51 protein-coding genes and 2 pseudogenes (2 of these 53 only partly in view) are annotated in these 57,671 nt (G+C 71.3%); 18 read left to right on the plus strand and 35 right to left on the minus strand.

Features of this window, described 5'->3' with window-relative positions; genetic code table 11:
• The 7 genes from tkt to ACWEVS_RS15590 form a co-directional block, all read left to right on the plus strand.
• Positions 1-1,423, plus strand: the 3' portion of a protein-coding gene (tkt, locus tag ACWEVS_RS15560) for a transketolase (RefSeq protein ID WP_449925693.1). It extends 671 nt beyond the left edge of the window; 1,423 of the gene's 2,094 nt are visible here — the last part of the coding sequence; its start codon lies off the left edge, out of view; its stop codon occupies positions 1,421-1,423.
• A gap of 3 nt (positions 1,424-1,426) precedes the next feature.
• Positions 1,427-2,518 carry a transaldolase gene (gene tal / locus ACWEVS_RS15565; RefSeq protein ID WP_452417842.1) on the plus strand — a complete coding sequence of 364 codons (1,092 nt, stop codon included), beginning with the start codon at positions 1,427-1,429 and terminating at the stop codon, positions 2,516-2,518.
• A gap of 2 nt (positions 2,519-2,520) precedes the next feature.
• Entirely contained in the window at positions 2,521-4,122 is a 1,602-nt protein-coding gene (locus ACWEVS_RS15570; RefSeq protein ID WP_354907116.1) for a glucose-6-phosphate isomerase, read from the plus strand.
• A 1-nt stretch (position 4,123) separates the two neighbouring features.
• A complete protein-coding gene (zwf, locus tag ACWEVS_RS15575) occupies positions 4,124-5,725 on the plus strand; it encodes a glucose-6-phosphate dehydrogenase (protein WP_354907117.1) in 1,602 nt (533 codons plus the stop codon).
• A 43-nt stretch (positions 5,726-5,768) separates the two neighbouring features.
• On the plus strand, positions 5,769-6,680 hold the full coding sequence (locus ACWEVS_RS15580) for a glucose-6-phosphate dehydrogenase assembly protein OpcA (protein WP_449925700.1): 912 nt from the start codon (positions 5,769-5,771) through the stop codon (positions 6,678-6,680).
• Positions 6,681-6,815: 135 nt separating this feature from the next.
• Positions 6,816-7,592 (plus strand): 6-phosphogluconolactonase, encoded by a 777-nt coding sequence (pgl, locus tag ACWEVS_RS15585; protein WP_354907119.1) that lies wholly within the window; start codon positions 6,816-6,818, stop codon positions 7,590-7,592.
• A gap of 124 nt (positions 7,593-7,716) precedes the next feature.
• Positions 7,717-8,916 carry a S8 family peptidase gene (locus ACWEVS_RS15590; protein ID WP_449925703.1) on the plus strand — a complete coding sequence of 400 codons (1,200 nt, stop codon included), beginning with the start codon at positions 7,717-7,719 and terminating at the stop codon, positions 8,914-8,916.
• A gap of 59 nt (positions 8,917-8,975) precedes the next feature.
• Here the strand turns inward: ACWEVS_RS15590 and add are convergent, their stop codons facing one another.
• The 7 genes from add to ACWEVS_RS15625 all read right to left on the minus strand — a co-directional run bounded on the left by add (position 8,976) and on the right by ACWEVS_RS15625 (position 18,148).
• Positions 8,976-9,986 (minus strand): adenosine deaminase, encoded by a 1,011-nt coding sequence (gene add, locus ACWEVS_RS15595; protein ID WP_449925705.1) that lies wholly within the window; start codon positions 9,984-9,986, stop codon positions 8,976-8,978.
• Between the two features lie 73 nt (positions 9,987-10,059).
• Entirely contained in the window at positions 10,060-10,623 is a 564-nt protein-coding gene (locus ACWEVS_RS15600; protein ID WP_452417944.1) for a TetR/AcrR family transcriptional regulator, read from the minus strand.
• An 18-nt stretch (positions 10,624-10,641) separates the two neighbouring features.
• On the minus strand, positions 10,642-11,478 hold the full coding sequence (locus tag ACWEVS_RS15605) for an oxidoreductase (RefSeq protein ID WP_452551987.1): 837 nt from the start codon (positions 11,476-11,478) through the stop codon (positions 10,642-10,644).
• A 104-nt stretch (positions 11,479-11,582) separates the two neighbouring features.
• On the minus strand, positions 11,583-13,361 hold the full coding sequence (locus tag ACWEVS_RS15610; RefSeq protein ID WP_452551989.1) for an ABC transporter ATP-binding protein: 1,779 nt from the start codon (positions 13,359-13,361) through the stop codon (positions 11,583-11,585).
• Positions 13,362-13,634: 273 nt separating this feature from the next.
• A complete protein-coding gene (gene lanL, locus ACWEVS_RS15615; protein ID WP_452551991.1) occupies positions 13,635-16,418 on the minus strand; it encodes a class IV lanthionine synthetase LanL in 2,784 nt (927 codons plus the stop codon).
• A 435-nt stretch (positions 16,419-16,853) separates the two neighbouring features.
• On the minus strand, positions 16,854-17,324 hold the full coding sequence (locus tag ACWEVS_RS15620; RefSeq protein ID WP_452551993.1) for a GNAT family N-acetyltransferase: 471 nt from the start codon (positions 17,322-17,324) through the stop codon (positions 16,854-16,856).
• A gap of 107 nt (positions 17,325-17,431) precedes the next feature.
• Positions 17,432-18,148: a hypothetical protein gene (locus tag ACWEVS_RS15625; protein ID WP_354907127.1), complete on the minus strand. Its 717-nt coding sequence runs from the start codon at positions 18,146-18,148 to the stop codon at positions 17,432-17,434.
• Positions 18,149-18,218: 70 nt separating this feature from the next.
• On the opposite strand from ACWEVS_RS15625, the pseudogene ACWEVS_RS15630 reads away from it, so the two are divergent.
• Positions 18,219-18,366 (plus strand): annotated as a pseudogene (locus tag ACWEVS_RS15630) (Clp protease N-terminal domain-containing protein); the annotation flags it as partial.
• Positions 18,367-18,449: 83 nt separating this feature from the next.
• A pseudogene (locus ACWEVS_RS15635) lies at positions 18,450-18,644 on the plus strand (Clp protease N-terminal domain-containing protein); the annotation flags it as partial.
• A gap of 167 nt (positions 18,645-18,811) precedes the next feature.
• Here ACWEVS_RS15635 and ACWEVS_RS15640 read toward each other — a convergent pair.
• Complete coding sequence (locus tag ACWEVS_RS15640; protein ID WP_452551995.1) at positions 18,812-19,828, minus strand: N-acetyltransferase family protein; 1,017 nt, start codon at positions 19,826-19,828, stop codon at positions 18,812-18,814.
• A gap of 106 nt (positions 19,829-19,934) precedes the next feature.
• Between ACWEVS_RS15640 and ACWEVS_RS15645 the strand changes: the two genes are divergently transcribed.
• Both ACWEVS_RS15645 and ACWEVS_RS15650 read left to right on the plus strand, forming a co-directional pair.
• The gene (locus tag ACWEVS_RS15645; protein WP_449925717.1) at positions 19,935-21,329 is read left to right on the plus strand and encodes an NAD(P)/FAD-dependent oxidoreductase; all 1,395 of its coding nucleotides are present in this window, start codon (positions 19,935-19,937) and stop codon (positions 21,327-21,329) included.
• Positions 21,330-21,338: 9 nt separating this feature from the next.
• Complete coding sequence (locus ACWEVS_RS15650; RefSeq protein ID WP_452551997.1) at positions 21,339-22,946, plus strand: amidohydrolase; 1,608 nt, start codon at positions 21,339-21,341, stop codon at positions 22,944-22,946.
• Between the two features lie 168 nt (positions 22,947-23,114).
• Here ACWEVS_RS15650 and ACWEVS_RS15655 read toward each other — a convergent pair whose 3' ends face one another.
• The 5 genes from ACWEVS_RS15655 to gap all read right to left on the minus strand — a co-directional run bounded on the left by ACWEVS_RS15655 (position 23,115) and on the right by gap (position 26,871).
• Positions 23,115-23,459, minus strand: coding sequence for an RNA polymerase-binding protein RbpA (locus ACWEVS_RS15655; RefSeq protein ID WP_354907131.1), 345 nt, complete (start codon positions 23,457-23,459; stop codon positions 23,115-23,117).
• A 69-nt stretch (positions 23,460-23,528) separates the two neighbouring features.
• A complete protein-coding gene (gene secG, locus ACWEVS_RS15660; RefSeq protein ID WP_354907132.1) occupies positions 23,529-23,759 on the minus strand; it encodes a preprotein translocase subunit SecG in 231 nt (76 codons plus the stop codon).
• Between the two features lie 98 nt (positions 23,760-23,857).
• On the minus strand, positions 23,858-24,640 hold the full coding sequence (gene tpiA / locus ACWEVS_RS15665; RefSeq protein ID WP_354907133.1) for a triose-phosphate isomerase: 783 nt from the start codon (positions 24,638-24,640) through the stop codon (positions 23,858-23,860).
• A gap of 48 nt (positions 24,641-24,688) precedes the next feature.
• The gene (locus tag ACWEVS_RS15670) at positions 24,689-25,867 is read right to left on the minus strand and encodes a phosphoglycerate kinase (RefSeq protein WP_452417832.1); all 1,179 of its coding nucleotides are present in this window, start codon (positions 25,865-25,867) and stop codon (positions 24,689-24,691) included.
• A complete protein-coding gene (gene gap, locus ACWEVS_RS15675; protein WP_452417831.1) occupies positions 25,867-26,871 on the minus strand; it encodes a type I glyceraldehyde-3-phosphate dehydrogenase in 1,005 nt (334 codons plus the stop codon). The genes ACWEVS_RS15670 and gap overlap by 1 nt, the downstream gene beginning before the upstream one ends.
• A gap of 186 nt (positions 26,872-27,057) precedes the next feature.
• Here gap and ACWEVS_RS15680 point away from each other — a divergent pair, with 186 nt between their 5' ends.
• Positions 27,058-27,558, plus strand: a complete 501-nt coding sequence (locus ACWEVS_RS15680; RefSeq protein WP_452551999.1) for a hypothetical protein — start codon at positions 27,058-27,060, stop codon at positions 27,556-27,558.
• Positions 27,559-28,032: 474 nt separating this feature from the next.
• On the opposite strand, the gene whiA is transcribed toward ACWEVS_RS15680, so the two are convergent.
• The 7 genes from whiA to ACWEVS_RS15715 all read right to left on the minus strand — a co-directional run bounded on the left by whiA (position 28,033) and on the right by ACWEVS_RS15715 (position 35,116).
• Positions 28,033-29,013, minus strand: a complete 981-nt coding sequence (gene whiA / locus ACWEVS_RS15685) for a DNA-binding protein WhiA (RefSeq protein WP_354907137.1) — start codon at positions 29,011-29,013, stop codon at positions 28,033-28,035.
• A gap of 72 nt (positions 29,014-29,085) precedes the next feature.
• Entirely contained in the window at positions 29,086-30,078 is a 993-nt protein-coding gene (locus ACWEVS_RS15690; protein ID WP_449925729.1) for a gluconeogenesis factor YvcK family protein, read from the minus strand.
• Positions 30,079-30,539: 461 nt separating this feature from the next.
• A complete protein-coding gene (gene rapZ / locus ACWEVS_RS15695) occupies positions 30,540-31,427 on the minus strand; it encodes an RNase adapter RapZ (protein ID WP_354907139.1) in 888 nt (295 codons plus the stop codon).
• A 5-nt stretch (positions 31,428-31,432) separates the two neighbouring features.
• The gene (gene uvrC, locus ACWEVS_RS15700) at positions 31,433-33,340 is read right to left on the minus strand and encodes an excinuclease ABC subunit UvrC (protein ID WP_449925732.1); all 1,908 of its coding nucleotides are present in this window, start codon (positions 33,338-33,340) and stop codon (positions 31,433-31,435) included.
• Positions 33,341-33,557: 217 nt separating this feature from the next.
• Positions 33,558-34,043: a Rieske (2Fe-2S) protein gene (locus tag ACWEVS_RS15705; protein ID WP_452552001.1), complete on the minus strand. Its 486-nt coding sequence runs from the start codon at positions 34,041-34,043 to the stop codon at positions 33,558-33,560.
• A 49-nt stretch (positions 34,044-34,092) separates the two neighbouring features.
• A complete protein-coding gene (locus ACWEVS_RS15710) occupies positions 34,093-34,569 on the minus strand; it encodes a Rieske (2Fe-2S) protein (protein ID WP_354907142.1) in 477 nt (158 codons plus the stop codon).
• 109 nt (positions 34,570-34,678) lie between these two features.
• Complete coding sequence (locus tag ACWEVS_RS15715; protein ID WP_449925739.1) at positions 34,679-35,116, minus strand: Rieske (2Fe-2S) protein; 438 nt, start codon at positions 35,114-35,116, stop codon at positions 34,679-34,681.
• A 209-nt stretch (positions 35,117-35,325) separates the two neighbouring features.
• On the opposite strand from ACWEVS_RS15715, the gene ACWEVS_RS15720 reads away from it, so the two are divergent.
• Entirely contained in the window at positions 35,326-36,006 is a 681-nt protein-coding gene (locus ACWEVS_RS15720; RefSeq protein ID WP_452552003.1) for a DUF2306 domain-containing protein, read from the plus strand.
• 47 nt (positions 36,007-36,053) lie between these two features.
• On the opposite strand, the gene uvrA is transcribed toward ACWEVS_RS15720, so the two are convergent.
• A complete protein-coding gene (uvrA, locus tag ACWEVS_RS15725; protein ID WP_354907145.1) occupies positions 36,054-38,894 on the minus strand; it encodes an excinuclease ABC subunit UvrA in 2,841 nt (946 codons plus the stop codon).
• A 178-nt stretch (positions 38,895-39,072) separates the two neighbouring features.
• Here uvrA and ACWEVS_RS15730 point away from each other — a divergent pair, with 178 nt between their 5' ends.
• Both ACWEVS_RS15730 and ACWEVS_RS15735 read left to right on the plus strand, forming a co-directional pair.
• A complete protein-coding gene (locus tag ACWEVS_RS15730) occupies positions 39,073-39,861 on the plus strand; it encodes a maleylpyruvate isomerase family mycothiol-dependent enzyme (protein WP_354907146.1) in 789 nt (262 codons plus the stop codon).
• Complete coding sequence (locus ACWEVS_RS15735; protein ID WP_449925750.1) at positions 39,858-40,517, plus strand: MBL fold metallo-hydrolase; 660 nt, start codon at positions 39,858-39,860, stop codon at positions 40,515-40,517. Before ACWEVS_RS15730 ends, ACWEVS_RS15735 begins: the two co-directional genes overlap by 4 nt.
• 402 nt (positions 40,518-40,919) lie before the next feature.
• Here ACWEVS_RS15735 and pssA read toward each other — a convergent pair whose 3' ends face one another.
• The 12 genes from pssA to ACWEVS_RS15795 form a co-directional block, all read right to left on the minus strand.
• Complete coding sequence (gene pssA / locus ACWEVS_RS15740; protein ID WP_354907149.1) at positions 40,920-41,750, minus strand: CDP-diacylglycerol--serine O-phosphatidyltransferase; 831 nt, start codon at positions 41,748-41,750, stop codon at positions 40,920-40,922.
• Positions 41,737-42,387 (minus strand): phosphatidylserine decarboxylase, encoded by a 651-nt coding sequence (locus ACWEVS_RS15745; protein ID WP_354907150.1) that lies wholly within the window; start codon positions 42,385-42,387, stop codon positions 41,737-41,739. The genes pssA and ACWEVS_RS15745 overlap by 14 nt, the downstream gene beginning before the upstream one ends.
• Before the next feature lie 97 nt (positions 42,388-42,484).
• On the minus strand, positions 42,485-43,480 hold the full coding sequence (locus tag ACWEVS_RS15750; protein WP_354907151.1) for a TerC family protein: 996 nt from the start codon (positions 43,478-43,480) through the stop codon (positions 42,485-42,487).
• Between the two features lie 194 nt (positions 43,481-43,674).
• Positions 43,675-45,069, minus strand: a complete 1,395-nt coding sequence (locus ACWEVS_RS15755) for a glycosyltransferase family 4 protein (protein ID WP_452552005.1) — start codon at positions 45,067-45,069, stop codon at positions 43,675-43,677.
• Complete coding sequence (murJ, locus tag ACWEVS_RS15760; protein ID WP_452552007.1) at positions 45,069-46,871, minus strand: murein biosynthesis integral membrane protein MurJ; 1,803 nt, start codon at positions 46,869-46,871, stop codon at positions 45,069-45,071. Before murJ ends, ACWEVS_RS15755 begins: the two co-directional genes overlap by 1 nt.
• Before the next feature lie 32 nt (positions 46,872-46,903).
• On the minus strand, positions 46,904-47,737 hold the full coding sequence (locus ACWEVS_RS15765; RefSeq protein ID WP_452552009.1) for a hypothetical protein: 834 nt from the start codon (positions 47,735-47,737) through the stop codon (positions 46,904-46,906).
• A 2-nt stretch (positions 47,738-47,739) separates the two neighbouring features.
• On the minus strand, positions 47,740-48,705 hold the full coding sequence (locus ACWEVS_RS15770) for a copper transporter (RefSeq protein WP_452552011.1): 966 nt from the start codon (positions 48,703-48,705) through the stop codon (positions 47,740-47,742).
• Positions 48,702-49,898, minus strand: coding sequence for a putative cytokinetic ring protein SteA (gene steA / locus ACWEVS_RS15775; protein ID WP_449925767.1), 1,197 nt, complete (start codon positions 49,896-49,898; stop codon positions 48,702-48,704). Before steA ends, ACWEVS_RS15770 begins: the two co-directional genes overlap by 4 nt.
• Positions 49,899-49,971: 73 nt before the next feature.
• On the minus strand, positions 49,972-51,681 hold the full coding sequence (recN, locus tag ACWEVS_RS15780; RefSeq protein WP_449925770.1) for a DNA repair protein RecN: 1,710 nt from the start codon (positions 51,679-51,681) through the stop codon (positions 49,972-49,974).
• A 73-nt stretch (positions 51,682-51,754) separates the two neighbouring features.
• Positions 51,755-52,654, minus strand: a complete 900-nt coding sequence (locus ACWEVS_RS15785; protein ID WP_449925773.1) for an NAD kinase — start codon at positions 52,652-52,654, stop codon at positions 51,755-51,757.
• Positions 52,651-53,463 (minus strand): TlyA family RNA methyltransferase, encoded by an 813-nt coding sequence (locus ACWEVS_RS15790; RefSeq protein WP_354907159.1) that lies wholly within the window; start codon positions 53,461-53,463, stop codon positions 52,651-52,653. The genes ACWEVS_RS15785 and ACWEVS_RS15790 overlap by 4 nt, the downstream gene beginning before the upstream one ends.
• A complete protein-coding gene (locus ACWEVS_RS15795; RefSeq protein ID WP_354907160.1) occupies positions 53,460-53,618 on the minus strand; it encodes a hypothetical protein in 159 nt (52 codons plus the stop codon). The genes ACWEVS_RS15790 and ACWEVS_RS15795 overlap by 4 nt, the downstream gene beginning before the upstream one ends.
• Positions 53,619-53,770: 152 nt before the next feature.
• Between ACWEVS_RS15795 and ACWEVS_RS15800 the strand changes: the two genes are divergently transcribed.
• On the plus strand, positions 53,771-54,118 hold the full coding sequence (locus ACWEVS_RS15800; RefSeq protein ID WP_354907161.1) for an SCP2 sterol-binding domain-containing protein: 348 nt from the start codon (positions 53,771-53,773) through the stop codon (positions 54,116-54,118).
• A 130-nt stretch (positions 54,119-54,248) separates the two neighbouring features.
• Here the strand turns inward: ACWEVS_RS15800 and ACWEVS_RS15805 are convergent, their stop codons facing one another.
• Positions 54,249-55,208: an HAD-IIA family hydrolase gene (locus ACWEVS_RS15805; RefSeq protein ID WP_452552013.1), complete on the minus strand. Its 960-nt coding sequence runs from the start codon at positions 55,206-55,208 to the stop codon at positions 54,249-54,251.
• An 89-nt stretch (positions 55,209-55,297) separates the two neighbouring features.
• On the opposite strand from ACWEVS_RS15805, the gene ACWEVS_RS15810 reads away from it, so the two are divergent.
• A complete protein-coding gene (locus ACWEVS_RS15810) occupies positions 55,298-55,723 on the plus strand; it encodes a TipAS antibiotic-recognition domain-containing protein (RefSeq protein WP_452552015.1) in 426 nt (141 codons plus the stop codon).
• A gap of 521 nt (positions 55,724-56,244) precedes the next feature.
• Here ACWEVS_RS15810 and ACWEVS_RS15815 read toward each other — a convergent pair.
• The gene (locus ACWEVS_RS15815) at positions 56,245-56,679 is read right to left on the minus strand and encodes a tetratricopeptide repeat protein (RefSeq protein ID WP_449925783.1); all 435 of its coding nucleotides are present in this window, start codon (positions 56,677-56,679) and stop codon (positions 56,245-56,247) included.
• Positions 56,680-56,789: 110 nt separating this feature from the next.
• Here ACWEVS_RS15815 and ACWEVS_RS15820 point away from each other — a divergent pair, with 110 nt between their 5' ends.
• On the plus strand, positions 56,790-57,671 hold the 5' portion of the coding sequence (locus ACWEVS_RS15820) for a DUF1015 family protein (RefSeq protein ID WP_452552016.1). It continues 555 nt past the right edge of the window; the window shows 882 of its 1,437 coding nt (coding positions 1-882); the start codon lies at positions 56,790-56,792; the stop codon falls past the right edge of the window.

Below are 57,671 nucleotides of genomic sequence, written 5' to 3' on the forward strand. Positions count from 1 at the left end.
CGACTGGACCCAGACCGGCGAGTACGTCGAGGACGTCAAGGCGCTGCACGAGGCGCTCGAGGCGACCCGCGCCGAGACCGAGCGGCCGTCGTTCATCAGGCTGCGCACGATCATCGGCTGGCCGGCGCCCAACAAGCAGAACACCGGCAAGATCCACGGGGCCGCCCTCGGCGAGGCGGAGGTGGCCGCCACCAAGACGATCCTCGGGATGGATCCCTCCAGGACCTTCGACGTGCCCGCCGAGGTGCTGGAGCACGCCCGCCAGGTGGCCGAGCGCGGCCGCGCCACCCACGCCGAGTGGGAGAAGTCCTACGTCGACTGGCGCCAGGCCAACCCGGAGCGGGCCGCCGAGTTCGACCGCATCTCCGAGCGGGAGCTGCCCAACGGCTGGGCCCAGGCGCTGCCGACCTTCGAGACCGGCGCGTCGATCTCGACCCGCAAGGCCTCGGGCGAGGTGCTCGGCGCGCTGGCCAGGGTGCTGCCGGAGCTGTGGGGCGGCTCGGCCGACCTGGCCGAGTCGAACAACACCACGATGAAGGGCGAGCCGTCCTTCATCCCGGAGGAGTACCAGACCAAGGAGTTCCCCGGTAACCCCTACGGCCGCACGCTCCACTTCGGCATCCGCGAGCACGGCATGGGCGCCATCCTCAACGGCATCGCCCTGCACGGCGGCACCCGCCCCTACGGCGGCACCTTCCTGGTGTTCTCCGACTACATGCGGCCCGCCGTACGGCTGGCGGCGCTGATGAAGCTGCCGGTCATCTACGTCTGGACGCACGACTCCATCGGCCTGGGCGAGGACGGCCCCACGCACCAGCCGGTCGAGCACCTGTGGTCGCTGCGTGCCATCCCCGGCCTCGACATCGTCCGGCCCGCCGACGCCAACGAGACCGCGGCGGCCTGGAAGACGGTGCTCAAGCACACCGACCGCCCGGCCGGGCTGGCCCTGACGCGGCAGAACCTGCCGGTGTTCGAGGGCACCAGCGCCGAGGGCGTGGCCAGGGGCGGCTACGTGCTGCGGGAGGCCTCCACCCGGCAGCCGCAGGCGGTGCTGATCGCCACCGGCAGCGAGGTCGAGATCGCCGTCGCGGCGCGCGACTTGCTGGAGTCCGAGGGAATTCCGACGCGGGTTGTCTCGATGCCGTGTGTCGAATGGTTCAACGGGCAGGATTCCGCTTACCGGGAGCGGGTGCTGCCGCCGACGGTCAAGGCCCGCGTCGCCGTCGAAGCGGGAATCGCGCTGGGCTGGCGGGAGTTCGTTGGAGAGGCAGGCGAAGTGGTCAGCCTTGAGCACTTCGGCGCGTCGGCGCCGTACCGGACGCTGTACCAGCAGTTCGGACTCACCGCCGAGCGGGTCGCGGCCGCGGCCAAGGCCAGCCTCGCCAAGCTGGGGTACGACAAGGGCGAGACGACGGGAAACTAGGAAATGTCGGAAATCCTGAAGAAGCTCACGAGCCAGGGCGTCTCCATCTGGCTCGATGACATCAGCCGCGAGCGCCTGCGCAGCGGCAACCTGGAGCAGCTGATCCGCGAGAAGAGCGTCGTGGGTGTGACCTCCAACCCGACGATCTTCGCCAACGCGCTCAGCAAGGGCGACGCCTACGACGCCCAGCTGCACGACCTCGCCGTGCGCGGGGTCGACGTCGGCGAGGCCGTACGCGCCATCACCACCTACGACATCCGCTGGGCCGCCGACGTGCTGCGCCCGATCTACGACGCCACGGGCGGCGTGGACGGCCGGGTGTCGCTCGAGGTCGACCCGCGCCTGGCGCGGGAGACGGACAAGACGGTCGCCGAGGCTCGCTTCCTGTGGTGGGCGGTCGACCGGCCCAACCTGCTTATCAAGATCCCCGCGACGGTCGAGGGCCTGCCCGCGATCACGCAGGCGATCTCCGAGGGCATCAGCGTCAACGTCACGCTGATCTTCTCCCTCGAGCGCTACCGCGCGGTCATGGACGCCTGGCTGGCCGGCCTCGAGGCCGCACAGGCCAAGGGCCTGGACCTGGCGGGCATCGAGTCGGTGGCCTCCTTCTTCGTCAGCCGCGTCGACACCGAGATCGACAAGCGGCTCGACAAGCTGGGCAGGCCGGAGCTCAAGGGCAAGGCGGGCGTGGCCAACGCGCGCCTGGCCTACGCCGCCTTCGAGGAGGTCACGAGCTCCGAGCGCTGGCAGCGGCTGCGCGCCGCGGGCGCCCGCCCGCAGCGCCCGCTGTGGGCCTCCACCGGCGTCAAGGACCCCAACTACGCCGACACGATGTACGTCGACGAGCTGGTGGCCCCCGGCACGGTCAACACCATGCCGGAGAAGACGCTCGACGCCGTCGCCGACCACGGCCGCATCACGGGTGACACCATCCGTCCCTTCTACGAGCAGGCCTGGAACACCATGGCCGCGCTCAAGGACGCGGGCATCGACTACGACGACGTCGTGAAGGTGCTGGAGGACGAAGGCGTCGACAAGTTCGAGGCCTCCTGGAACGACCTGCTCGACAGCGTCAAGAAGAAGCTGGCCGGCTGACGATGGAGGTGACCTACCGCGAGGAGGGGGTGGCCGAGGCCGCCGCCTCCGTCGCGGAGCGGCTGGCCGGCGTGCCCGCCCGCCTCGCGGCGGGCGACGCCGCTCTGTGGGGGCCTGCGGCCGAGGCCGAGGCGGCCGCGCGCCTCGGCTGGCTCACCCTGCCGCGCACCTCGCGCGAGCTGCTCCCCGAGCTCGGCAAGCTCGTGGAGCGGGCTCGCGCGGAGGAGCTCGACCACGTGGTGCTGGCCGGCATGGGCGGCTCCTCGCTGGCCCCCGAAGTCATCTGCAACACCGCCGACGTGGCGCTGACCGTCCTCGACACCACCGACCCCCAGCAGGTACGGCGGGCGCTCGACGACCGGCTCGACCGCACGATCGTGGTGGTGGCCAGCAAGAGCGGCTCGACCGTCGAGACCGACAGCCACCGCAGGATCTACGAGGAGGCCTTCCGGGCGGCAGGCATCGACCCGGCCGGGCGGATCGTGGTCGTCACCGACCCCGGCTCGCCCCTTGAGCAGGCCGCGATCGAGGCGGGTTACCCGGTCTTCCTGGGCGATCCCGACGTCGGCGGCCGCTACTCGGCGCTGTCGGCCTTCGGCCTGGTGCCGAGCGCGCTGGCGGGAGCCGACGTCGAGTACCTGCTCGACGAGGCCGAGGACGTGCTGCCCCTGCTGGGGCGGGTGGAGGGCAATCCCGGCCTCGCGCTGGGCGCCGCGCTCGGCGGCGCCGCCCTGGCCGGGCAGGACAAGCTGATCCTCGAGGACCAGCTCAGCGAGATCAACGGCCTGCCCGACTGGATCGAGCAGCTGGTGGCCGAGTCCACCGGCAAGCACGGCAAGGGCATCCTGCCGGTCGTCGCCGAGCCGACGGGCGCGCGCGACGAGCTGGTCGTCACGATCGCCTCCGACGACGGCGACATCAGGGTCGACGGTTCGCTCGGCGCGCAGTTCCTGGTGTGGGAGTACGCCACTGCCGTGGCCGGGCTGCTGCTGGAGGTCAACCCCTTCGACCAGCCCGACGTGGCCGAGGCGAAGGACAACACCGCGCGCGTCCTGGCCGAGGGGCCGGCCCTCGCCGCCCCGGCGCTGGTCGACGGGCCCGTCGAGGTGTACGGCGAGACCCACGCCAAGGACCTGTCGGGGGTGTTCACCGAGCTGCTGCACGCCGTCCCCGCCGACGGCTACCTGGCCGTCATGGCCTACCTCGACCGGCTGGCCGCCTTCGACGCGCCGGTGCCCGAGAACGCCGACTTCGAGCAGATGACCGAGGCGTGGATGGCGGCCGACGCCCACACGCTGCGGGCGCAGCTGGCCGTACGGACCGAGCGGCCCGTGACGTTCGGCTGGGGCCCCCGCTTCCTGCACTCGACGGGGCAGTACCACAAGGGCGGCCCGCCGAACGGGGTGTTCCTGCAGATCACCGGCGCCGTGACGGCCGACGTCCAGGTCCCCGGCAAGCCGTACACGCTGGGTGAGCTGCAGCTCGCCCAGGCACTGGGCGACCAGCGGGCCCTCGCCGGGCGAGGACGGCCCGCCATACGACTGCATTTGACCGACCGCGTAGCGGGAATCGCCCACCTGCTCGCGGCCGCACAGGAGGTCTGAGATGACTGATCCGGCAGCGCCCGTGGAGGAGGCCGCCACCGCGGCGGCCGCCGCCGCGAGCACGGCCACCACCCTCGAGGCGGCCGCCGCCAACCCGCTGCGTGACCTGCGGGACAAGCGGCTGCCCAGGGTCGCGGGCCCATGCGTGCTGGTACTTTTCGGCGTGACCGGAGACCTGGCCAAGCGCAAGCTGCTGCCGGCGATTTACGACCTGGGCAACAGGGGGCTGCTGCCACCCGGTTTCTCCCTCGTCGGTTTCGCCCGCCGCGACTGGGCAAACCAGGATTTCGCGCAGCTCACCCATGACGCGGTGAAGGAGCACGCGCGCACGCCGTTCCGTGAGGAGGTCTGGAAGCAGCTGGCCGAGGGCATCCACTTCGTGCCCGGCGAGTTCTCCGACGACGGCGCCTTCGACGCGCTGGCGATGGCGTTGAAGGAGATCGACCAGACCAGGGGCACCGGGGGCAACTACGCGTTCTACCTGTCGGTGCCGCCGAAGTTCTTCCCCACCGTGGTGAAGCAGCTCAAGCGCACGGGCCTGGCCGAGGCGCCCGAGGGCTCGTGGCGGCGCGTGGTGATCGAGAAGCCGTTCGGGCACGACCTGCGCAGCGCCCACGAGCTGAACGAGATCACCACCGAGGCCTTCCCGGAGAGCTCGATCTTCAGGATCGACCACTACCTGGGCAAGGAGACGGTCCAGAACATCATGGCGCTGAGGTTCGCCAACAACCTCTACGAGCCGATCTGGAACCGCGGCTACGTCGACCACGTGCAGATCACCATGGCCGAGGACATCGGCCTGGCCGGCCGCGCCGGCTACTACGACGGCATCGGCGCGGCCCGCGACGTGATCCAGAACCACCTGCTCCAGCTGCTGGCGCTGGTGGCGATGGAGGACCCGACCTCCTTCGAGGCCAACTCCCTGCGCAGGGAGAAGGAGAAGGTCCTCAAGGCGGTACGGCTGCCCGCCGACCTGGCCCACTACACCGCGCGCGGCCAGTACGCGGCCGGCTGGCAGGGCGGCGAGAAGGTGGTCGGATACCTCGAGGAGGACGGCATCTCGCCGACCTCGACGACCGAGACCTACGCGGCCATCAAGCTGGAGATCGCCAACAGGCGCTGGGCGGGCGTGCCGTTCTACCTGCGCACGGGCAAGCGGCTGGGCCGCCGCGTCACCGAGGTGGCGGTCGTCTTCCAGAAGGCGCCGCACCTGCCCTTCAGCAAGGACGACACCGAGATCCTCGGCCACAACGCCCTGGTCATCAGGGTGCAGCCGGACGAGGGCATCACCGTGCGGTTCGGCTCGAAGGTGCCGGGCACCGCGATGGAGGTGCGCGACGTGTCCATGGACTTCGCCTACGGCGAGTCGTTCCTGGAGTCGTCGCCCGAGGCGTACGAGCGGTTGCTGCTGGACGTGATGATCGGCGACCCGCCGCTCTTCCCGCACCAGCGCGAGGTGGAGCTGTCGTGGATGATCCTCGACCCGATCGAGGAGCACTGGGCCACCCAGGGCCAGCCCGAGCCGTATCCGTCCGGCACCTGGGGCCCGCCGTCGGCGGACGAGATGATGGCCCGTGACGGCCGGGTGTGGAGGCGACTGTGAACGAGCGTAGGCGGGATGCCATGAGACCGGCGAAGGAGGGCTCATGACGTCGTTCATGCTGACGGACACCACGGCCGGGAAGATCTCAGGACAGCTCACCCGGCTGCGTCACCAGATGGGCGTGCCGGCGATCGGCATGGTGCTGACGCTGGTGGTGATCTGCGACGAGCGCGACCAGTACGACAGCGTACGGGCCGCCACCGAGGCCGCCCGCGAGCACCCCTCGCGGATCCTGGTGGTGATCAACCGGGAGCGCGACGAGTCCAACAGGCTCGACGCGGAGCTGCGCGTCGGTGAGTCGGCGCCCGGAGAGGTCGTGGTGCTGCGCCTGTACGGCGAGCTGACCGAGCACGCCGACTCGGTGGTCAGCCCGCTGCTGCTGCCCGACACCCCGGTGGTGGCCTGGTGGCCGGGTGAGGCGCCCGACGTGCCCGCCGAGGACTCGATCGGGACGCTGGCCCAGCGCCGGATCACCGACGCCAAGGCGGCCCGCGAGGGCATCAGGGCGCTGGCCGGCCGGGCCAAGGGCTACGCGCCGGGCGACACCGACCTGGCGTGGGCGCGGCTGACGCCGTGGCGCAGCCTGCTGGCCGCCGCCTTCGACCAGCCGGTGGGCAGGGTGAAGAAGGGCTTCGTCGACGGGGCCGCCGGCAACACCAGCGCGCCGCTGCTGGCGGCGTGGCTGGCCGACCGGCTCGGCGCGCCGGTGAAGACGGCCGACTCGGCGGGTCCCGGCCTGACCTCGGTACGGCTGTCGCTCGACGGCGGGGAGGTCGCCGTCACCCGCAGCGACGCCCGCCTGGCCACGCTCTCGCGCCCGGGGCAGCCGGACCGGCACGTGGCGCTGGCCCGGCGGAGCACGGCCGAGCTGCTGGCCGAGGAGCTGCGCAGGCTCGACCCCGACGAGATCTACGAGGCGGCGCTGAAGCGGCTGGCCCGCACGCACAAGGGCTGAGGCCGCCGTCCGAGGGCCCCGGGTTCTAGGCACCCCGGGGCCCTCGGCGTCGGCGTCCCTTCGGGGATCTCCCCCGGCCGGGCCCGCCGGGAGCCGGTCGGCGGCCGGAGGCCCGCGCCTCGATAGGGTGTGATCGTGAGCGTTCCCAACGTAGTCGTGCACCGCAACGCCGACGTGCTGGCCAAGGCCGTCGCCGCGCGGATCATCACCCGCCTGGTCGACGTGCAGTCGGCGCGGGGTTCCGCGTCGCTGGTCCTGACCGGCGGCACGGTCGGCATCGCCACCCTGGCCGCGATCGCCGAGACGCCCGCGCGTGACGCGGTCGACTGGCGCAGGCTGGACATCTGGTGGGGTGACGAGCGTTTCCTGCCCACCGGTGACGACGAGCGCAACGAGACCGGTGCCCGCAAGGCGCTGCTCGACCAGGTCGACGTCGACCCCGAGCGGGTCCATGTCATGCGGGGGCCCGACTCCGGCATGTCGCCGGAGGAGTCGGCCGCGGCCTACGCCGAGGAGCTGCGCCAGGCGGCCCGCCCCGAGGATCACGGTCCCGTCCCGTCGTTCGACGTGATGCTGCTCGGCATGGGGCCCGACTCCCACGTCGCCTCGCTGTTCCCCGGCAACCCGGCCGTGTACGACACCCGCTCGGTGGTGGCCGTGCACGGCTCGCCGAAGCCGCCGCCGGTGCGGATCTCGCTCACCTTCCCGTCGATCCGGTCCGCGCGCGAGGTGTGGGTGGTGGCGGCCGGCGAGGAGAAGGCGGGTGCCGTACGGCTGGCGCTGGCCGAGGACTCGGGCCCGGTGCAGGTGCCCGCGGCGGGTGCCAGAGGGCGGCAGCGCACGCTCTTCCTGCTCGACAGGGCGGCCGCGGCGAAGATCCCGCCGGAGCTGGGCAGGATCGCTTCACCCTGACGCGGGCGGTCATCCCGGGGATCCACCGGTCCATAAGCGGATTTGACACCAAATCTTAGGCCTTGTCAGCCCGGGGTGTGTTTTTTACCTTCTTGGTCATCGACCTACGAAGGGACAACCCCCCATGGCCTTACGCCGCTGGGCCGCGGTCATCGCCGCGGCCGTCGCCGTAGTCGCGAGCTCCACTCCCGCCCTCGCCGACCCCGAGCCGTCCGGCAAGCTGATCATCCCCACCGCCGAGCCGCAGGATCTCGTCCCCGGCACCTACATCGTGGTGCTGAAGAACCGGCCCGAGGTGTCGCGGGCCGCCACCGACCTGACCGCCAGGCACGGCGGCACGACGTTCAGGGAGTACCGGCACGCGCTGCGCGGCTTCGCCGTCCACGCCAGCGAACGGCAGGCCAGGCGGCTGGCCGGCGACCCGTCGGTCGAGTACGTGCAGCAGGTGGTGGTGCACCGCGCCTCCGACACCCAGCCGAACCCGCCCTCGTGGGGCCTTGACCGCATCGACCAGCGCAACCTGCCGCTGAACAGCTCCTACACCTACGGGCCCACCGGTGCGGGCGTGCACGCCTACATCGTCGACACCGGCATCAGGCCCTCCCACAGCGACTTCGGCGGGCGCGCCTCCATCGGGTTCGACGCGATCGGCGACGGCCAGAACGGCAACGACTGCCACGGCCACGGCACGCACGTCGCCGGGACCACCGGCGGCACGGCCCACGGCGTGGCCAAGGGCGTGACGCTGGTGGGTGTCAGGGTGCTCAACTGCGAAGGGTCGGGCACCACCGACCAGGTCGTGGCGGGCATCGACTGGGTGACCGCGAATGCGGTCAAGCCGGCCGTCGCCAACATGAGCCTCGGCGGCAGCGCCGACGCCGCGCTCGACACCGCCGTCAAGAACTCCATCGCCTCGGGCGTCTCCTACGCGATCGCGGCGGGCAACGGCTTCCTCGGGCTGTTCGCGCTGGACGCCTGCACCCAGTCGCCGGCCCGCGTCCCCGAGGCGATCACCGTCTCGATCACCAACAACTCCGACGCCAAGCCGTCGTGGGGCAACCGCGGCCCCTGTGTCGACCTGTTCGCCCCCGGCTACAACATCACCTCGACCTGGAAGGACTCCGACACCTCGACGAACACCATCAGCGGCACGTCGATGTCCACCCCGCACGTGACCGGCGCCGCGGCCCTCTACCTGCAGGGCCACTCCGGTGCGACGCCGCAGCAGGTGCGCGACGCGATCGTGAACAACGCCACGACCGGCGTCGTCAAGAGCCCCGGCAGCGGCTCGCCCAACCGCCTGCTGTACATCCCGGGTCTGTAGCCTGCCCTGCATCTCCTGCCCCGCGGACGCTCTCCCCCGGTCCGCGGGGCGCCCCGGGCTCAGGCCAGGGCGTCGATCTCGGCCAGCAGCCCCCGCTTGCGGTCCTCGGCCAGGTACGAGGCCTGGACGGCGTTGCGCGCCAGCTGCGCCAGCTCGGCCTGCCCCATCCCGAACACGTGCGCGGCGACGCGGTACTCGGCGGCCAGCGTCGTGGCGAACATCGGCGGGTCGTCGCTGTTGAGCGTGACGAACAGCCCCTCCTCCAGCATGCGGGGCAGCGGGTGGTCCTCGATCCGCCCGACCTGCCCCGTGCAGACGTTGGAGGTCGGGCAGACGTCCAGCGGCAGCTGCGTCTCCCGCAGGTAGGCCACCAGGCGGGGGTCCTGGAGGGAGTTGATGCCGTGCCCGATCCGCTCGGCGCCGTAGCCCTCGATGACCTCCCACACCGTCTCGGGACCCGTCATCTCCCCGCCGTGCGGGACGCTGTGCAGCCCGGCCGCGCGGGCGGCGCTGAAGGCGTCACGGTAGGCGTCGCGGTAGGCGAGCCGATCCTGTTCGATGCCACCGATGCCGAAACCTACCAACGCGGCGGGAGGTTCTTTCAGCGCGTGGTCCACGGTGACGCGGGCAGCCTCCTCGCCGAACTCGCCGGGGATGTCGAAGATGTAGGCCATCTCGACGCCGTGCTCGTCGAGCGAGCGGCGGGCGGCCACGTCGAGCGCCTCGGTGACGGCGCGCATCGGCAGGCCGCGCATCCAGTGCGCGTAGGGGGTCACCTGCAGTTCGACGTAGCGGCAGTTCTGCGGGGCGAGGTCGCGGGCCAGCCCGACCACCAGGGAGGCGACGTCCTCGGGCTCGCGCACCAGCTCGTTGACCGCCTGGTAGACCTGGGCGAAGTGCGGGAAGTCGCGGAAGGTGTAGAAGGCCCGCAGCTCCTCCTCGCTGCTGGGCACGCCGCTGCCGGGATGGCGGCGGGACAGTTCGAGCACGGTCGGCACCGAGGCGGAGCCGACCAGGTGCACGTGCAGTTCGACCTTGGGCAGCCGGTCGATGAACTCGTCGATCGTCATGGCGACGACCCTAGGCGGGCGTCATGGCCGCCAGAAAGGCTTTGGCCGCGAATCTGACAACAACTGGTGAGATTCAGCCCGCCCAGGCATGGGTGAGCGGCAGGAGGACGCCATCGACGGCCTGCGCGGCGAAGGCGTCGTCCAGCGGCGGCCCGATGAAGATCAGGCGGTGCCAGACGAGCGCCTCCACGACCTCGAACAGCCGTCCGGCATCGACGGCGGACGGCAGCTCGCCCCGCGCCACCGCCCGTTCCACGAGCAGCGTGGCGCCCGCCAGGTCGCGCACGGGCATGCGTTCGCGCAGGGTCCTGGCCAGCTCCTGGTGGGAGACGAGGGTCGAGGACAGGCCCATGATGAGCCCGTGCTTGCGTTCGGCCGCCGCCGCCAGCCCCCTGACCACCTCGACGAGATCGCCGCGCAGCGACCCGGTGTCGGGGACGGCAGGCACCTCCATGTCGAAGCGACGGCAGATGACCTCGACGACGAGCTCGGGCTTGCCCGCCCAGCGCCGGTAGATCGTCGCCTTGCTGGCCTTGGCCCGCCGGGCGATCTGGTCGACGGACATCCGGTCGTAGCCCATCTCCGACAGCAGGTCGAAGGTGGCGTCGAGGATGGCCTTCTCCCTGCCGGGATCCATTGGTGCCACGCGGTGTCCTTACGTGTCGGCGAACTCACCGAATCGTACGCCGGTGAGCTCGGCCGAGACGTCCCACAACCGCGCGGCCAGCGCCTCGTCCCTCGCGTCCTTGCTGGGGGTCAGCGGCTGGGACCTGGGCCCGAGGTACTCCCCTCCCCTGATGAGCGGCGAGGTGGCGGCGTACAGGGAGGGCGCCGCGCCGTCCTCGGCACTGCGCAGGAACAGCTTCAGCAGCGGCTGGAAGGGGCCCACGGAGAAGAAGTTCGTGGCCGTGGCGCCCGGATGGGTGGCCACCGCGAGCAGGGCCGAGCCGGCCCGTCGGGCCCTGCGCTGCAGTTCGAAGGTGAACAGCAGGTTGGCCAGCTTGGAGCGGCCGTAGGAGCTCGTCTTGCCGTAGCCGCGTTCGAGGGCGAGATCGTCGAAGTCGAGCCTGCCGACCTTGTGGGCGTCGCTGGCGACGGTGACCACGCGCGGGGCGGGAGCGGCCAGCAGGCGCGGCAGCAGCAGGCCGGTGAGCGCGAAGTGGCCCAGGTGGTTGGTGCCGAACTGCAGCTCGAAGCCGTCCTTGGTGAGCGTGCGCGGGATCATGCCGACGCCCGCGTTGTTGATCAGCAGGTCGACGCGGTCGACGCCCGCGGCGAACTCCCGTACCGAGGACAGGTCGGCCAGATCCAGCCGGCGGAAGACCACGTCGGCGCCCGGCACGTCGCGCAGGATGCCCGCCACGGCGGCGCCGCCGCGTTCCGGGTCGCGGGCGGCGACGGTCACCCGCGCGCCGCGCCTGGCCAGTTCACGCGCCGTGGGCAGGCCGATCCCGCTGTTGGCGCCCGTGACGATCGCTGCGAGCTCGGGCATGGAGCCTCCAGGTGTACGAAACGGTTTCGTACACCAATCTAGCGCCCCGGTCCTGGGTCGCGGAACAGCGGTACCGCCCTCCTCGCCGAGAGCGACGGCAGGAGCTAGGCGGCGCCGGTCTGGGCGCGGACCATCCGCGCGTACCACCCGTGCCGGTCGCCGAGCAGGTCGAGGCGAGCCCCGTGCTCCGCCACGCGGCCCCCGTCCAGGGCCACGACGGTGTCGAAGGACTCGAACACGCCGAACCGGTGAGTGATCATCACCGTGGTCCGTCCCGCCCGTTCGGCCAGGATCGCCTCGACGACCTCCAGCTCGGTCAGCGGGTCGAGCGCGGAGGTCGCCTCGTCGAGCACGAGCACGGACGCGTCGGCCAGGAGCGCGCGGGCCAGGGCGACGCGCTGCCGCTCGCCACCGGACAGCAGCGCCCCCCGCTCTCCCACGAGCGAGTCGTAGCCGTCAGGGAGCGCCATGATCCGCTCGTGGATCCGGGTGATCCGGCAGGCGCGCACGAGATCGTCCAGCGACGCGTCGGAGGCGGCGTACCTGAGGTTGTCGGCGACCGACCCCTGGAAGAGGAAAGGCTCCTGCGTGGCGATGCAGACCCGCCCAGGAGACGGCTGCCCGACCTCCGCCCCGTCGATCCGTACCGATCCCTCGGTGGGCGCGTGCAGCCCGGCGAGCAGGTGGCCGAGCGTCGTCTTGCCCGAGCCGCTCGGGCCGACGACCAGCGTGGTGGACCCGGCCGGGATGGCGAGGCTCACGCCGGACAACGCCGGACGGTCCTGCCGCCCCGCGCCCGCGTACCTGAACGTGGCCCCGCGGACGGTGAGCGCGCCGGGCCCGGGGGCGGGACCCGGCCGCGGACCAGGCTCGGGCTCGGACTCCGGCTCCAGGTCGAGGTAGTCGAAGACCCTCTCGAAGGCTCCCTGGGCGGAGCGGAACTCGGTGGAGACGTGCAGGAGCTGCCACAGAGGCTGGTAGAGCCTCGCCTGCAGCACGGTGAAGGCGACCAGCGTGCCAGGGGTGATCCCGTCGGTCAGGCCCGCCGCCACGAACACCAGGTAGGGGGTCAGCACGAAGAAGACGTGTCCCGCGCTCAGCACCCCCTGGGCCACCAGCCCGGAGCGTACCCCCAGCCGGGCCAGCCGCTCGCTCTCGGCGCCGAACCTGGTGGCCTCCTCCGCGCCCCTGCCGTGGACCCGGGCCAGGATGACGCCGCCCAGGCACAGACGCTCCGCCACGATGGACGACAGTTCCGCGCGAGAGCGCTGGCTGACCTCCGACAGGTTCTTGAGCGCTCGCCCCGACCGGGAGGCCACCCAGACGACGATCGGCGCGAGGATCAGGGCGGCGCCCGCGAGCAGGGGTGACAGCATCACCATCGCACCGGCCGCCACCACGAATCCGATGACGCCGGAAAGCGTGCTGGGCAGGGTGTCCTTGACGGCGTGCTCGATCTGCGCGGTGTCGTTGGCCAGCCGCGACTGGATCTCACCGCCGCGCGTCGCGGCGAAGAAGGCCAGCGGCATGCGCTGGAGGCGGCCGAACAACTCCACGCGCAGCGCATGCACCACCCGCTGCGCGACGCGCGCCGACACCCACGTCTGCCCGAGGTCCACCACGCCCACCGCGCAGGCGGTGACCGCCGCCAGACCGGCGATCAGGGCGAGCAGCGGCAGGTCGGGGCCGCCGGCGCCGAACAGCGCCCGATCGAAGACCAGCTGGGTCAGCAGCGGGACGGCGGCGTTCAGCGCGGAGTAGGCCGCGACGAGCAGGACGACGAAGCAGATGGCGAGCCGGTGCGGCATGAACAGCCGCGCGACCCTGCGCCAGGTCCCGGGCGCGGGAGGCTCCTCCGAAGCGGAGAGGGGGCGATCGTGCACGGCCGGGCCTGTCCTTGTCTGGCGATCGGACGTCCGTCCTGGTGGTCGAACGCCTGTCCTGGGATCGAAAAGAGCCCCGCCCGCCCGGGAACGGGCGGGCGGGTTTCGCTATCAGTTGTCGGTGCAGCCGAAGTGCTTGATGCAGTGGGTCAGCCGGAGCGCCTCGTTGGCACCGGGCTCAAGCTCCTGGAGCGCCTGCAGGTCCTGAACGTCGAAGGACATGGTCGTTCACCTCCTTGTGAATGCCGGGGCCGCCTGTGCCGCGGCCGCCTGTCATCGCCGTCCCCATGTGGGTACGGCGAGCCTGGGGGTCTCCTCTTCCGGCATCCACAACCGGGCGGACCGGTCGCCTAGCCGGAGAAGGAAGGCGACGATCCCCGCCGTGCCGGCGAGGAAAGTCGGGGGGAAGTCTCCATGAGGGCCGGGGACCAGCAGGCGACCGCGGTGTTCGGTCGCGCGGGTCTCCAGGCAGCCGGCCAGGTCCCGCGCCCACCGCCGGTAGCGGTCGTCGCCGGTGAACTCGGCCATGTCGAGCAGGAACTCACCGTCGCCCGGCAGCCCGTGACACGGCACCGGTCCCGACTGCCATCGGGTACGGTGCACGGCCGCCGCAGCCTTGCGCGCCAGGTCCAGCGCGGTCGGGTCGCCGGTGACACGCCAGTACCTCACGAGGAAGGAGCCGATCCCGGAGGAGCCGCTGCACCAGTGCGGCCGGCGTGGGCGCACCGTCCCCAGGTCGCCGCGCAGGGTCGGCCACCAGGCGGTGTCCCCGTCCACCTCGGCGTGTTCGTGGAGGGCGCGGGCGATCTCGTGGACGGTCGCCGTCCAGTCCGGCCGGTCGAGGGCCTGGCCGGCGTGGAGCAACGCGGTCCCGATCCCGGCGATGCCGTGCGCGAAACCGAAGTGGTTGGCCCCTGCCAGGCCGGAGTCGAACGTCTCCGGCGTCGGCCACTGCGGGTGGCCGTCGCGGTACGAGCGCGCCTCGTGCAGGTTCTGGAAGATCCCGGCGGCGCGGTCTCGCAGCGCGAGGTCACCCGAGCCCAGCGCGATGTGCAGGACCGCCATGCCGCATCCGGCCAGCCCGTGCGTCACGTCGGAGCTGGGATGGTCCGTGGGCAGCAGCCGCGCCGCCCGCACCGCGAACCGTTCCAGGTCGGCGTCGCCCAAGACCGTCGCCGCATCGTACAGCGCCCACACCGCGCCGGAGCGCCCGAAGTGAAGGCCGGGCCGCCAGACATCCTCCGCCACCAGCCGCTCCCGCAGCGAGCGGGCGAGTTCGGCGACCGCCTTCGCCTGCGGCGCGGCCCGCGTCAGGACGCCGAGGATCCCCGGCGCGCCACCGTTCACCGAGCACGGATCGACCTCCATGCCGTCGGCGACGTTGGACCACGGCGACGGGGCGCCTTCGCCCGTGTCCGCCGTCTCCACCAGGTGGGCGATCCCGTCATCGATCAGCCGGTCGATCCGCTCCGGTGGCCGGTTCCCGCGGCTGGCGTCAGCACGCTCCGGTGACCTGACCTCCCGGTCGGCGGCGGCGCGCTCCGGCGGCGCGACCTCCCGGTCGACGGTGCGCTCCGGTGACCTGACCTCGAGGTGGGAGGCGGCGGGCTCCGGTGTGAGCGCGGCGAGGAACCGCTCGCACCTGCCCAGCGACCAGCGCCGCTCCGGTTCCTCCGCCAGCAGGCCTTCCACGAGCCGCCGCAGCAGCGCGAGCGTGGGGTTGGCCGCGGCCACCCCGGCCACGCCGGCCACCGCGGGGACCCGGCCGGGGCCCGCCGGGTCCAGGTGGGCGCCGACCGCCAGGAAGTACACCATCGCGCCGAGGCTGTAGAGGTCGGCGACCGCCTCCGGCGCGGTCAGGAACTCCCCTGTGTGGCCCGCCAGCTCCGGGGCCAGGTAGCCCGGGGTCCCGCCCACCATGACGGTGGTGCCCGGCACGGCCGTGTGCTCCAGGTCGATGAGCCGTAGGTCGCCGCCGGGCGAGACCATCACGTTGTTCGGCGAAAGGTCGCCGAACACGTAGCCTCGGCCGTGCAGCGCCTTCAGCACCGCGATCAGGCGGCTGACGAGGGGCAGGACCTCCGCCGCCCCGTTGCCGAACCCGTCCTCGCCCAGCGGCCCGGCGTTCCCGTCCGACCAGCGCTGCAGCGTGACACCCTGGACGAACTCCTCGACGAGGAAGGCGTGGCCGCCCTGCTCGAAGAAGTCCACCACGGCCGGCGCGATCCCGGCCGGCGCGAGAGCCTCCAGGCAGGAACGTTCCATCGCGATCCGATCCCGCGCGTCCCTGCCGCTCAGATCGGCGCACGCGTGCGGACGCCCCTCCTTGACGACCACGTCGTGACCGGTCTTGGTGTCCTCGGCGAGGTAGACGCCGCCACGGTTCGCGTGCCGTACGGCTTCGCGGACGACGAACCGGTCGTTCAGCATGACCGCGGCCGCCCCGGGACGCCGGCTCGCCGCCGGAACCTCGAACGGGCAGGTCGCGAACGGCGGCGGGGAGAAGCGCGGCCGCCGCTCGTCGGGAACGAGCCGGCCCTCCGGCGAACGCAGCCGGATCTCGTAGAACCCGTCGTTGCCGAGCACGCGATGCCCGCTGAAGGCGCCGTAGCGGTAGTGCACGATCCCGCCTTGCCGGTACGGACGGTCGGAAAGGATCAACGGCCCGGGAAGCCCACGGGTGGCCTCGTCGAGCAGGGCCGCCAGGCGCACCGACTCGGCGTCGTCCAGCGGATAGACGGTGACGAACTTCCCGGCCTGCGCGCGGCCGCAGTGCGGTTCGAGGAACTTCCAGTAGTCGCCCAGCCGGGAGGGGAACTTGAAGGCGCAACCGGCCTCGGCGAGCACCCGCGAGACGCGGGAGAGCACCACCGGCGCGGAGAGCATCGTCGCGGAGACGTGCAGCTTCCATCCCTGGTCGGGCATCGCGTACGCGTCCGGCGTGACCTTGCACCAGAGGTCGTCCTCGGCGATCGACCAGTCCTGCGCGCCCGCTCGCCCGAGTTCGGCGCTCACGATGTCGCGCAGGACAGCCGGGTCTCCCGAACGCCCACCCACGTGATCCCCCTTCCAGCCGTCGCCGCTCTTCCCTGCGGAACCGACAGTGGTGGAGGGCTCTTGCAAATGAATGGGAAATCAATTGAATGCGAGGTTAACGCCGGTTTCCCACCCAGAAATGGCCACCATCCTCTTTATCGGCCATGTTTCACCGTGTTTTTGTCCCACCCGTTGAATGGCCAGGACATCGGAACCACCTCACCTCCGGGCTCACCCTCGACGGACACGCGCCTGACGTGCACAGGCGCGTCTCGCAGGGATGTCATGGCGAGCCAAGCGGAAGGCACGAGGGTCAGGCGACGCCGTGGAATTATCGAAATCTGTCGCGCAAGGGGATTGTGTCGACACGGAAGACAGCCTGGAACAACGCGACGCCGACACAAATCCCCGTTAATCCCGATGCCCGGCATGGAAGGTGAGACCAGCGCCCGAACGTCAACGCCGAATGACGGCCGCGCCGGCCGACAGGCGGAGTTCCAGGATGTCCTCCTCGCCGAAGGTCTGCCCGGTGGGGACGAATCCGGCGGAGAGGTAGAGGGCCTTGGCCGCGACGTTGTCGGCGCGTACGCCCAGCCGCAGCACAGGGGCGCCGAGCTCGTCCCGCACATGTGTGACGACCTGCTCGAGAGCGGCCCGGCCCAGACCCTTGCCCTGGTGAGCCTGGTCGATCATCAACCGGTACAGCCACATCTGACCGTCGTCGGGATCGGGACCGTACATCGCGAAGCCCACGGGGCGCTCGTCGTGCACCACCGCCCGGGTCATGAAGCCCGGCAAGAAGCGACTCTCCGCGATCGAGTACAGGTTCGACGCGATGAGGTCACGCTGGTCGTCGGCCACCGTCAGGTCGGCCACCTCCTCCCAGGTCTCCGGGCACAGGTCGTCGAGGCGCACATGAATCGGCATGAGACATCCCTAGCCGATCTTCATGCGGGCCGTCATGCGAATATTCGCGCGACCATCTGGGAGCCATGCGCGCGACGGTTCCGCTCAGCGTCGCCGGCCGCTGTTCCTCAATCCCGCAGTCGCGCCCGCGCGTGCGCCTCCTCCCGCCGGGCCACCTCGGCCCGCTGGTCGGCCTCGGCGAGCTTCCGGCGGGCCTTGGCCAGCTTCTTCTCCAGCGTCGCCACCTTGGCGGCCCGCTCGTCCCTCTCCCGTACGGCCTGCGCCAGCGTCTCGCGCCACTCCTCGTAGACCGCGGTCGCCTCGGCCAGCTGCCTGGCCTTGCGCTCCTCCGCCGCCCGCTGCTCCTCCTGCGAGGGTTTGCGCGCGGGAGGCGCCTTGGGCGCGGGCGCGGGGGCGAAGCCGCTGTAGCTGAGCGGCTTGGCCAGACGGCCGCGCCGTACCTGCTCGGCAGCCTCGGCGTTCACCGTCGCGGCGTCGAGCGTCTGCTCCACCTCGGGCCCCGCCGAGGGGACCAGCCGCAGCAGCCGCTGGGAGAGCCTGGCGCGCCGGTCGGTGAGCTCGCTCAACGCCGCCCTGTCCTGCGCCGCCCACGCGGCGCGCAGGTCCTCGCCCAGCTCCAGCAGTTCGGCCAGCTCGTCAGGATGGGCGCGGGCGAGCTGGTTGACCGCCCACGCGGCGACCGTGGGCTTGCGCAGCGCGGCCACCTGGCGGGCGAGCTGCGGCTGTCCCGCCTGTTTGGCCGCGCGGGCCTCCGCCTCACGCGCGGCCATGAACTCGGCCACGGGCAGCGCGTAGAGCCGGTCGGCGATCTCGTCAAGATCCACACTTGACACCTACCCCGCAGGGCGGGAGTTGTAGCGCATAGTGGAAGCAGCCCACTCGAACGGAGGCCCCGTGTTCGAGCGCTTCACCGACCATGCCCGCCGCGTGGTCGTCCTGGCCCAGGAAGAGGCGAGGACGCTCAACCACGACTACATCGGCACCGAGCATCTGCTCCTGGGCCTGCTCCGCGAGGACGACGGCCTCGCGGCGATGGTGCTGCGCGACTGCGGCGCCGACCTTCACGAGCTGCGGGCGGCGATCGAGGAGGTCGTCGAGCCGGGCCCCGCGCCGCCGGCCGGCCACATCCCCTTCACCCCGCGCGCCAAGAAGGTGCTCGAGCTGTCGCTGCGCGAGGCGCTGCAGCTCGGGCACCACCACATCGGCACCGAGCACATCCTGCTCGGGCTGATCCACGAGGGTGAGGGCGTGGCCGCCCAGGTGCTCGTCGGCCGGGGGCTCGACCTGAACAGGCTCAGGCACCGGGTGGTGCGGCGGCTCCGCCCGGGATCGCCGAGGGAACGGCTGCAGCTCGACCTCCGGCTCCGCCAGATCCAGGAGAGCCTCGAGCGGATCGAACGCCGCCTGGACGCCCTGGGCGCCGCTGCCGACCCGAAGGCCGCCGGCGATACCAGAGACACCCCCGGCGGCCAGGAGGCGCAGGACGCCTAGACCAGGGCGCCCACGGCGAGCCGGGCCTCGACGACGCCGGGGTCCTCGGTGTAGCCGAGCGTGGCGCCCAGCGAGACCATCAGCCGCCGCATGCGCGTGTTGTCCGACAGCAGGGTGGCCCGGACCTCGGCGTAACCGAGGTCCCGCGCCCCCTCCACCAGCATCCTGGCCAGTGCCGCGCCCAGACCGCGCCCCTGCCAGCGGTCCTCGACCAGCACGGCCATCTCGGCGATGCCCGGATCCGGGGTGAACATCAGGTTGGCCAGCGCCACGACCTGGCCGTCGTGACCCGCCACCAGGGAGTGCCCCCTGCCGCGGTCGCACAGCCGGTCGAACACCCGGGGAGGCAGCGCGGGCATGGAGGTGAAGTAGCGGAACCTGCGGCTCTCGGGCGAGCACCTGTCGTGGAGGTCCTTGACGGCCTCGCGGTAGATGGCGGTCAGCGGCCTGACCACGACCTCGGTGCCGTCGGACAGCCTGATCTCGCGCTCGCCGCCTGCCGGGTCGGCGGGCGGCTGGGCCAGCCGTACGAAGGAGGCGGCGCGGGCGGCCTCGGTGAGCGTGAACGGCAGCCGGCTCCTGCGCACCTTGATGGCCCGCTTGGCGGCCACGGGGACGACCAGGAGGGTCGGGTCGGGAAGATCGCGCACGGCGTCACCATAGACCCAGCGGGCGTCGTCCGCGCGCAGGAGCTCGACCAGCAGGTCGGGCAGCCGCCACGGCGCCACGCGCAGTCGCGAGGCCAGCAGCAGCGCCCTGGTGGGCTCGTCGGTCAGCTCGTGCGCGTTGGCGGCGACGACCTGGACGCGGCGTCCGCCCGCCGACTCCAGCGCCGCCTTGACCACGTCGGGACTGGCGGGAATGTCCGCGACGAACTCGTCGACCGTGCCGTCGGTGTCGGGCTGGACGCTCAGCCCGAGGATGTTGCCACCCCGCTCGGCGAGCGCGGCGGCCAGCGAGGCCAGCCTTCCGGGCCGCTCGTCAACGGTGGTACGGATGCGCAGAAATCCCATGCCGCCAGGATGCGTCCCGTTTGTTACAACCAACGGCTGAAAGTGTTTCATCGCGAATTCCGTGGCGAGATGCATGGAGATATGCGGATATAGCAGGATGTGCCCCATGAGCACGCGTGTTCCTTCGTTCAGCGACGGCTTCGTCAACGGAGACGTCTCCTACTGGCATCGTTCCCTCGGTGAGCCGCCCATCGGACCCGCCCTCGACGGCGACCGCAAAGCGGACGTGGCGATCGTGGGCGCCGGCTACACCGGGCTCTGGACGGCGTACTACCTCAAGCGGGCCAGACCCTCGCTCGACGTCGTGGTGCTGGAGAAGGAGTTCGCCGGATTCGGCGCCTCCGGGCGCAACGGCGGCTGGCTGACCGGCGACCTGGCCGGCAGCCACGAGCGCTACGCCAAGACGCACGGCGCGGAGGCCACCAGGCGGCTGCAGCGCGAGATGTACTCCTCCATCGACGAGGTGATCGCCGTCTGCGACAAGGAGGGCATCGACGCCGACATCGTCAAGGGCGGCGTGCTCAACGTGGCCAGGGGCAGCGCGCAGGCGGCCAGGCTGCGCGCCTCGGTCGCCGCGGGCGCCGCATGGGGCGTCGAGGCGACCCTGCTGAGCGCCGAGGAGCGCGAGGCCAGGTTGCGCGTGGCGGGCGCGGTCCAGGCCTCGTGGAGCCCGCACTGTGCCAGGATCCATCCGGGCAAGCTGGTGCGGGGGCTGGCGAGGGCGGTGAGGGAGGCGGGGGTCGAGATCTTCGAACGCACACCGGTCGAGGAGATCGCGCCGCACCGGGCCGTCACGCCGTACGGCACGGTCCGCGCCGACTACGTGATCAGGGCCACCGAGGGCTTCACCGCCACCATCAAGGGGCTGCGGCGGCAGTGGCTGCCCATGAACAGCTCCATGATCGTCACCGAGCCGCTTCCCGACGCCTTCTGGGACCAGGTCGGCTGGGAGGGCGCCGAACTGCTCGGCGACCTGGCCCACTACTACATGTACGCCCAGCGCACCGCCGACGGCCGCATCGCCTTCGGCGGCCGGGGCAGGCCCTACCTGTACGGCTCGCGCGTCGACGCCAGGGGGCACACCCACGAGTGGACCGTCGAGGCGCTGTGGGCGCTGCTGGTCGACTTCTTCCCCGCCGCCGCCTCCGCCAGGATCGCCCACGCCTGGTCGGGCGTCCTGGGCGTGCCGCGCGACTGGTGCTCGACCGTCCACGTGGACCACGCCACGGGCCTCGGCTGGGCCGGCGGCTACACCGGGCACGGCGTCACCACGACCAACCTGGCCGGCCGTACCCTCAGGGACCTGATCCTGGACGAGCCCGGCGAGCTCACGGCCCTGCCGTGGGTGGGCCGTGAGGTGCGCGCGTGGGAGCCCGAGCCGCTGCGCTGGCTCGGCGTCCACTCCATGTACCGCCTGTACCGCGCGGCCGACGCCCGCGAGCGCTCCACGTCCCGCACGTCCGCTCTGGCGCGCTTCGCCGATCTCATCACCGGTCACTAAGGAGTCCCGTTGCACACCCTCTTCCGCGGCGGACGCGTCTTCACCGCCACCGGATCCGCCCCCACCGACGACGCCGTGCTCGTGCGCGACGGCGTGATCGTCGCCGTCGGCGCCGAGGCCGACCTGGTACGGCAGGCGCCCGCGCACGAGACGGTCGACCTCGACGGCGGCCTGCTCATGCCCGGCGTCACGGACGCGCACATCCATCCGGTCCAGGCGGGGCTCGAGCACGCCAAGTGCGACCTGTCGGAGATCTACGGGCTGGACGCCTACCTGGCCAGGATCGCCGAGTACGCGGCGGGCTGCGACAAGGAGTGGATCGACGGCGGCGGCTGGGACATGTCCGCCTTCCCCGGCGGCCTGCCGCACCGCTCCCAGCTCGACTTCCTCGACCGGCCCGCCTACCTGATCCAGCGCGACCACCACGCGGCCTGGGTCAACACGCGCGCGCTGGAGCTGGCCGGCATCACCCGCGACACCCCCGACCCTGCCGACGGCCGGATCGAGCGTGACGCCGACGGCACCCCGAGCGGCGTGCTGCACGAGGGCGCGATGGACCTGGTGGGCCTGCTCACGCCGCGCCCGACCGCCGACGACCTCGACGCGGCGCTGCTGACCGCCCAGCGGCACCTGTTCTCCCTGGGCATCACCGGCTGGCAGGACGCGATCGTCGGCTCCTACGCCGGCTCCGACGACCAGCTGCCCACCTACCTGTCGGCGGCCAAGGCTGGGCGGCTGAAGGCCCGCGTGGTCGGCGCGCTGTGGTGGGACCGCACCCAGGGCGCCGAGCAGATCGAGTCGCTGATCGAGCGCCGGGCCATGGCCGAGGGCCTGGACAGGTTCCGCGCCGGCGCGGTGAAGATCATGCAGGACGGCATCACCGAGAACTTCACCGCCGCGGTGATCGAGCCCTACTGCAGGTGCGGCGGGACCGGCCTGTCCTACATCGACCCCGTCAAGCTGCGCGGTCACGTCGCCGAGCTCGACCGGCACGGCTTCCAGGTGCACTTCCACGCCATCGGCGAGCGGGCCGTACGAGAGGCCCTGGACAGCCTCGAGGGGACCGCGCCGGCCAACCGGCACCACATCGCGCACCTGCAGATCATCGAGCCCTCCGACGTGCCGCGCTTCGCCGCGCTCGGCGTGACCGCGAACCTGCAGCCGCTGTGGGCCACCCACCACGCGCAGATGGACGAGCTGACGCTGCCCTTCCTCGGCGAGGAACGCTCGGCCTGGCAGTACCCGTTCGCGGCGCTGCTGTCGCACGGCACCCGGCTGTGCGCGGGCAGCGACTGGCCGGTGTCGAACGCCGACCCGATCCAGGGCATGCACGTGGCGGTCAACCGTACCGAGCCGGGCGGATCCGTCCACGCGGACTACCCGACCGCGCAGACGCCGTTCCTGCCGGGCGAGCGGATCGACCTGGCCACCGTCATGACCGCCTACACGGCCGGCTCGGCGTGGGTCAACCGGTCGCCGGCGGGCTCCATCGAGCCGGGCCGTCCCGCCGACCTGGTCGTTCTCGACCGCGACCCGTTCACCCTGCCCGCCGCGGAGATCTGGACCACGCGGGTGCGGCTGACCTTCGTCGACGGAGAACCGGTCTACCAGCGCTGACCCGTTCGGGCCCGTCCGGGGCGCGAGCCCCGGACGCGCCGCTTCCGCGCTTCCCGCCGAGGGGGGGAGTCGCCCTCTGCCGCGCGAGGCCCGCAGCGGAGCGCTCAGCCCCGCGCAACGCGAAGACCCCGGCCCGTGCGGGCCGGGGTCTTCGCGTTCACCGAAGTTCTACCAGGGGGACCTGTTGGCGCGCAGGCGCTCGAGGGCCTCCTCGAGGATCGCCTTGCCGTCCTTGTCGCTCCTGCGCTCCTTCACGTACGCCAGGTGCGTCTTGTACGGCTCGTTCTTCGGGGGAGCCGGCGGCGCCGCCTCATCCTGGCCGGCAGGGAGCCCGCAACGGGGGCAGTCCCACGTCTCGGGGACCGCCGCGTCACTGGCGAAGCTGGGGCGCGTCTCATGCATGTTGGCGCACCAGAACGAGACCCGCACTCTCGGAGCTGCCTCGCCGCGCTCGGCCTCCCCCATAGGGCCGGCGCCGACTCGGCTGCCACGGATCGCGTTGCCACTACCCACGGATGAACTCCTCGCTCGATCGCCCCGCGTGCGGCGGGGGGAGAATCACTGTCACGCGTTGACGTGCTGTCAGGGTTTGAGCAGCAGGCCAAGGGCGATGATGCAGACGAACCAGACGATGCCGGTGATGATTGTCAGCCGGTCGAGGTTGCGCTCCACCACCGAGGAACCGCCGAAGCTCGACGAGAAGCCGCCGCCGAACATGTCGGACAGACCTCCGCCCTTACCCTTGTGGAGCAGCACCAGCAGGATCATCAGGCAGCTCGCCAGGATGAGGGCGATGGAGATTCCGATAATCACCGTAGACCCGTTCTTTCAATGCTCAGTTCGCGCGACGATTCAAACTTGCTTCTAGAGGGTACGACCTGCTGTCAAGTCGCACCCTCCGAACGCTCCAGTTAGCCAGACATTTCGCCGAAACGGCAGATCTTGACGTACTCCCCTGCATCGATGCTGGCGCCGCCCACGAGGGCGCCGTCGATGTCGGGCTGAGCCATGATCCCGGCGATGTTGTCAGACTTGACCGAGCCTCCGTAAAGGATACGGATGCCGGCGGCCACTTCGGGCGTGTAGAGCGCGGCGAGTCGTGCTCGGAGCGCGCTGCACACCTCCTGTGCGTCCTGCGGGGTGGCCACCTCGCCGGTACCGATCGCCCAGACCGGCTCGTAGGCCACCACTATCGATTTTGCCTGCTCTTCGGTGACTCTGCGCAGAGCGGCTTCAAGTTGTGACACGCAGTGGGCCACCTGGCCCTGCGCGTGCCGTACCCCGAGGTCCTCGCCGACGCACAGGATCGGCGTCAGGGAGTGCCGGTAGGCGGCCAGGACCTTGGCGTTGACGACGCCGTCGCCCTCGTCGTGGTACTGGCGGCGCTCGGAGTGGCCGACCGTCACGTACGTGCAGCCGAGCTTGGCCAGCATCGCGCCGGACACGTCGCCGGTGTAGGCGCCGGCCTCATGCTGGGAGAGGTCCTGCGCGCCGTACACGATGCGCAGCTTGTCGCCGTCGACCAGCGTCTGCACGCTGCGCAGGTCGGTGAACGGCGGCAGCACCGCCACCTCGACCTTGTCGAAGTCCTTGTCGTTCAGCGCGAAGGCGAGCTTCTGGACCAGCGCGATGGCCTCGAGGTGGTTGAGGTTCATCTTCCAGTTGCCGGCGATGAGCGGCTTGCGTGTGGTCAACGCCCGCTCACCACGCATCCGCTCTCGGCGCGTCGGTTTCGCTGCACGTCAGTCCTCCAGGACGGCCAGACCGGGCAGGGTCTTGCCTTCGAGATACTCGAGGCTAGCCCCACCACCGGTGGAAATGTGGGAGAAGCCGTCCTCCGGCAAGCCGAGCCGGCGTACGGCTGCCGCCGAGTCGCCGCCGCCCACCACGGTGAAGGCCTCGGAAGCGACCAACGCCTCGGCCACCGCACGAGTTCCGCCGGCGAACGCGTCGAACTCGAACACGCCCATGGGGCCGTTCCAGAAGACGGTGCGCGCGTCGGCCAGCCTGCTCGCGAACAGCTCGCGGCTGCGCGGGCCGATGTCGAGCCCCTGCCGGTCGGCGGGGATCTTGTCGGCGTCGACCACCTCGTGGCCGGCGTCCTCGGCGAAGTGGGTGGCGGCCAGCACGTCGACGGGCAGCAGCAGCTCGACGCCGCGCTTGGCCGCCTCGTCGAGGAAGCCGCGCACCTGGTCGAGCTGGTCCTCCTGCAGCAGCGACGCCCCGACCTCGTGACCCTGGGCCTTGAGGAAGGTGTAGGCCATACCGCCGCCGATGAGCAGCCTGTCGACCTTGGTGAGCAGATTGGCGATGACGCCGAGCTTGTCGGAGACCTTCGCGCCGCCCAGCACGACCACGTAGGGCCGCGCCACGTCCTCGGTGAGCCTCCTGAGCACCTCGACCTCGGCCACGATGAGCCTGCCCGCCGCGTGCGGCAGCAGCTGCGGCACGTCGTAGACGCTGGCGTGCTTGCGGTGCACGGCGCCGAAGCCGTCGCCGACGTACAGCTCGGCCAGGGCGGCCAGCCGCTCGGCGAAGGCGCGCCTGACCGCGTCGTCCTTGGACTCCTCGCCCGGGTCGAAGCGGAGGTTCTCCAGCAGGGCCACCTGGCCGTCCTGGAGACGCTCGACCGTCTCGGTGCCGATCACCTCGGGCGAGAAGGCGACCTCCTGGCCCAGCAGCTCGCCCAGGCGCTTGGCGACCGGCCCGAGGGAGTACTTCGGGTTCGGCTCACCCTTCGGACGGCCCAGGTGGGCGCAGACGACGACCTTCGCGCCGCGCTCCACCAGGGTGCTGATCGTCGGCACCGACGCGCGGATGCGGCCGTCGTCGGTGATCGTCTCCCCGTCGAGGGGGACGTTGAGGTCGGCGCGCACCAGGACGCGCCGGCCCTTCACGTCGAGATCGTCGAGCGTGCGCATCAGAGGTCAGCGCCCACCAGCTGGATCAGGTCGGCGAGGCGGTTGGAGTAGCCCCACTCGTTGTCGTACCAGCCGACGACCTTCACCTGGTTGCCGATGACCTTGGTCAGGCCGGCGTCGAAGATGCAGGAGGCCGGGTCGGTGACGATGTCGCTGGAGACGATCTCGTCCTCGGTGTAGGTCAGGATGCCCTTGAGCGGGCCCTCGGCGGCGGCCTTGACGGCGGCGTTGACCTCCTCGACGGTGACCTCGCGAGCCAGGTCGACGGTCAGGTCGGTGGCCGAGCCCGTGGGGATCGGCACGCGCATCGCGAAACCGTCGAGCTTGCCCTTCAGCTCGGGCAGCACCAGGCCGATGGCCTTGGCGGCGCCGGTCGAGGTCGGGACCACGTTGAGCGCGGCGGCGCGGGCGCGGCGCAGGTCCTTGTGCGGGCCGTCCTGCAGGTTCTGGTCCTGCGTGTAGGCGTGGATGGTGGTCATCAGCCCCTTCTCGATGGTGAAGGCGTCGTGGATGACCTTGGCCATCGGGGCCAGGCAGTTGGTGGTGCAGGAGGCGTTGGAGATGATCGTGTGCGCGGCGGGGTCGTACTTGTCGTGGTTGACACCCATCACGATGGTGATGTCCTCGCCCTTGGCGGGCGCGGAGATGATCACCTTCTTGGCGCCGTTGTCGGCGTGCACCTTGGCCTTGGCGGCGTCGGTGAACAGGCCGGTCGACTCCACCACGACGTCGACGCCAAGGTCGCCCCAGGGCAGCTTGGCGGGGTCGCGCTCCTCGAAGACCTTGATGGCCTTGCCGTCAACGGTGATCTCGTCACTGCTGGCCTTCACCTCGTACGGCAGGCGGCCCAGGATGCTGTCGTACTTCAGCAGGTGGGCGAGCGTCGCGTTGTCGGTCAGGTCGTTGACCGCGACGATCTCGATGTCCTTGCCGCTGGCGGCGACCGCTCGCCAGAAATTGCGGCCGATGCGACCGAAGCCGTTGACGCCTACGCGGATGCTCACGGAACCGTCTCCTCGTACATGAATGGCGGGCTGAAACCTCTGCAAACACTATCGGACCCAAATTGGTTTAGACCACGTGAGGTCCCGTCCGGTTTTTCCTCGATCACCACACGTCATTTGCCCCGGTCGAGTAAAGTGCCCGACTCGTTACCGTCAAATCCCCTCATTTCCTAGGACCTCATCACCATGAGCCAGCAGAAGTCAGGCCTGGTACCCGGCACCCTCATGGGCCTGGTGGCCATGCTCGTCGGCGCCGGTCTCCACGGGACGGTCATCGGCATCACCGAATACAACCTCGGCGTCGTCGCGGTGCTGGTAGGCGTGCTCGTCGGGCTCGGCATGACGGCCGTCCAACCGTCCAGCGCGGTCCTGCCCGTCCTGGCCGCCCTGTACGGCGCCGCCGGAGCCGCCCTCGGCACCACGATCGGCGTGACCGTGCTCACCGTGAAGGCCGCCCCCGGCACCGGCTACCTGGCCGCCGCCCGCACGGTCGTCACGCGGTTCGACCAGGTGATCCAGAAGGACCCGGTGATCGCGCTGTTCTGGGTGATCAGCGCGGTGGCGGCCTTCGCGTTCGTGAACAAGCGGGTCAGAGCGGTCAGGGCGGCCCGGGAGGCCGCCGCGTCGCAAGCGCCCGCCGTACCCGCCGAGGAGCCGGTCGACCTGTTCACGCCGCGGAACCGCTGAGCTCCCCCGCCCGGGTTCGCCCCGGTCCGGGGAGGCTCCGCCCGCTTCACCCCAGAACCGCCGAAGTCACCCCGGATCGCGAAGCTCCACCCGAAGCCCCGACACCACCGGCCACCGCCGCCCCACTCCGAACCCGCTGACCTGCACGTGAGCGGCTCCACTCCGAAGCCCGCGGGCCTATGTGCGTGGCCCCAGCCCGCTCCCAGGCCCGGCATGCCTGACCCCGACGCACGGCCCTCCAGCGCGGACAGGAGGCGCTTTCAAGCTGGGCATCCTGCGCCGCGGCCACAGTGCCGCACGTCCCACACGGCCATCGGCGGCTCTCGACCCGTGACCTGAGAGCCCCCGCGACACCCTCGACGCGACCTGGCACCTCACACGTCGCCTCCGGACCGGCAGGTCACGCCCAGCGAGCAGTCTCACCGCGCCGTGGAGACCGGCAAACCGCGGACGCCGACCCGCGGCGCCCCCGGGTCACGGAGCCATCATCTCCACCGTGAGGTTGGCCTCGGTGTTGGGGATCCCCAGGTCGGAGGCGCGCTTGTCGGCCATCGCCAGCAACCGCCTGATGCGGCCCGCGATGGCGTCCTTGGTCAGCGGCGGGTCGGCGATCTGGCCCAGTTCCTCGAGCGAGGCCTGCTTGTGCTCGACGCGGAGCCGTCCCGCGACGACCAGGTGCTCGGGGGCGTCGTCACCGAGGATCTCCAGCGCCCGCTGCACCCGCGCGCCGGCGGCCACGGCCGCGCGCGCCGAACGCCGCAGGTTGGCGTCGTCGAAGTTGGCGAGCCGGTTGGCGGTGGCCCGCACCTCGCGGCGCATCCGCCGCTCCTCCCACGCCAGCACGCTGTCGTGGGCGCCCAGCCTGGTCAGCAGCGCGCTGATCGCGTCGCCGTCCCGCACCACCACCCTGTCGACACCGCGCACCTCGCGCGCCTTGGCGTGGATCTTGAGCCGTCGCGCCGAGCCCACCAGCGCGAGCGCCGCCTCGGGCCCCGGGCAGGTGACCTCCAGCGACATCGAACGGCCGGGCTCGGTCAGCGAGCCGTGGGCGAGGAAGGCCCCGCGCCAGGCCGCCTCCGCGTCGCAGGAGGCACCGGCCACCACCTGGCGCGGCAGACCCCGTACCGGGCGGCCGTGGTTGTCGATCAGGCCGGTCTGCCTGGCCAGCGCCTCGCCGTCGCGGTAGACGCGCACGACGTAGCGCGAGCCCTTGCGCAGCCCGGCGGGGGCGAGCACCAGCACCTCGGCCTTGTGGCCGAAGACCTCGCCGATGTCCTTGATCAGCCGGCGTGCGGTGGCGTTGGTGTCGAGCTCGGCCTCGATCACGATGCGCCCGCCCACGAGGTGCAGCCCGCTCGCGAAGCGCAGCAGCGTGGACACCTCGGCCTTGCGGCAGCAGGGCTTGAGCACCGGCAGTCGGCTCAGCTCGTCCTTCACCACACCTGTCATTGCCATAAGCGTTAGTCCTCCCCCATACAGACCGGCTCCCAAGAAGTCTCTCGCACCTTCGCACGGCGCCGACCAGGATCAACGCTTCTGGAGGAAAATCTCGTCCAGGACGGAGGCAAGACGTCGTGGGTCATGCCTCGGCGAGCCGTCCTCGGCCGCCACGACGGCCGTCACGAGCCTGCCGCCGAGCGCGGCCGCGGCCTTCTCCAACGCGTCGCGGTCGTCGACCACGCCCGTGTCGGCCAGGACCACGTCCACCGTGAGGTCGGGCGCGTGCTGCCTGAGCACCTCCAGGTGCTGCTGGGGGGAGAAGTCGTCGGTCTCACCGGGCTGCGGCGCCAGGTTGAGCGTCACCAGCCGCTTGGCCCTGGTCACGTGGAGCGCCTCGGCCAGCTCGGGGACCTTCAGGTGCGGCAGCACGCTGGTGAACCACGATCCCGGGCCGAAGACCACCCAGTCGGCCTCGCGGATCGCCTGGACGGCCTCGGGACGCGCGGGAGGATCCTCGGGGACCAGCGAGATGGCCTGGACCCTGCCGGGCGTGAGCGCGCACGCCACCTGGCCGCGGACGGTCGAGATCACACCGTCGAGCTCGACCTCGGCGACGATGTCGAGCGGTACCGAGGCCATCGGCAGCACCCTGCCGTGCGCGCCGAGCAGCCGCCCCACCCAGTCGAGGCCCGCCACGGGGTCGCCGAGCAGTTCCCACAGCGCCACGATCAGCAGGTTGCCGACGGCGTGCCCGTGCAGCTCGCCCTCGCTCCTGAACCGGTGCTGGACGACCTCGCTCCAGGTGCTGCCCCACTCGTCGTCGCCGCACAGCGCGGCCAGCGCCATGCGCAGGTCTCCGGGCGGCAGCACGCCGAGCTCACGCCTGAGCCTGCCGCTGGAGCCGCCGTCGTCGGCGACGGTCACGACGGCGGTCAGCTCGTCGGTCACGCTCCGCAGCGCCGAGAGCGAGGCGTAGAGGCCGTGCCCGCCGCCGAGTGCCACCACCTTCGGCCCGCGGCCCGCCCGCCCGGCGGCGGGAGCCCACGGGTCCTCTCGAAGGTCACCATCCGGACCGCGCATATCCGCCCGAACCTCGCCATCAGTACCTTGCGCCGCCAACCGCACCTCACTACCCGGACCTCGCAGGGACAACCACACCCGACCACCGTGCTCCCGTAAGGACCATCGGGCCCGGCCACCGGGATCCTGCCGGGACGACCACACCCGGCCGCCGGGATCCCCTACGCACCGCCTTGTCCAGCCACCGGGCCCCCACCCGGACGACCGCACCCGGCCGGCGGAATCCCGGGCAGGCCACCGCACCCGGCCACCGGAGCCCCAGCAGGACGACCACGCCTGCCCACCGGAATCACGCACGGACGCCCCCGTCCCAGCACCGCGATCCCGCAGGGGCGGCGACGCCAGGTCGCCCTCACCCCGTGCCGACACCCCCGCACGGTCACCAGGCCCCCGCGAGGACGGCCGGGCCCCGGCATCCGGGGCCCTGGTCTCGCGACCGGCTACGCTCGCCTGCCCATCCGTCACTCCCGGCCCACATCCCGGTGACTCACCTGGACCTCCATGCCGCGGTCACGCAACCGGGCGCCGAACTGCTCGGCCATGGCCACGCTGCGGTGCTTGCCGCCCGTGCAGCCCACCGCCAGCGTCGCGTAGCTCTTGCCCTCACGCGCGTATCCGGCCGCGACGATCTTGAAGGCCTCCTCGTAGGCGTCGAGGAACTCCTTGGCGCCCGCCTGCCCGAGGACGTAGTCGCGCACCGGGACGTCGAGGCCGTTCATCGGCCGCAGTTCGGGCACCCAGTGCGGGTTGGGCAGGAAGCGGCAGTCGACGACGAGATCGGCGTCGACCGGCAGGCCGTACTTGAAACCGAAGGAGACAACGTTCACCCGCAGCCCCGGCCGGTCGTCGCCGCCGAAGTAGGCGACGATCTTGTTGCGCAGCTCGTGGACGTTGTGGGCGGAGGTGTCGATCACCAGGTCGGCGTTGGCGCGCACCTCGCGTAGGATGCCGCGCTCGCGCGCGATGCCGTCGACCAGCCGGCCCTCGCCCTGCAGCGGGTGCGGCCTGCGGACGTTCTCGAACCTGCGCACCAGCTCCTCGTCACTGGCCTCGAGGAAGACGACCCGGACGCGCACGCCGCGGGCCTCCAGTTCCTCGATCGCGGCGTTGAGGTCGGTGGTGAAAGCGAGGCTCCGCACATCGACCACGGCCGCCACCTTGTCGGCGGCCAGCTTCACCCTGCCCGCCTCCTCCGCCATGGCGAACAGCAGACCAGGCGGCAGGTTGTCGATGACGAACCAGCCCAAATCCTCCAGCGCCTTGGCCGCGGTGCTACGTCCGGCGCCTGACATGCCGGTCACGATGACGAACGCGGTCTCGGCGCGTCCTTGATGTTCTGGGCTGCTCATAACCCTCACTCCTGGGCAAACCTTGACACGATCACCTCTGCGGTCGCGCGGCCGATGCCGGGGACCTCGCAGATCTCGGCCACGGTGGCCTCACGTAGCCGCTTCACGGAGCCGAAATGCTTGAGCAACGCCTGCCTGCGCGCCGGGCCGAGGCCAGGCACTCCGTCGAGCGCGCTCTCCTTCACCGTCTTGGACCGCTTGGATCGATGGTAGGTGATGGCGAAGCGATGCGCCTCGTCACGCACCCGTTGCAGCAGGTAGAGACCCTGGCTGGCGCGCGGCAGGATGACCGGCTGGTCGTCTCCGGGCAGCCAGACCTCCTCGAGCCGCTTGGCGAGGCCGCACACCGCGACGTCGTCGATGCCGAGCTCGTCGAGCGCCCGCTGCGCCGCCGCGGCCTGCGGGCCCGCGCCGTCGACCACGACCAGGTTGGGCGGGTAGGCGAACTTGCGCGGCTTGCCGGTCTCGGGGTCGATCGGCCCGTGCCCGTGATCGTCCTCCGCCGTCAGCTCACCGGTGGCCGAACGCTCCTCCAGGTAGCGCTTGAACCTGCGGGTGATCACCTCGTGGATCGAGGCGACGTCGCCCTCCTTGGTCCGTACGGCGAAGCGGCGGTACTCGCTCTTGCGGACCAGGCCGTCCTCGAACACCACCATCGACGCCACGACGTTCTCCCCCTGCAGGTGGGAGACGTCGTAGCACTCGATGCGCAGCGGCGCCTGGTCGAGGTCGAGCGCGTCGGCGATCTCCTGCAGCGCCTGGCTGCGCGTCGTCAGGTCGCCGGCCCTGCGCAGCTTGTGCTGGGCCAGCGCCTCCTTGGCGTTGCGCTCGACGGTCTCCATCAGCGACTTCTTGTCGCCGCGCTGCGGCACCCGCAGCTCCACCCTGGCGCCGCGCTGCTCGCCCAGCAGCTCGGTGACGGCCGCGGCGTCCGGCGGCAGCGCCGGCACCAGCACCTCCCTGGGGATGTCGCCCTCGGCGTAGATCTGCAGCAGGAAGTGCTCGACCAGCTCGCCTGGCGTGGTCTCCTCGACCTTGTCGACGACCCAGCCGCGCTGACCCTTGATGCGCCCGCCGCGTACGTAGAACACCTGGACGGCCGCCTCCAGCGGATCCTCGGCCAGGGCGATCACGTCGGCGTCGGTGGCGTCGCCGAGCACGACGGCCTGCTTCTCCAGCGCGCGTTGCAGCGCCTGGATGTCGTCGCGGATGCGGGCGGCGCGCTCGTACTCCTGCTCGGCGGCCGCGGCGCGCATCTCCTGTTCGAGCCGTTTGATGAAGCGCCCGGTGTTGCCGGCCATGAAGTCGCAGAAGTCCTCGGCCAGATCGCGGTGCTCCTGCGGGCTCACCCTGCCGACGCAGGGGGCCGAGCACTTGTCGATGTAGCCGAGCAGGCACGGCCTGCCGATCTGGCCGGCCCGCTTGAAGACCCCGGCCGAGCAGGTGCGCACGGGGAAGACCCGCAGCAGCAGGTCGACGGTCTCGCGGATGGCCCAGGCGTGGGAGTAGGGGCCGAAGTAGCGGGTGCCCTTCTTCTTCGCGCCGCGCATCACCTGCACGCGCGGAAAGTCCTCGCCCATGGTGACCGCGAGATAGGGGTAGGACTTGTCGTCGCGGTACTTGACGTTGAAGCGCGGGTCGAACTCCTTGATCCAGGAGTATTCGAGCTGGAGAGCCTCGACCTCGGTGCCGACGATGGTCCAGTCGACGCTCGCCGCGGTGGTGAGCATGGTCTGCGTGCGCGGATGGAGCCCGGCGAAGTCGGCGAAGTAGGAGTTGAGCCGCTGGCGCAGGCTCTTGGCCTTGCCCACGTAGATCACCCGGGCGTTGGCGTCCCGGAACCGGTAGACCCCGGGGGAATCGGGGATCGATCCCGGCTTGGGACGGAAACTCAAGGTGCTCGCCACGTTCAAGAGCCTATAGGCCGCCACCGACAACCAAGCGCGATCCAGCCTCCGCCCAGCGGACGGTCAACCGCGGCCGTCGACGGCGCGGTCTCGGGGCCTAACATCCAGCCGCCCCGCCGAGGGAGCGGCCCGGTCCGCCGCGCCCCGAGCGTGCCGCTCACCGTCGTAATGGCACCGCGCGCCCGCCGTACCCGAAGGCCCTTCGGGTACGGCGGGCGACACCTCACGCCAGCGCGATCGAGTCCCCGTCGACCTTGATCGGCACCTCGCCCAGCGGCTCGGTCGCCGGACCGTTCTTGACCGACCCGTCCTCGATGCTGAACTTGCTCCCGTGGCAGGCGCAGTCGATCGTCCCGTTGCCCACCGACGTCACCGGGCACCCCTTGTGGGTGCAGATCGCGCTGAAGCACTTGAACTGCCCGGCGGCCGGCTGGGTGACGACGACCTTCTGCTCCTTGAAGATCGCCCCTCCGCCGACCGGGACGTCGGCGGCCGTCGTGAGGGCACCGCCGCCCGAGCCGGTCGACGCCGGTGCCGACGCCGGTGCCGCTGACGAGGCCGACGCCGACGGGGCCGCCGAGCTTTCCTGCGCCTGGGGCGCCGCGCTGGTCGCGCCGCCGTCGCCGCCGCACGCGGCGAGCACCATGGTGAGGCCGCCCGCTCCCACGCCGGCGATGACGGTCCTGCGGCTGTGAAGGTCTTCTGCCATGCGGCCCAACCAACCGCAGACTGCTGAGAAAATTGTGAAAGAAGGTGCGTTATGCCAACGAGATGCTGCCGCCGTCGACGGTGATCTTCTTCTCGGCCAGAGGCTTGGTCGCCGGGCCGTTGGCGACCGAGCCGTCGGCGATGTTGTACCTGCTGCCGTGACACGGGCAGTTGATCGTGCCGTCCGAGACGTCGTCGACCGTGCATCCCTGGTGGGTGCACACGGCCGTGAAGCACTTGAACTCGCCTGCCGTGGGCTGCGTGACCACGACCTTCTTGTCGGCGAAGACCTTGCCGCCGCCCTCGGGGATGTCGGCCGTGCCGGTGAGCTCGCCACCGCCCGCCTTCTTGCCGGGCGAGGCGGCCGATCCCGGCTCGGCCGACTGCTCCTGACCCGCTCCGCTCGCCGCGGGTTCGGCCACCACGTCGCCCGAGGGCTGGCCGTATCCCGCGCACGCGGTGAGCAACACCCCCAGGCCGGCCCCTCCGGCTCCCAGCACCACCGCGCGGCGTGTCGTCTCTGCCATGGTCACCCTCCCGGGAATCGCTGTCTCTGTCAGGTACGGCCGGCGCGACCGCACCGGTTCAGCCTCTCCTCAACCAGCGCTCGGGTCCATGCACATTTACCGTTTTCCCCTACAGAATGACGATGCCGTCACCCTCGACCTTGACCGCGAACTCCGCCAGCGGGCCCGTCGCGGGGCCCTTCAGGCACTTGCCCGTGTCGGCGGCGAACTCGCTGCCGTGGCAGGGGCAGGTCATGACGCCGTCCTGGGGCCGGTTCACCGAGCAGCCGCGGTGTGGGCACCTGGCGGTGAACGCCTTGAACACCCCCGACGTGGGCTGGGTGATCACGATCTTCCACTCCTGGATCACCTTGCCGCTGCCCACGGGCACGTCGGCCTTCTTGGCGATGACCTTGCCCTTGATACCCGGCGGCACCACCGCCTTCGCGGACCCGTCGGAGGTGCCGCAGCCAGCCAGCGCGACGCCGCACACGGCCACGCCCGTCGCGCCCAGCATCTCGCGCCGCCCGATCGCGGGCATGCCGCCGCCCTGCTCCTCGCCTGCCATGTGCCCCCTCCACCTTCCCCCGTCGCCCATGTCAGGCCGGGCCTTTACCTGTTCTTAAGCCTATTGAGACCACCCCTCGGTCCCGCATCCGGCCCCGCCGCGGGCAGGCGGCACTGCGGTCAGTGGTCAGCAGTCAGCGGTCAGCGGTCAGCGGTCAGCGGTCAGCGGATGGTGCGCCGATGGTCAGCGGCCGCCCTGATGGTGTGGCCATGACGATCACAACCACTCCTCGCCCGCGCGGGGAGCACGCCTCCCGGCCGCGCTGGTGGCGGCGTCCCTGGGTGGCGCCGCTCGGCGTCGTGGCCCTCACGTTCGTCGCGTTCTCGCTGCCGCCGTACGTCTCGCTCGATCCCGCGCTCTCCCGGGTGCCCTCACCGCATCTCTGGTACTACGCCGTGCTGTCCGTGCACGTGCTGCTCGGGTCGATCGCGATGCTGGCCTGCTGCCTACAGGTGTGGCCGTGGTTCCGGCAGCGGTACCGGCGCGCGCACCGTGTCGTCGGCCGCGTGTACGTGCTGGCCCAGCTGCCGGCGGGCGTGCTGGCGCTGGTGCTGGCGTGGGCGACACCGTTCGGGCCGGTGGCGATGGCCAGCTCCCTGCTCATGGCGCCGCTGTGGCTGGCCTGCACGATCGTCGGATGGCGGATGGCCAGGCAGCGCCGGTTCGCCGAGCATCGGCGCTGGATGATCCGCAGCTTCGCCCTCACCATGTCGATCATCACGAACCGGATCTGGGGACTCGTCGCGATGGTGCTGCTGCTCCCCTCGGCCCCCGCGGGCGGTGAGGAGCAGCTCATGCAGACGGTCGCGGGCCTGAGCACGTGGCTGGGCTGGACCATCCCGCTGCTGGTCGCCGAATGGTGGTTGCAGCGCGGCCGCACCGCCCGCTGAGAGGAGGGGGGACGGCGCCCCGCCGCCCCCCTCGCCTCGCCGTCCCGTCAGACGGACAGGATCTTCCGCAGGAAGCGGCCGGTGTGGCTCTCGTCCACCAGCGCCACCTCTTCTGGCGTGCCCGATGCGACCAGCGTGCCGCCGCGGGAGCCGCCCTCGGGGCCCATGTCGATGATCCAGTCGGCGGTCTTGATGACGTCGAGGTTGTGCTCGATCACGATCACCGTGTTGCCGCCGTCGACCAGTCGCCCGAGCACGCCGAGCAGCCGCCTGATGTCCTCGAAGTGCAGGCCCGTGGTCGGCTCGTCGAGGACGTAGATCGTGCGGCCCGTCTGGCGCCGCTGCAGCTCGGAGGCGAGCTTGACGCGCTGCGCCTCACCGCCCGACAGCGTGGTTGCCGGCTGGCCGAGCCGTACGTAGCCCAGGCCCACGTCGTTGAGCGTCTGCAGGTGCCGCTTGATCGCCGGGATGGCCTCGAAGAACGACAGCGCCTCCTCGATCGGCATGTCGAGGACCTCGGAGATGGTCTTGCCCTTGTAGTGGACCTCCAGCGTCTCCCTGTTGTAGCGGGCGCCGTGGCAGACCTCGCAGGGGACGTAGACGTCCGGCAGGAAGTTCATCTCGATCTTGATGGTGCCGTCGCCGGCGCACGCCTCGCAGCGGCCGCCCTTGACGTTGAAGCTGAAGCGGCCGGGCTGGTAGCCGCGCACCTTCGCCTCGGTGGTGGCCGCGAACAGCTTGCGGATGTGGTCGAAGACGCCCGTGTAGGTCGCCGGGTTGGAGCGGGGCGTACGGCCGATCGGCGACTGGTCGACGTGGACGACCTTGTCGACCAGGTCCATGCCGTTGACCCTGGAGTGGCGGCCGGGCACCGTGCGGGCGCCGTTGAGCTCCTTGGCCAGGGCGTTGTAGAGGATGTCGTTGACCAGCGTCGACTTGCCCGAGCCCGACACGCCGGTGACGGCGGTGAACACGCCGAGAGGGAAGTCGATGTCGACGCCCTTCAGGTTGTGCTCGCGCGCGCCCTTCACGGTGATCTGCCGCTTCTTGTCGCGCTGGCGGCGCTTGCCGGGGATCGCGATCGACCTGCGGCCCGACAGGTAGGCGCCGGTCAGCGACTCCTCGTTGGCGAGCAGGTCCTGGACGGTGCCCGAGACGACGACCTGGCCGCCGTGCTCGCCCGCGCCGGGGCCGATGTCGACCACCCAGTCGGCGGCGGCGATCGTGTCCTCGTCGTGCTCGACCACGATCAGCGTGTTGCCCATGTCGCGCAGCCTGATGAGGGTGTCGAGCAGCCGCATGTTGTCGCGCTGGTGCAGGCCGATGGACGGCTCGTCGAGGACGTAGAGCACGCCGACCAGGCCCGAGCCGATCTGCGTGGCCAGGCGGATGCGCTGCGCCTCACCGCCGGCCAGCGTGCCGGCGGCGCGGTCCATGGTGAGGTAGTCGAGGCCGACGTCGAGCAGGAAGCCCATGCGGGCGTTGATCTCCTTGACCACCCGCTCGGCGATGTGCATGTCGCGCTCGGACAGCCGCAGCCCCGCCAGGAACTTGGCGCACTCGCCGATCGACATGCGCGAGACCTCGGCGATGGACCTGTCGGCGACCGTGACGGCCAGCGAGACGGGCTTGAGCCTGGCGCCCTTGCAGGCCGGGCACGGGATCTCCCGCATGTAGCCCTCGAAGCGCTCGCGCATGGAGTCGCTCTCGGCCTCGGCGTGCCGGCGCTGCACCCACGGGATGACGCCCTCGTAGGTGGTGTAGTACGAGCGCTGCCGGCCGTACCTGTTGCTGTAGCGGACGTGGACCTGCTCGTCGTGGCCGTACAGCAGCGCCTTCTGCGCCTTCTTCGGCAGCCGCTCCCACGGGGTGTCGAGGTTGAAGCCCATGGCCAGCCCGAGCGCCTCGATGAGGCGGATGAAGTACTCGCTGGTGTGGCCGCCCGCCCACGGGTTGAGCGCGCCGTCACCCAGCGTCTTCTCCGGGTCGGGCACGACGAGGTCGGGGTCGACCTCCATCTTCGTGCCGAGCCCCGTGCACTCGGGGCAGGCGCCGAAGGGCGAGTTGAAGGAGAACGAGCGCGGCTCGAGCTCCTCGAACGACAGGTCGTCGTAAGGGCAGTAGAGGTGCTCGGAGTAGAAGCGCTCGCGACCAGGGTCGTCGTCGGGCAGGTCGACGAACTCCAGCGTGATCGTGCCGCCGGACAGCTGCAGCGCCGTCTCCACCGAGTCGGTGAGCCGCCGGCGCGCGGACTCCTTCACCGACAGCCGGTCGACGATGACCTCGATGTCGTGCTTCTCGTACTTCTTCAGCGTCGGCGGCTCCTCCAGGCGGATCACCGTGCCGTCGACCCTGGCCCTGGCGTACCCCTTGGTCTGCAGCTCGCGGAACAGCTCGGCGTACTCGCCCTTGCGGCCCCTGACGACCGGGGCGAGCACCTGGAAGCGGGTGCCCTCTTCCAGTTCCATCACCCTGTCGACGATCTGCTGCGGCGTCTGCCTGGCGATCGGGCGGGCGCAGGCCGGACAGTGGGGCTTGCCGATGCGCGCCCACAGCAGTCGCAGGTAGTCGTAGACCTCGGTGATCGTGCCGACCGTGGAGCGGGGGTTGCGGCTGGTGGACTTCTGGTCGATGGAGACCGCGGGGGAAAGGCCCTCGATGAAGTCGACGTCGGGCTTGTCCATCTGGCCCAGGAACTGGCGGGCGTAGGAGGACAGGGACTCCACGTAGCGGCGCTGACCCTCGGCGAAGATCGTGTCGAAGGCCAGGCTCGACTTGCCCGAGCCGGACAACCCGGTGAAGACGATCAGGGAGTCTCGCGGAAGGTCGAGCGAGACGTCCTTGAGGTTGTGTTCTCGTGCGCCACGCACGATCAAACGGTCTGCCACGGTGATCCCGACGTCGAAGGTGTTGATAGGTCCACGGGGGATGGTAGAGGGAGGGTCCGACAATTTTCGGGGGTCCGCTCTGCCCCGCCGGAAACTTCCCTCACCAGGGTACGGCTTTCTGCCGAGCCGGTACCGGTCCTTGCATGGTCAACCACGGGAGCTGCGGCATTATGCCCGCATGACCGTTCTCGCCGCGCTGCGCGCGGAGCTCGCCGCCGCCACGGACCGCCTGCTCGCCACGGTCGGCGCGCTCGACGACGCCGAGGTCGCCGCGCCGTCCCTACTGCCCGGTTGGAGCAGGGGCCACGTCATCACCCATGTCGCCCGCAACGCCGACGGCCTCGGCAACCTGCTGACCTGGGCCAGAACCGGCGTCGAGACACCGCAGTACCCCGATCGCGCCAGGCGGACGGCCGACATCGAGGCGGGTGCCGGCCGCCCCGCCGCCGAGCAGCGCGCCGACCTGGCCGCCGGCGCCGCGCGGCTGGCCGCCGCCATCGAGGAGCTGCCCGAGCAGGCGTGGTCGGCGCGGGTCTCGGCGCTCATGCCGCCCCCGCACCCCGCCTGGTACGTCCTGGTACGGCGGGTGCGAGAGCTGGAGCTCCACCATGTGGACCTGGGGGCGGGATACACCCCCGCCGACTGGCCGGACGCGTTCGTGCGCAGGGAACTGCACGACAGCCTGGCCTGCTGGCCGTACGGCGAGAGCACGGTCGGCGGCATCGTGGTGACCGCCCCCGTGGGTGAGTGGAGCGACCTGGGGAAGGGGCCGGTGGTGCGAGGCGAGGCGCGTGATGTGCTCGCCTGGCTGACCGGCCGGTCGGCGGGGCAGGGCATTAGGGTGGTGCCGGAGGAGCCGGGCGCCGCCCCCGCGGAGGTACCTCCGCCGCCGCCGTGGCTGACCATGCCCGCTCCGGCGGATCTGCCTTCGGCGCCTCCTGACACCTATCCAGAGGAGAGCCCATGAGCTACACCGGCGATGTCCAGGTCGGCGGCCCAGCCGACGTACGTGAGCTGTCCGGGCTGACCATCACCAAGCTCGCCGTGGGTCCGTTCGACAACAACGCCTACCTGCTGCGGTGCACGCGTACCGGCGACGGGCTGATCATCGACGCGGCGGCCGACGCCGACCGGATCCTGGCGCTGATGTCGGACCAGCCGATCTCGGCCGTGGTCACCACGCACCAGCACGGCGACCACTGGCAGGCGCTGGAGCAGGTGGTCAAGGTGACGGGCGCGACGACGATCGCCCATCCGCTCGACGCGCCCGTGCTGCCGGTGCCCGTCGACCGGCTGGTGGAGCACGGTGACCGCATCTCCGTGGGCGTGCTCACGCTCGAGGTGATCCACCTGCGCGGCCACACGCCTGGCTCGGTCGCGTTGCTGTACGACGGGGGCGAGGAGGACGGCCACCACCTGTTCACCGGCGACTCGCTGTTCCCCGGCGGCGTGGGCAACACGGGGAAGGACCCGGTGCGCTTCGAGCAGCTCTACACCGACGTCGTGGAGCGCCTGTTCGACCGGCTGCCCGACGAGACGTGGGTGTACCCGGGCCACGGCAAGGACACCACGCTCGGCGCCGAGCGCCCCTCGCTGCCGGAGTGGAAGGCCCGCGGCTGGTGAGCTCTCCCGGTACGGCAAGCATCCGCCGTACCGGGGCGGCCGCCGCACGGCCGGAGCCCGCGCTCGGGAGCGAGGTCACGGAGAGCCGGCGTCGGGTGTGCCAGGATGCGGACGACCTTGTCGGCCGCCGCGGCCGGGTCGGCGGTGCTGGCCAGCACCTCGCCCCACGACCACCGGTAGAACCAGCCCTCCGCCAGCGCGACGCAGTCGACGGTCTCGGTCAGCAGACCCGGGCCCTGCTCCCCGCCGACCCGCAGGGACGGCGGGTCGGCGCGCAGGCGCGCCGTCAGGCCGCGCCGCTCCAGCTCCCTGGCCAGCCGGCCGAGAAAATAGGTGCGGGTGTGCTCGCGCATGGTTCCAGTAAACCCGGGCGAGCCCACCCGCAGGAGGGACAGACCTTGATCAGTCGCCGACGCGGGCGGCTTCCTTGCGCTCCTTGCGCTGTTCCCGCTTGAACAGCAGCACCCGGAGCGGGATCGCGGCGACCAGCGCGATCTGCATGGTGGCGCCGACCTGGATCAGCGTGTCGCCACCCTGCGGCCAGGCGGCCCACGCGGTGAGGCAGGCCACGTTGATCATGATCCAGGCGAGCACCACGGCCGCGAGCTGGCCCTTGGGCTTGGGGTACTCGATGCGGCTGACCATCAGCCACGCGACGCCGAGCACGGCGGCCAGCGAGAACCAGTTGGGCTGGAACAGCAGCACGATCGAGACGACCGTCATCGCGCCCATCGGGATCGGCAGGCCCATGAAGTCGCCGCTCTTGGTCTTGACGCAGGCGAAGCGGGCCAGCCGTACGCATCCGGCGATGAGCACCGACGCCGCCGCCAGGATGACGGCCGTCAGCGGCAGCTTGCCGGTGAAGCCGCCCCAGATCACCACCATGAAGGCGGGCGCGAAGCCGAAGCTGATCACGTCGGCCAGGTTGTCGAGCTCGGCGCCCATCGCGGAGGCGCGGAAGCGCCGCGCGACCAGGCCGTCGAACAGGTCGCACGTGGCGCCGATCAGCAGCAGCACCACGGCGGTGGCGAAGTAGCGCGGGTCGGGCACGAAGCCGGCGCCCGCCTTCAGCGCCTGGATCGCCGACGAGGCGAGGACGCAGACGGCCAGGAAGCCGCACAGCGCGTTGCCCAGGGACAGGGAGTCGGCCGCCGACAGCCTGAAGGCCTTGCCCACAGGGCCGCGCGGCTCCTCTTCTTCGGCCTGCCAGCCACCAGCCTCAGCCGCGGTCAATTCGAGTCACCCCCGCCACCGTCTTCTCGCCGACGCGCACGGCGGGCGAGATCCCTTCGGGAAGGTAGATGTCCACCCGCGAACCGAACCTGATGAGACCGACTCGCTCGGCCTGCGAGACCTTTTCGCCGGAGGTCATGTACGGCACGATCCTGCGCGCCACCGCGCCCGCGATCTGCACCATCTCGATGTCACCGAGCGCGGTCTCGAAATGCCACACCACGCGTTCGTTCTGGTCGCTGTCCTTGTTGAAAGCCGGCAGGAACCCACCCGCCACATGCTGCACGGAGGTGATGGTTCCCGCAAGGGGCGCGCGGTTGACGTGCACGTTGAGGGGGCTCATGAAGATCGCCACCCTGGTGCGGCCGTCCGGCCACGGGTCGATGCTCTGGACGACCCCGTCGGCGGGCGAGAGGATCCTGCCCTCCCCGGGCTCGCGGTCGGGATCGCGGAAGAACCAGAGCATCGCGCCCGTGAGCGCGGTCAGCGGCACGGCCGCGAAACCCCAGCGCCGGTCACGGCTGCTGAGGAAGGTCGTGGCCGTCGCGGCGGCCACGGTCGGGAAGAGCCACGGAGAGACGCCACGGGCCAGCCTGACGCGGCGGCCCTCCTGGCGACTTGCGGAATCGTCTGACACTGACAACCTTTGATGGTGACTACGGACGGGCGCTTTGCCGAGATGTTACAGACTTCGCCTCTGTTACACGAAGCAAAGCGCCTGGGCCACCCTCGCGCTAGCCCTCGTTGGCGCTCGCGGAGGTGGGAATTTCCTTCCCCTTCCGAGCGTCGCTGCGAGACTTCAGCAGACTTGCCACGGTGGTGACGACCATCGTGACTCCGATCACGGTCAGGGACATCCAGATGGGCACTTCAGGAGCCCACGAGACCCCGCTGGCATGCATGGCCTCGAGAATCAGCTTAACCCCGATGAAGCCAAGGATGAACGCCAGGCCGTAGCTGATGTAGACCAGGCGCTGCAGCAGACCGCCGAGCAGGAAGTACAGCTGACGCAGGCCCATCAGGGCGAACGCGTTGGCGGTGAAGACGATGAAGGGGTCCTGCGTGAGACCGAAGATCGCGGGGATCGAGTCGAGCGCGAACAGCAGGTCGGTCGTGCCGATCGCCACCATGACGATGAGCATCGGGGTGACCATGCGCTTGCCGTCGATCTTGACGATCACCTTGTGGCCGACGTAGTCGGGCGTGGTGGGGAAGGCCTTGCGCACCCAGCGCAGCAGCGCGTTCTCCTTGAACTCGTCCTCGTCGTCGTGGCCGTGCTGACGGATCAGGTTGATGGCGGTGTAGACGAGGAAGGCGCCGAAGACGTAGAAGAGCCAGCTGAACCGCTGCAGGGCCGCCGCGCCGAGCGCGATGAAGATGCCGCGCATCACCAGCGCCATCAGGATGCCGACGAGCAGCACCCGGTGCTGGTAGACCTTGGGCACGGCGAAACGGCCCATGATGATGAAGAAGATGAAGAGGTTGTCGACGCTCAGGCTGTACTCGGTGATGTACCCGGCGAAGAACTCTCCCGCCGACGAGACGCCCATGGTGAGCCAGAGCACCACCCCGAAGATCATCGCCAGGATGACGTAGAAGGAGACCCAGAAGCCCGCCTGCTTCATGGTGAACTCCCGGGCCTCACCCCGGTCGACGATCCACAGGTCTACGGCGATGACGACCAACAAGCCCACGATGACGGCGATCCAGGCCCACGCAGGTACAACCATACTGATACCAAACCCTCCGGCGCGCATGACAGACGACCGGAGGTCTCTCCCGCCCACTCACCGAGCCGGACCGGCAGCCCCGGGAGCCCCGTGGAGCGGGGCGAACCGTGATGACGAGGCTGTCGCGAAGGGATACTCCCCTCCCTTAACGCAAGCAGTATAGGAGAACGACTTAGCGCCGCCTAATCATCCCGTCACCGCTGTGATGTCTGCCGGTAGGCGGCCAGCGCCGCCTCGACCGCCTCGTCGGCCCCGGGAAGCGCCGCTCCCCTCCGTGCGGCGGCGACGGCCAGCCGCTCCCGCGCGCCGGGATCGTCGATGAGCTCGCGTACGGCTTCGCGCATCGCCGCCAGATCCCCGTACGGCACCAGCCTGCCCGCCCCGTCGACCAGGTCGGGGATCCCGCCGACCGCGGTGGCGACGACGGGCTTGCCCGCCATGAGCGCCTCGCTCAGGCTGAGCGGCTGACCCTCCCAATGGCTCGGCCACAGCACGAGGGTGGCGGCGGCGAGCAGGTCGGGGATGTCGTCGCGGTTGCCCAGCAGCAGGACGGGCAGCTTCTCCGCGTCGATCCTGGCCTGCAGCGCCTGCCGGAGCGGCCCCTCCCCGGCGACGGCGAACAACGGCCCACCCGTTTCCTGGGACGGCGTTTCCCGGGACGGCGCTCCATCGCGAACGCCCGAGCCCGACGTCACGCCGCGGCCACCGTGACTCGCTCCGTTGTGGACATGGGGGCTTGTCCCACTGTGGACGTCAGGACTCGTCCCGCCGACAACCCCGGCGCCCGTTCCGCTGGGGGCATGGGGGCCCGTCCCACCGCGGAGATCGGCGTTCGTCCCACCGGTAACCCCAGCGCTCGTCCCAGTGCGCACATCAGGACTCGTCTCACCGGCGACCCCGGCGCTCGTCCCACCGCCGACATCAGGGCTCGTCCCGCCGGAAGCATCGGGGCTCGACGTGCTGAAGGACGCGGCGAGGTCGAGCAGGGTCTCCAGGCCCTTCTGCTGCGCGAGCCTGGCGACGGTCAGCACCAGGGGCCGCTCCCCCGCCCCCAGTTCCTCCCGCACCGCCGGCTCGGGCCTGGTCGCCGGCCGCAGCGGCGGGGCGGGCACCACGGCGGGCACCACGTCGCGCGCCCCGAGCGCCCGCATCCGGTCACCGAGGTCGGGCGAGACGACGATCACCTTGTCGGCTCTCCTTGCCACGATGCGCTCGAGCACGCCGTAGACCGCGCCGACCAGCCCTCCGGCGGTGAGCGCGTTGTGGAGCGTCACCACCAGCGGCGCCCGCGGCCCGGCGAGCGCCGCGAGCGCGCCCGCCCGCAGCCCGTGGGCGTGCGCGACGTCCGCCCCGCGCAGGTGGCGCCTGATCCGCAGCACCGCTGTGGCGTCGTTGACCGGATGCGGGCGGTCGGCGACGGGCACCGGCGCGAACCCCGCCCCGGCCGCGCGGAAGCCGAACTGCTCCTCCACGCTGGGCGGGCCGATCACCACGACCCGGTGGCCACGCCGCAGCAGCCCCTCGGCCAGCATCCTGACGTGCCTGCCGGTGCCGCCCGAGGTCGTGCCGAGCACGAAGGCCACCCGCATCACTCACCATCCGTCCGTGAACCGGCGCGACCCCGCCGCGCTCCCTTACCTGTCACCCTGCCGACCAGCCTGCCCGCGACCGTGCCCGCCGCCCGGCCCGCCAACCTGCCTCCCGCCCGGCCCGCCACCATGGACGCCAGCGCCGCCGCGTCGGGCCTGTCCAGCGCGGCGACGGCCAGACCGCCGGTGACCAGGGCGACGCCGCCGGCCAGAACGGCCACCCCCACCTGCGCGATCATGCTCCCGGCCGGCAGCAGCGCCACCACGCCCGAACCGGCCAGGAAGCCGAGCCCGCCTCCGGCCACGGCCGCCAGCACCGCGCGCGCCACCCGGTCAGCGGGCCCAACGGCATCGAGGGCCCGGGCCTCGCCGCTGCCGGCTTCCGCGCCGGTTCCGGTACCGAAGGTACCCGCGCCGGGCCGCCCCGCGCGTCGTCCCGGCCCTCGCCGCACCGCGACGAGCAGCCACACGCCTCCTGCCGTCATGCCCACCGTCATGCCGAGCGCGAGCCCGCCGACCTTCCAGTCATCGGGCAGGGCCAGCACGAAGACCGTCTGCGCCAGCATCGCCACCACCCAGCCCGCGACGGTGCCCGCGGCCGCCGCCCGGCTCCTCCCCTCGGCGTAGAGCACCCTGCTCAGCTGCGCGATCATCCCGTAGCCGATCAGCCCGGGTGCGAAGAGCGCCACCGCGCGCGCCATCTCGATCGGCGGCACCCGGGTCTGCGCGCCGAGGAAGACGACCGATCCGGGCCCCGCCGCCGCGGCCAGCGCGCCCGCGGCCAGCCCCGAGATCAGCACCACCGCGCGCGTCGTGCGCGCGGCCAGGCGCGAGAAGTCCTCCCAGGACCCGTCGGCCGCGTGGGCCGACAGCCCGGGAAAGGCGCTCGTCGCGATGGGTACGGCCAGCACCGCGTAGGGCACCAGGTAGATCGCCCACGCGTAGTTGTAGATGAGCAGCCCGCGCTCGCCGATCCAGTGGTTCGACAGCAGCATCACCACGATCATCGTGGCCTGCTGGGCGATCAGCGCCGCCACGCCCGCCAGGGCGAGGGTGCGAACCTTGGCGGCCACGCCGTCGGGGAAGCGCAGCGTCGGCCGGAACCTCAGGCCGAGGCCGAGGACAGGCCCGACCACGGTGAGGACCAGCGAGAGGACGCCCAGGCTGGTGCCGACCGACAGGGCGAGCTCGGCGGCGGAGGGGATCTCGTCGAGCGCGGTCCTGCCGCCGCTGAGCGGGACGAACAGCAGGTAGGCGACGATCACCACGATGCTGGACACCAGCGGCGCCACCGCGGGCCCGGCGAAGCGGTGGTGCGACTGCAGGACGCCGTAGAGGACGACGGCCAGGCCGTACAGGGGGATCTGGGGGGCGAAGACCACCAGCATGCGGGTGGCGATCGCGCCGAACGCCGGCCCGCACTCCGCGACGGGGAACAGCCCGATGATCGGCCCGGCCAGCAGGGCGGTGAGCGCGCCGAGCGGCACGAGGACGACCAGCACCCACGTCAGCAGGGCTGAGGCGATCCCGCCGACGTCGAGCCGGCCCGCCGCACCCGCGATCACGGGCACGACCATGCCCGCCAGCGCGCCGCCCGCCACCATCTCGAAGACGATGTTGGGGATCTGGTTGGCGGTCATGTAGGCCGAGCCCAGGCAGACGTTGGTGTCGCCGACCGTCTGGGCGAACACGTATTGCTTGGCGAAACCGGTGATCCTGGCCAGGATCGTGATCGCGCCGATGAGCACGGCCGCGCCCGCCACGCCCCGAGCCACCGTCTCCCCTCTCCCCGTCGGACTCAAGGGGGCCATCATGGCAGAGCGCACCGACAACGCTACGCCGGGCGGCGGCCCAGCATGTCGATCCGGTTGAGGACCGGGTTTCCGGCGATGACCTTGGTGAAGCTGACCTTCTCCGAGGCGGCGGTGAGCGCGGCGACGGTGCCGAGCAGCGTGAGCCGCCCCCGCCTGCCGAGCGTGGTCACCGCGGCGAGCCCGAGCAGGGCGCCGAGCGCGTTGGCGCCCGCGTCGCCGAGCATGGCCTCCTCGCCGAGGTCCTCCGGCAGCAGCGCGGCGCCCGCGCCGAGCGGCACGGCCACCAGCGCGGCGGTCACCGGGTCGCGCCTGAGCAGCGAGAGCGCCAGCAGCGGCCCGCCGGCCATGAGCCCCACCTTGATGGCGCGTCCGGGGCGCAGGTCGAACAGGTTGGCCAGGTTCGCGCTGCCCGCGATCGCCGCGCCGTTGACGAGCGTGTCGAGCGCGCCACGGGAGACCAGCGTGGCGGCGGCCAGGCCGGAGCCACCGATGCCGAGGATCTTGATCGCGCCGCTGGTCACCTGTCCCTTGGCCAGCGCCGACAGGTGTCCTTTGAAGCCCTTGGAGGACGTCGCGCCGTAGAGGTCGTCGTAGGCGCCGAGCGCGCCGCTGCCCGCGCCCGCCAGCACGGCGGCCAGCCGTACCTGGAGGGGCATGCCAGGGGTGAGCGCGAGCGCGCCGGTCGCTCCCGCCACGAAGGCGGGCCCCTCCAGCAGGGTGAGCGTCTCGCCGCGGTGGTTGGTGCGCTCCCACTCCTTCGACCTGGGCTTGGCGGTGAGGGCGGTGTAGGCGGCCCTGGCCGCGACGACGCCGAGGGCGGCGCCGGCGAGGGCGGCCAGCAGAGCACGGGCCATGGTCAGCTCCCTGAGGTGGAGGGGGACGGGGTGGCGGCCGACGAGGCGGGCTGGAACTCGGTGGCGTCGGCGCCGGTGCCGTACTGGCCGGAACGCCCGCCGAGCTGCTCGCGCAGCGCGAAGACGACGACACCGCGGCCCGCCGGCATGTCGAGGGTGTCGACGGAGGAGACCTTCGCCGCGGCGTCGCTGGTGCCGCGAAGAGCGGCGAGGACGCCGCCCTGCTGGGTCGAGGTGAGGGTGCCGGCGAGGGCGGAGCCCTGGGCGCCGGCGTCCAGCCCTGCGGCCAGCGAGACGAGCGCGGCCGTCTGCGCCTGGGCCTTCTCGCCGGTGTAGACCGCCTCGGGGGCGAAGACGAGCGCCAGCGTGGCCCGTTTGGCGGGGGCGCCGTCGATGGTCAGCAGGCCGCCTTCCGCGAAGCCCTCGAGCACGCCGCGGGTGGCGGTGTTCTCGGTGCCGGCCTGGGCGTCGTCGGCCGTGACGAGCGTGGCGGCCAGCAGCGCCGCGGCGTTCTTGTACGGGTCGGTCCCCGGCAGCGTGAGGCCGGTGGCCAGCCCGGTGCTCAGCTGGTCGACGAACCCGGCCTGGCCGGGCTCGAGGAACTTCTCGGACAGCGTCACCTGCCCGCTGATCGTGGCGCCCGCCTGCAGCAGCACCTGCTCGGTCTGCTCGCGCAGGGTTCCCGAGCTGCCCGGGGCGGCCACCAGCAGCACGCTCTCGCCGGTCAGCTGACCGCGGATGATCGCAGGCATCTCGGCGGTGACGAAGGAGTCGTTGCCTCGTTCCCTGACCTGCAGCGCGGCCAGCTGCTCGCGGTAGTCCTCGTTGGACTTCTGCAGGTCCTGCGACGCCCGCCGCGCCGACTCGATCGCCGGGTTCGACAGCAGGGTGGTGCCCATCACGATGCCGACGGCGAGCGCCAGGAAGATCGCGACGATGGAGACGAGGTGATAGCGGAAATCGATCACGAGAAGAGTCCGACCAACCAGAAGATGAAGGAGTTCCAGGCGTCCTGCAGGCTGATCAGCCAGGTCTGGCCGATGGGCGACATGAAGATCGCCACGCCCATGGTGATCATCGCGGTGACCACCAGCAGGATCAGCTGCGGGGTGGAGATGCGGCTGCGGTACAGGCGGCTGACACCCTTGGCGTCGATCAGCTTGCCGCCGACCCTGAGCCTGGTCAGGAAGGTGCTGGCCATGCCCGAGCGGCCCTTGTCGAGGAACTCCACGAGCGTGGCGTGGGTGCCGACCGCGACGATCAGCTCGGCGCCCATGTCGTCGGCCAGCAGCATGGCGATGTCCTCGCTGGTGCCGGTGGCCGGGAAGATCACCGCGTCGCGGCCCAGCTGGTGGACCCGCTCGAGCCCGGGCGCGCGGCCGTCGCGGTAGGCATGGACGACCAGTTCGGCGCCGCAGGTCAGCGCCTTGGCCGAGACGGAGTCGAAGTCGCCGACGATCAGGTCGGGCAGGTAGCCGGCCTCCAGCAGCGCGTCGGCGCCGCCGTCGACGCCGACGAGCACCGGGCGGTACTCCCTGATGTACGGCCGGAGCGTGGCGATGTCCTCCTTGTAGTGGTAGCCGCGCACCACGATGAGAACGTGCCGGTCCTCCATGACCGTGCGGATGTCGGGCACGCCCACACCGTCGATGAGGAGCTTGCCCTCGCCCCTGACGTACTCCATGGTGTTGACGGCGAAGGCCTCGATCTGCACCGACAGGCCCGCACGCGCCTCGGCCATGGCCGCCTCGATGGTCTCGAGGTTCTGCACGTCACCCTTGCCGACCACCTCCTCGTCGAGGTAGACGACCCCGTCGTGGAGCCTGACGATGTCGCCGTCCCTGACGCGCTCGAAGAGCTCGGGGGTGGCGTTGTCGATGAACGGGACGCCGGACTCGACGATGATCTGCGGTCCGAGGTTGGGATATCGGCCGCTGATGCCCGCGGCCACGTCGACCACGGCCGCCGCGCCACACGCGACCAGCGCCTCCGCGCTCACCCGGTCGACATCGACGTGATCGATAATCGCGATTTCACCGGACTGGAGGCGCTTTGTCAGCCTCTTCGTCCTGCGGTCGATCCTCGCCACTGCCGTGACACCGGGAAGGTCACTGACCTTCTTTCCGCGGAGGCCCGGAATCTTGTTCGCCGGAACCTTCATCAAGACCATCCTGCCAGAGCCAACGGGCGGGGTGGTCGTGGACTGCACGGCGTGTCAGATTTGTCACGGAGGATCACCGATCAGCCGCGGCCATTCCCAGCAGTTCCTCGGCGTGTGCTCTGCCCAGTTCGGAATCTTCCAATCCGGCCAGCATCCGCGACAGCTCACGCACTCTGCCGTCGTGGTCGAGGGTGACCACGCCGCTGCGCACCACGCTCCCATCGCTCGCCTTCTCGACCACCAGGTGCTGGTCGGCGAAGGCGGCCACCTGCGGCAGGTGAGTGACGACTATCACCTGCGCCGTGCGGGCCAGCCTGGCCAGCCGGCGGCCGATCTCGACCGCGGCCTTGCCGCCGACGCCCGCGTCGACCTCGTCGAACACGAACGTCGGGACGGGGTCGGCCCCGGCGAAGACCACCTCGATGGCCAGCATGACGCGGCTCAGCTCGCCGCCGGACGCCCCCTTGTTGAGCGGCAGCGGGGGCGCGGCCGGATGCGCGGCCATGCGCAGCTCGACCTCGTCGACGCCCTCGGGCCCGAACTCCTCGCTCTGCGAGATCTGCACGACGACCCTGGCGTGCGGCATGGCCAGCGCGGTCAGCTCCGCGGTGACCGCCGCGCCGAACCGCTCGGCGGCGACCGTCCTCACCCTGGTCAGCTCGGCGGCCAGCTCGGTCAGCCGCTTGGTGAGCTCCTCGTACTCCTTGGTGAGCTCCTCGATGCGGTCGTCGTCGCCCTCGAGCTCGGTCAGGCGGCCCGCCGAGGCCTGCGCCCAGGCCAGCACGCCCGCGCTGTCCTCGGCGTACTTCCTGATCAGCGCGCCCAGGGCGGCGCGCCGTTCCTGCACCACGGCGAGCCTGGCCGGGTCGGCCTCGATCGACTCGGCGTAGGCGGCCAGGTCGGTGGCGACGTCGGAGATCAGGTAGCCGGCCTCGGCCAGCCGGTCGGCCACACCGGCCAGCTGCGCGTCGTAGTCGCGCACCGCCTCGACCGCCGAGCGGGCCTCGCCCAGCAGCGAGATCACGTCGCGGGCGCCGCCCGACGGGTCCATGGGGTCGCCCAGCAGCGCGGTGTGCGCCGTGGTGGCGGCCCCGCGCAGCGCGTCGGCGTGGGACAGCCGCTCCTCCTCGGCGCGCAGCTCGACGTCCTCGCCCTCCTTGGGGTCGACCTTCTCGATCTCCTCCAGGCCGAAGCGCAGCAGGTCGGCCTCCTGCGCGCGTTCCCTCGCCTTGGTGGTCAGCTCCTCCAGCAGCGCGGCGACCTGCTTGTGGCGCTTGTAGGCCTGGGAGTAGGCGCGCAGCGGCTTGACCAGGTCGTCACCCGCGTAGCGGTCGAGAGCGGCCCGCTGCCTGCCAGGCTGGAGCAGCCGCTGCTGGTCCATCTGGCCGTGGACGGCCACCAGGTCGTCGGCCAGGTAGGTGAGCGTGCCGACGGGGACGGTGCGGCCGCCGAGCCACGCCCTGGAGCGTCCCTCGGCCGAGACGGTGCGGGAGATGATCAGCTCGCCGTCCTCGACCTCGCCGCCGACGTCCTCCACCTGCTGGGCCACCCTGCCACCCGTCTCGACGACGAGCGTGCCCTCGACCATGGCCTTGTCGGCGCCCGGGCGGACCCTCGACGGATCGGCCCGACCGCCGAACAGCAGGCCGAGCCCGGTCACGACCATCGTCTTGCCGGCACCCGTCTCGCCCGTGACGACGTTGAAGCCGGGTGAGAGCTCGAGGACGGCCTCGTCGATGACGCCGAGCCCCTGGATGCGGACCTCCTCGACCCTTGGTCGCACTGGTCACTCCCGTTCCATCGACTAGCCGAACACCTGTGCGCACGCGATCCTACGCGCTCCCGCCCCTATTGACTCAGGGACGCACCCTTCCGCGCCAGCCCTGTACAGGCAATTCGAACTTGGCGACCAGCCTGTCGGTGAAGGGCGCGCCGGTGACCTCCAGGCCGTGCAGGCGGACCAGCCGTACCGGCAGGCCGGACCTGCGGACCTCGACCCTGGTGCCGGCCGGCAGGTCGAACCTGCGCCGCCCGTCGCACCACAGCACGCCGCCCGGCGTGCGGGGCAGGATCTCCACCGCCAGCGTGGAGCGCGGCGAGACCACCAGCGGTTTGGCGAACAGGGCGTGGGCGCTGATCGGCACCAGCAGCAGCGCCTCCACCTCGGGCCAGACCACCGGGCCGCCCGCCGAGAAGGCGTAGGCCGTCGAACCGGTCGGCGTCGCGCAGATCACCCCGTCGCATCCCCAGCGCGACAGCGGACGGCCGTCGATCTCGGCGACGACCTCCAGCATGCGGTCGCGCTTCTCCACCGTGGCCTCGTTGAGCGCCCACGTGTCGGCCATGATCTGCCCGTTCTGGCGGGCCGTGACGTCGATCGTCATGCGCTCCTCGACGTCGTAGCGGCCCTGCACCACCGCGTCGACGGCCGCGGCCAGGTCGTCGACCTCGGCCTCGGCCAGGAACCCGACATGGCCGAGGTTGACGCCGAACAGCGGGGTGCCCGCGGGCCTGGCGATCTCGGCCGAGCGCAGCAGCGAGCCGTCGCCGCCGAGCACGATCATCATCTCGGCGTCCTTGGCGGCGTTGGGGTCGGACGGCATGACCTCGACGCCCTGGCAGCCGATGTCTTCTGCCTCCGACTCCAGCACCCTGACGCAGAGACCCGCCTCGACCAGCCTCTCGATCACCAAATGGGCGCTCTCGATCGCGGCCTCGCGCCCGGTGTGGGCGGTGACGAGCACGGTGCGCTTCATTGCGGCCCCTCCGACACGGCACGTTCGATCGCGGTCTCCAGATCGTCGACCCCGGGCTCGCCCTCTCCCTTGCCCAGCCACAGCAGGTACTCGACATTGCCCGAGGGCCCCGGCAGCGGGCTCGCGGTGACACCGCGCACGGTCAGCCCCAGCTCCAGGGCCTTGGCAGCGGCGTCGCGCACCGCCCCGGCGCGCAGCTCAGGGTCGCGGACCACGCCGCCCGCGCCCACCCGTTCCTTGCCCACCTCGAACTGCGGCTTGACCAGCATCACGAAGTCGGCCCGCGGCGCCGCCACCGCCGCCAGCGCTGGCAGCACCAGGCGCAGCGAGATGAACGACAGGTCGCCCACGATGAGCGAGGGCGCCTCGCCGACCAGCTCGGGCGTCAGGTCACGGACGTTGACGCGCTCCATCACCGTGACCCGCTCGTCGGTGCGCAGCGACCAGGCCAGCTGGCCGTAGCCGACGTCGACGGCCAGCACGTGGCCCACGCCGTGACGGAGCAGGACGTCGGTGAACCCGCCGGTCGAGGCGCCCGCGTCGAGCGCCCGACGGCCGGCCACGCGCAGCTTGGGGAACGCCTCCAGGGCGCCGAGCAGCTTGTGGGCGCCGCGCGAGACGTAGTCGGGCCCCTCGGACGACTCGGCCACGACGATCGCCGCGGCGGTGTCGACCTGCGTGGCCGGCTTGGCCGCCACCTGACCGCCGACGCTGACCCGCCCGTCGGTGATGAGCTGGGTGGCCTGCTCGCGCGACCGGGCCAGGCCGCGCCGGACGAGCTCGCTGTCGAGCCTGACGCGACGGCTCACTGGTCGTCCACGGAGGCCAGCGTCTGCTCCAGGGCCGAGAACGCCTCCTCGAACAGCGCGACATGATCGCGCACGGGCAACGCTCCCGTCGCGGCCAGGCCTCCCACGACCGCGTCCACCCGCTCGTCACCGGTCTCCACCGGCAGCTCACTCATGTTCTCGAAGGTATCGGACACCGCCGACACTATGCCGACCCCCTGGCGCGTTAGGCAGTGTGAGAGCGGCTTTCCGGCGCGCCGGAATTCATATGCTCCCCATATGGAACGCTACCGTCCGTAGAAACGGCGAGAACGGGAGGACGACCAGCATGGCTACCCTCGAGGAGTGCAGGGCGGCGCTTGACAAGCTCGTCGAGCAGTTCGACGAGATCGACGAGGAGTCCCGGGCCAAGCACGTGGTCGAGCGGACGCTCAGCTGCCGCATCTCCGACCTCGACGTCATGTTCTACGGCCGGATCCACCACGACGGTCTCGACCCGTTCCATGACGAACCACCCGCCGGTGGCAGGCCCGCCGACGTCAAGCTGACCATCAGGAGCGACGACCTCATCGCGCTGGTCGACGGGGAGCTCGATCTGGCGCGCGCCCTGCTGGGCGGCCGCGTCAAGATCGACGCCAGCTTCGGCGACCTGCTGCGCCTGCGCCGCCTGCTCTGACCCCCTCCGCGCGGGTGCGCTCCCCCTGGACTCCGCGCGTACGGCAAGCCGGGCCACGGCCACCGTGGTCACCGGTGGCCGCCCGTCCATCACGCGTACTCCAGCAGGACTCCGGTCCTCGGCCGGACGATCAGGCTCGCAGCGTGTCGAGGGCGGGTTTGAGCGCCTCCTCGTCGAGGCGTCCCTCACCCGCCGCCGCCCACGCCGCCGCGCAGGCCGTCCTGAGCCCCTCGATCCACTCGCCGTCGCCCTCGAGGTGCAGCCGCCCGTCCGACCACCAGGCCCGCCAGCCCTGCCGTACGGACGGGTAGGGCAGGTGGAGCGCCGACAGGTCCTCGGCCACGTACGTCGGCCTGTGCTCGGGGGCGGCCGTCAGGAGCTCCCGGGGGGTGGCGACGCCCGTCAGCACGAGCAGGCTGTCGACGCCCGCGTTCGTCGCGCCCTCGATGTCGGTGTCGAGCCGGTCGCCCACCACCAGCGGACGCCGCGCGCCGGTACGGATCATCGACTCGCGGTGCAGCGGCGGTGCGGGCTTGCCCGCGTAGACGGGCTCGACGCCGGTCGCCGTGGCGATCACCCGCACCATGGCGCCGTTGCCCGGCAGCTCGCCGTGCGCGGTGGGCATCGTGGCGTCACCGTTGGCGGCCACGAACCACGCGCCACGCCGTACGGCCAGCGCGCCCTCCGACAGCAGGCCGTAGGACAGGTCCGGCGCGATGCCCTGCACCACCGCCACGGGGTTGTCGGCGGCCACGGTCACCGGGCGCAACCCGCGGTCCCTCACCGCCATCCGCAGCCCCATGCCGCCCACGACCAGCACGGGCGCGCCCGGCTCCACCTGCTCGGCGATCAGCCTGGCGGCGGCCTGCGCGGAGGTGACCACGTCGGACGCCGTCGCAGGAACGCCGAGATGGCTGAGATGGCCGGCGATCGCGGCAGGGGTCCTCGAGGCGTTGTTCGTCACGTACGCCAGCCTCGCCCGCCCCGCCGCCTCCGCCAGCGCCTGCGGGGCGCCGGGGACGGCCTGCCTGCCCAGGTAGACGACGCCGTCGAGGTCCAGCAGCAACGTGTCGTATCCGTCGATCAGCACCGCGTCTCTTCTCCCGGGTTGACTCTCACGCCGCGTGAGACTTTAGCGTCACGTCCGCACCTACCCATGAGCGAAGGATGTGAGCTCCCATGACCCTGACCCCTGCGGAGAAAACCGAACTGTTCGGCGATTTCGACGTCGACGGGCACGCCGAGGAGGCCGAGTCCCGCTGGAGCGGGTCCCCGGCGTGGACCGAGTCACAGCGCAGGACGTCCTCCTACGGCAAGCAGGAGTGGAAGAGGTGCTTCGCGGAGTCGGCGGACATCTCCGGCAGGCTGGCGGTGCTGATGACCTCCGGGGTCGCCGCCTCCAGCGCGGAGGCGATGGACCTGGCCGAGGAGCACCGCCAGCACATCAGCCGCTGGTTCTACGACTGCACGAGCGAGATCCACCAGGGGCTCGGGGAGCTGTACGTCAGCGACGCGCGCTTCACCGACTCCATCGACCAGGCGGCACCCGGGCTGGCGGGCTACCTCCGCGACGCCATCCAGGCCAACGCCGCCCGCTCGCTGTAGCCCCTGAGGCGCCCGCTCGCTGTAGCCCCCGATCCGGGCATACCGCCCGCTTGACCCCACCCACAGCGTCCGGCGGGGAGCCGGGACCTCTTCCGCGAAGGATCAGCCGCACTCGTGGCGGGCGCAGCGAACGCTTCTCGCCTCCCTACGCTGCCTCGCCACCCGGCACGCCTTCCCACCGGCATCGGTGGGCCCCGCCCCTCCGGGGACCTACCACGCGGCACCCCGTGACGCGTCACCCTGACGCCCGCCGCACTCCCCCGGAATCCGGGACACCCGCCAGCCGGCGTTTGCCGCCCGTCGTCCAGCAAGGGAGGCAGGCCCGCCGTACCGCTTGCCTCCCGACGAACCGCTGGTCACGCCTCCCGCCAGGCACACAGACAGCGACCCGCCTCCCAGCGAACCCCGGGTCACGCCTCCCGCCAGGCGCACAGGCCAGCGGCCCGCCTCCCGACGAGCCGCCTGGTCACGCCTCCCGCCAGGCACGCAAGACAGCGGCCCGCCTCCCAGCGAACCCCTGGTCAGGCATCCCGCCTGGCGCGCAGGGTGGCGCGCACGCTCTTCAACGCCGATACGTAATGACGCTCGTCGGGCCGCATGGCCACCGCGATGGCCAGCGGTTCCTGGGCCCCTTCCATGTCTCCTGTCCGCCACAAGGACAACCCCAGCCCGAAATACGCATAGTCCTCGGCCGGGTTCGCGTCGACGATCCACCTGAAGGTGTCCGCCGCCTCCGCGTACTGCCTGGAATTGAACTGCGCCCTCGCCAGCGCCTCTCGAATGCTGCGCGACTCGGGTTCCGCCTCGGCGGCCCGCTCCAGCAGCGCCGCCGCGGCAGCGGGACTGCCGTCCTTCAACAGGCCGACACCGCGCTGGTACCAGTCGTACACATCCCCTGCGGGAGCCCCCTGACCAGGGGATGGGGAATCTTCGGGGTCGCTTTTCCCTTGGGTCATGTGTGAGGCCTCCTCAATCGACAGACGACAGATCCGACCGATTCCCTGATGAACCGGGCACCGCTGCGCCCTTGGAGCAGTCCCTTGGTGATTCAGGCCTTTATGGGAACATGCCCGATATGGCGAGTCCTGAACTGCCGGTGCCTGATGGGCTGGTGCTACGCCCCTTCCATGGTGTCCGCTTCACTGTCGACGATCCCGCGAAGGTGACCTCTCCCCCCTATGACCTGATCTCCGACGGGGACGTGCAGGCGCTGCTGGACCTTCACCCCAACAACGTCGTCCGCCTCACCCTTCCCCGCCCCCCACGACACCCGACGCATCCCGCCGGTCCCGGCCACCCCGTGGGTCACGCCAACCACCACCCCAGGCGTCCCTCCGACGCGCTCGAGACCGCGACCGGAACGCTCAGCACCACCGCCCCACCGACCTCGGACTCCCGCCCGGCCGCCCAGCCGATCGACGGCGCGGCGGCCCCCGCACGGTACGGCCAGGCCAGGGACACCCTGCGCGCCTGGCTCGACGCAGGCGTCCTCGCCCGTGACGCCGAGCCCGCGCTCTACGTCTACGAGCAGTCCGGTCCGGGCGTCATGCAGCGCGGACTCATCGGCGACGTCGGCCTGGCCGCTCCCGAACAGCGCATCATCCTGCCGCACGAGGACGTCATGCCGGGCCCGGTCGCCGACCGCCTCGCCCTGATGAGTACCACCCAGGCCAACCTGGAGCCGATCTTCCTGCTCTACGACGGCGGCGGCCCTGCCACCCACCTCGTCGACACCGTGGCCACCACCCGGCCTCCGCTCGTCGAGGCCAACACCGGCGACGGCGTACGGCACCGCCTGTGGGCCGTCACCGCCACCGAGGAGATCGCCCGCATCAACGCCGACCTGCGCCACCGGCAGGCGCTGATCGCCGACGGCCACCACCGCTACGCCACCTACCGTGTCCTGCAACGCCAGGAACACGCCGCCCGCGACTCCGACGGCCCGTGG

This window comes from Nonomuraea sp. NPDC003754 (genome assembly GCF_053605785.1).

Coding starts and splice junctions, on each gene's coding strand:
- tal (WP_452417842.1), top strand. CDS start 1,427: ATGTCGGAAATCCTGAAGAAGCTCACGAGCCAGGGCGTCTCCATCTGG.
- ACWEVS_RS15570 (WP_354907116.1), top strand. CDS start 2,521: ATGGAGGTGACCTACCGCGAGGAGGGGGTGGCCGAGGCCGCCGCCTCC.
- zwf (WP_354907117.1), top strand. CDS start 4,124: ATGACTGATCCGGCAGCGCCCGTGGAGGAGGCCGCCACCGCGGCGGCC.
- ACWEVS_RS15580 (WP_449925700.1), top strand. CDS start 5,769: ATGACGTCGTTCATGCTGACGGACACCACGGCCGGGAAGATCTCAGGA.
- ACWEVS_RS15590 (WP_449925703.1), top strand. CDS start 7,717: ATGGCCTTACGCCGCTGGGCCGCGGTCATCGCCGCGGCCGTCGCCGTA.
- add (WP_449925705.1), bottom strand. CDS start 9,986: ATGACGATCGACGAGTTCATCGACCGGCTGCCCAAGGTCGAACTGCAC.
- ACWEVS_RS15600 (WP_452417944.1), bottom strand. CDS start 10,623: ATGGATCCCGGCAGGGAGAAGGCCATCCTCGACGCCACCTTCGACCTG.
- ACWEVS_RS15605 (WP_452551987.1), bottom strand. CDS start 11,478: ATGCCCGAGCTCGCAGCGATCGTCACGGGCGCCAACAGCGGGATCGGC.
- ACWEVS_RS15620 (WP_452551993.1), bottom strand. CDS start 17,324: ATGCCGATTCATGTGCGCCTCGACGACCTGTGCCCGGAGACCTGGGAG.
- ACWEVS_RS15640 (WP_452551995.1), bottom strand. CDS start 19,828: ATGGGATTTCTGCGCATCCGTACCACCGTTGACGAGCGGCCCGGAAGG.
- ACWEVS_RS15645 (WP_449925717.1), top strand. CDS start 19,935: ATGAGCACGCGTGTTCCTTCGTTCAGCGACGGCTTCGTCAACGGAGAC.
- ACWEVS_RS15670 (WP_452417832.1), bottom strand. CDS start 25,867: ATGCGCACGCTCGACGATCTCGACGTGAAGGGCCGGCGCGTCCTGGTG.
- ACWEVS_RS15680 (WP_452551999.1), top strand. CDS start 27,058: ATGAGCCAGCAGAAGTCAGGCCTGGTACCCGGCACCCTCATGGGCCTG.
- whiA (WP_354907137.1), bottom strand. CDS start 29,013: ATGGCAATGACAGGTGTGGTGAAGGACGAGCTGAGCCGACTGCCGGTG.
- ACWEVS_RS15690 (WP_449925729.1), bottom strand. CDS start 30,078: ATGCGCGGTCCGGATGGTGACCTTCGAGAGGACCCGTGGGCTCCCGCC.
- rapZ (WP_354907139.1), bottom strand. CDS start 31,427: ATGAGCAGCCCAGAACATCAAGGACGCGCCGAGACCGCGTTCGTCATC.
- ACWEVS_RS15705 (WP_452552001.1), bottom strand. CDS start 34,043: ATGGCAGAAGACCTTCACAGCCGCAGGACCGTCATCGCCGGCGTGGGA.
- ACWEVS_RS15710 (WP_354907142.1), bottom strand. CDS start 34,569: ATGGCAGAGACGACACGCCGCGCGGTGGTGCTGGGAGCCGGAGGGGCC.
- ACWEVS_RS15715 (WP_449925739.1), bottom strand. CDS start 35,116: ATGGCAGGCGAGGAGCAGGGCGGCGGCATGCCCGCGATCGGGCGGCGC.
- ACWEVS_RS15720 (WP_452552003.1), top strand. CDS start 35,326: ATGACGATCACAACCACTCCTCGCCCGCGCGGGGAGCACGCCTCCCGG.
- ACWEVS_RS15730 (WP_354907146.1), top strand. CDS start 39,073: ATGACCGTTCTCGCCGCGCTGCGCGCGGAGCTCGCCGCCGCCACGGAC.
- ACWEVS_RS15735 (WP_449925750.1), top strand. CDS start 39,858: ATGAGCTACACCGGCGATGTCCAGGTCGGCGGCCCAGCCGACGTACGT.
- ACWEVS_RS15750 (WP_354907151.1), bottom strand. CDS start 43,480: ATGGTTGTACCTGCGTGGGCCTGGATCGCCGTCATCGTGGGCTTGTTG.
- ACWEVS_RS15755 (WP_452552005.1), bottom strand. CDS start 45,069: ATGCGGGTGGCCTTCGTGCTCGGCACGACCTCGGGCGGCACCGGCAGG.
- ACWEVS_RS15765 (WP_452552009.1), bottom strand. CDS start 47,737: ATGGCCCGTGCTCTGCTGGCCGCCCTCGCCGGCGCCGCCCTCGGCGTC.
- steA (WP_449925767.1), bottom strand. CDS start 49,898: ATGAAGGTTCCGGCGAACAAGATTCCGGGCCTCCGCGGAAAGAAGGTC.
- ACWEVS_RS15785 (WP_449925773.1), bottom strand. CDS start 52,654: ATGAAGCGCACCGTGCTCGTCACCGCCCACACCGGGCGCGAGGCCGCG.
- ACWEVS_RS15795 (WP_354907160.1), bottom strand. CDS start 53,618: ATGAGTGAGCTGCCGGTGGAGACCGGTGACGAGCGGGTGGACGCGGTC.
- ACWEVS_RS15800 (WP_354907161.1), top strand. CDS start 53,771: ATGGCTACCCTCGAGGAGTGCAGGGCGGCGCTTGACAAGCTCGTCGAG.
- ACWEVS_RS15810 (WP_452552015.1), top strand. CDS start 55,298: ATGACCCTGACCCCTGCGGAGAAAACCGAACTGTTCGGCGATTTCGAC.
- ACWEVS_RS15815 (WP_449925783.1), bottom strand. CDS start 56,679: ATGACCCAAGGGAAAAGCGACCCCGAAGATTCCCCATCCCCTGGTCAG.